General features: G+C 68.7%; 17 protein-coding genes (1 of these 17 running past the window's edge). 12 read left to right on the forward strand and 5 right to left on the reverse strand.

The features are described 5' to 3' along the window. Both HNV26_RS05000 and HNV26_RS05005 read left to right on the forward strand, forming a co-directional pair. Positions 1-2,246: DUF4082 domain-containing protein (locus tag HNV26_RS05000; protein WP_171452768.1), on the forward strand; the 2,246-nt coding region annotated here is incomplete at its 5' end. A gap of 378 nt (positions 2,247-2,624) precedes the next feature. Then, positions 2,625-5,828, forward strand: a complete 3,204-nt coding sequence (locus HNV26_RS05005) for an FAD-binding and (Fe-S)-binding domain-containing protein (protein WP_171439481.1) — start codon at positions 2,625-2,627, stop codon at positions 5,826-5,828. A 34-nt stretch (positions 5,829-5,862) separates the two neighbouring features. On the opposite strand, the gene HNV26_RS05010 is transcribed toward HNV26_RS05005, so the two are convergent. Further along, on the reverse strand, positions 5,863-6,981 hold the full coding sequence (locus HNV26_RS05010) for an enolase C-terminal domain-like protein (RefSeq protein ID WP_171439480.1): 1,119 nt from the start codon (positions 6,979-6,981) through the stop codon (positions 5,863-5,865). Positions 6,982-7,248: 267 nt separating this feature from the next. Between HNV26_RS05010 and HNV26_RS05015 the strand changes: the two genes are divergently transcribed. Continuing rightward, positions 7,249-9,729: an ABC transporter permease gene (locus HNV26_RS05015; protein WP_171439479.1), complete on the forward strand. Its 2,481-nt coding sequence runs from the start codon at positions 7,249-7,251 to the stop codon at positions 9,727-9,729. 44 nt (positions 9,730-9,773) lie between these two features. On the opposite strand, the gene HNV26_RS05020 is transcribed toward HNV26_RS05015, so the two are convergent. After that, complete coding sequence (locus tag HNV26_RS05020; protein WP_253816244.1) at positions 9,774-12,161, reverse strand: ABC transporter permease; 2,388 nt, start codon at positions 12,159-12,161, stop codon at positions 9,774-9,776. Positions 12,162-12,494: 333 nt separating this feature from the next. On the opposite strand from HNV26_RS05020, the gene HNV26_RS05025 reads away from it, so the two are divergent. The 8 genes from HNV26_RS05025 to mxcL all read left to right on the forward strand — a co-directional run bounded on the left by HNV26_RS05025 (position 12,495) and on the right by mxcL (position 25,485). Next, positions 12,495-13,268 (forward strand): 2,3-dihydro-2,3-dihydroxybenzoate dehydrogenase, encoded by a 774-nt coding sequence (locus HNV26_RS05025; RefSeq protein ID WP_171439477.1) that lies wholly within the window; start codon positions 12,495-12,497, stop codon positions 13,266-13,268. A 111-nt stretch (positions 13,269-13,379) separates the two neighbouring features. Continuing rightward, positions 13,380-14,624: an isochorismate synthase DhbC gene (gene dhbC, locus HNV26_RS05030; protein WP_171439476.1), complete on the forward strand. Its 1,245-nt coding sequence runs from the start codon at positions 13,380-13,382 to the stop codon at positions 14,622-14,624. Beyond that, positions 14,621-16,267, forward strand: coding sequence for a (2,3-dihydroxybenzoyl)adenylate synthase (locus HNV26_RS05035; RefSeq protein ID WP_171439475.1), 1,647 nt, complete (start codon positions 14,621-14,623; stop codon positions 16,265-16,267). The genes dhbC and HNV26_RS05035 overlap by 4 nt, the downstream gene beginning before the upstream one ends. A gap of 12 nt (positions 16,268-16,279) precedes the next feature. Beyond that, on the forward strand, positions 16,280-17,179 hold the full coding sequence (locus tag HNV26_RS05040; protein ID WP_171439474.1) for an isochorismatase family protein: 900 nt from the start codon (positions 16,280-16,282) through the stop codon (positions 17,177-17,179). A 60-nt stretch (positions 17,180-17,239) separates the two neighbouring features. Further along, positions 17,240-21,580 (forward strand): myxochelin non-ribosomal peptide synthetase MxcG, encoded by a 4,341-nt coding sequence (mxcG, locus tag HNV26_RS05045; RefSeq protein WP_171439485.1) that lies wholly within the window; start codon positions 17,240-17,242, stop codon positions 21,578-21,580. Beyond that, positions 21,577-22,929, forward strand: coding sequence for a class II 3-deoxy-7-phosphoheptulonate synthase (locus tag HNV26_RS05050; RefSeq protein ID WP_171439473.1), 1,353 nt, complete (start codon positions 21,577-21,579; stop codon positions 22,927-22,929). Before mxcG ends, HNV26_RS05050 begins: the two co-directional genes overlap by 4 nt. A gap of 16 nt (positions 22,930-22,945) precedes the next feature. Then, a complete protein-coding gene (gene mxcK, locus HNV26_RS05055; protein ID WP_171439472.1) occupies positions 22,946-24,172 on the forward strand; it encodes a myxochelin export MFS transporter MxcK in 1,227 nt (408 codons plus the stop codon). A 38-nt stretch (positions 24,173-24,210) separates the two neighbouring features. Next, positions 24,211-25,485: a myxochelin B biosynthesis transaminase MxcL gene (mxcL, locus tag HNV26_RS05060; protein WP_171439471.1), complete on the forward strand. Its 1,275-nt coding sequence runs from the start codon at positions 24,211-24,213 to the stop codon at positions 25,483-25,485. Here mxcL and HNV26_RS05065 read toward each other — a convergent pair. Next, on the reverse strand, positions 25,482-26,297 hold the full coding sequence (locus tag HNV26_RS05065) for a siderophore-interacting protein (protein WP_171439470.1): 816 nt from the start codon (positions 26,295-26,297) through the stop codon (positions 25,482-25,484). The two genes, mxcL and HNV26_RS05065, sit on opposite strands and share 4 nt — an antisense overlap. Before the next feature lie 165 nt (positions 26,298-26,462). After that, the gene (locus tag HNV26_RS05070; RefSeq protein WP_171439469.1) at positions 26,463-28,385 is read right to left on the reverse strand and encodes a membrane dipeptidase; all 1,923 of its coding nucleotides are present in this window, start codon (positions 28,383-28,385) and stop codon (positions 26,463-26,465) included. A 529-nt stretch (positions 28,386-28,914) separates the two neighbouring features. Here HNV26_RS05070 and HNV26_RS05075 point away from each other — a divergent pair. Next, entirely contained in the window at positions 28,915-30,252 is a 1,338-nt protein-coding gene (locus HNV26_RS05075; protein WP_366816758.1) for an ELWxxDGT repeat protein, read from the forward strand. A 54-nt stretch (positions 30,253-30,306) separates the two neighbouring features. Here HNV26_RS05075 and HNV26_RS05080 read toward each other — a convergent pair whose 3' ends face one another. After that, positions 30,307-57,671: the 3' portion of a non-ribosomal peptide synthetase gene (locus tag HNV26_RS05080; protein WP_171452769.1), read on the reverse strand. It continues 2,092 nt past the right edge of the window; only the last 27,365 of its 29,457 coding nucleotides appear in the window; its start codon lies off the right edge, out of view; it ends in the stop codon at positions 30,307-30,309.

Consider the following 57,671-nt stretch of genomic DNA (forward strand, 5'->3'; position numbering starts at 1 on the left):
CCACCGCCACGCCCGGCACCGCCACCACCCCTGACACCGCCGCCATCGAAGTGGGCGTGCAGTTCCGCTCGGACGTGGACGGACGGGTGACGGGCGTGCGCTTCTACAAAGGCAGCGGCAACAACGGCAGCCACGTGGGCAATCTGTGGAGCGCCACGGGCCAGCCGCTCGCCTCCGCTACCTTCACCAACGAGACGGCCGTCGGCTGGCAGGAGGTGACGTTCTCCTCGCCCGTCGCCATCACCGCCGGCACCACCTACGTGGCGTCGTACTTCGCGCCGCTCGGCGGCTACTCGTTCGACAGCAACGGCCTGGCCACCGGAGTGGATGCCCCTCCGCTGCACGCCCTGCCCGGCGCCACCACCTCGGGCGGCAACGGCGTCTTCGCCTACGCGTCCGCGTCCACGTTCCCCAACGGCAGCCACCAGAACTCCAACTACTGGGTGGACGTCGTCTTCGAGCCCTACGGACCGCCGCCCCGTCCGGGCGTCCACGGCGCGGGCCCCGTGCTGGTGGCCACCGCTCCCGGCAACCCCTTCACCGACTACCTGCGCGAAATCCTGGAGGCCGAGGGCATCGCCGCCTTCGCCACCACCGATGCCGGCAACCTGGGTGTCTCCGTCTCCCTCGATGACTACAAGGTGCTGGTGCTCGGCGAGCAGACGCTGAGCGCGGCCCAGGTGACGCTCATCACCGACTGGGTCACCGCCGGCGGCAGCCTCATCGCCCTGCGGCCCGCGGCGAACCTCCAGTCCCTGCTCGGGCTCAATGCCTCTCAGGGCACGCAGGCCAATGGCTACATCCTGGTCAACGACACCCAGGCCCCAGGCACGGGCATCACCGCGGAGACGATGCAGTACCACGGGCTCGCGGACAAGCGCACCGTCGCCACGGGCACACGCACCGTCGCCACGCTCTACTCGGACGCCACCACCGCGACGGCGTTCACCGCCGTCAGCCAGCGCACCGTGGGCAGCGGCACCGCCACCGCCTTCATGTATGACCTGGCGAAGTCCGTCATCTACACGCGGCAGGGCAACCCGGCCTGGCAGGGACAGAACCGGGACGGCTCCTCCATTGGCCCGGGCGCGCGCGCCAACGACATGTTCTACGGCAACGCGTCCTTCGACCCGCAGCCGGACTGGGTGAACCTGGCCAAGGTCCAGATTCCCCAGGCGGACGAGCAGCAGCGCCTGCTCGCCAACGTACTCCACCAGACGAGCACCACGCCGCTGCCGCGCCTCTGGTACTTCCCCAACGCCAGGAAGGCCGTCGTGGTGATGACGGGCGACGGACACCCGGGTGGCGCCACCCCCCAGCGCTGGAACCAGTACCTCGCGGACAGCCCCACCGGGTGCAGCGTGGACGACTGGGAGTGCATCCGAGGCACCGTCTACGACTACGTGGGCGGACTGAGCGCCACCCAGGCCAACACCTACGTGGCCCAGGGCTTCGAGTACGCCCTGCACATCAACACCGGCTGCGCGGACTACACGGCCAACACGCTGGGCCCGAACTTCTTCACCCCGCAGCTCGCCAGCTTCGCGTCCGCCTTCCCCGCCGTCCCCGCGCCCGTCACCAACCGCACGCACTGCATCGCGTTCAGTGACTGGTCCACCCAGCCCAAGGTGTCGCGCCAGCACGGCATCCGCCTGGACACCAACTACTACTACTGGCCTGACTACTGGGTGCAGGACCGCCCGGGCATGTTCACCGGCTCCGGCCTGGCCATGCGCTTCGCGGACCTGGACGGCACGCCGCTGGATGTCTATCAGCTCGCCACACAGATGACGGACGAGTCCGGCCAGTCCTACCCGCTGCACATCGACACGCTGCTGGGCAACGCGCTGGGCCCCAAGGGCTACTACGGCGCCTTCAACGCCAACATGCACGTCGACTCGCAGCCGTCGGCCGGATCCTCCGGCTCGGCCGCCATCATCGCGTCCGCCAGGCGTGACGGCGTGCCGGTCATCACCGCGAAGCAGCTGCTGGAGTGGCTCGATGCCCGTGAAGCCACCCAGGTGTCCACCGTGGCCTTCACCGGCACGGTGCTCACCTTCAACCTCACGAGCCCCGCGCGTAACCTGTCCCTCATGGTGCCCACACGCACCACGACGGGCCGCACGCTGCTGTCCGTCACCCGCGCGGGCTCCGCCGTGACCACGGTGACGCGCACCATCAAGGGCGTGGACTTCGCCTTCATCGACGGCGCGCTGGCCGGCACCTACACCGCCACCTACAACTGAGTCACTCGCGCCTCCCAAGGCGCGTCATCCTCCTGGGCCCGACGCGGTGCATTCGCGTCGGGCCGCGAAGCGCCGGACCTGCTCGAAGGTGATGAGCCGGCGGATGCCCCACTGGGTCAGGCGGTCATTCAGATAATCGGCGACGCTGCGCTCATGGAAACTCCTCGGGGCCGGGGGCCTCCCGAAGCTGGGCATCCCCGGGAGACGCGGGGAAGCAGCACCGGGCAGTCCCGCCCGGGGGCCCTCGTCCCAGCCGTACCAGACGAGGCGGGAAGGCGTGCGCCGCGCCGCCACGGCATGTCCGCGCCGCGCGCGCGGTGCGCAGGTTCTCTGCGTGCCCATGCCATGGGCACGCACCCGAACGGGAGAGGAACCCCCATGCGCTCTACGGACGCCATCCAACGCACCCTCTCGCGGCTCTCGCGCAAGCGACCTGCTGCCCAGCCGCTCCCAGGTCCACAGGGCGGTGACGTCGCAGTGGACGTCCAAGGGCTGGAGGCAGCGCTGCGCCGCTCCGTGGAGGGCGAGGTCCGCTTCGACAATGGGAGCCGTGCGCTCTACGCCACGGACGCCTCCAACTACCGGCAGGTCCCCATGGGCGTCGTCATCCCCCGCAGCCTCGACGACGTCCTCGCCACCGTGCGTGCCTGCCGCGAATACGACGCCCCCTTGCTGTCGCGCGGCGGAGGCACGAGCCTCGCCGGCCAGTGCTGCAACGTGGCCGTCGTCATCGACTGGACGAAGTACCTGGGCCGGGTGCTGGAGGTGGATCCAGGCACGAAGACGGCCCGTGTTCAGCCCGGCACCATCCTGGACCACCTGCGCGACACGGCCGAGCAGTACCACCTCACCTTTGGCCCGGACCCAGCCACGCACAACCACTGCACCCTCGGCGGCATGCTGGGCAACAACTCGTGCGGCGCTCATGCCCAGATGGCCGGCCCCGTCTCGCACAACGTGCGGGCGCTGGACGTGCTCACGCACGACGGCCTGCGCCTGAAGGTGGGTCCCACCAGCGACGCGGAGCTGGAAGCCCTCATCCGGGCCGGCGGCCGGCGCGGGGACATCTACCGCAAGCTGCGCGAGCTGAGAGACCGGTACGCGGAGGAGATTCGCCGCCGCTACCCGCCGATTCCGAGGCGCATCTCCGGCTACAACCTCGACGCGCTTCTTCCCGAGCACGGCTTCGACGTGGCGCGCGCCCTGGTGGGCACCGAGGGCACGTGCGTCACCATCCTGGAGGCGACGTTGAAGCTCGTGCCCAGCCCGCCGCACCGGGTGGTGGTGATGCTCGGCTATCCGGACATCTACATCGCCGGAGACCACGCCCATGAGCTCGCCGAGCGCTTCCACCCGCTCGCGCTGGAGGGACTGGATGACGAACTCATCCACAACGTCGTCCTGAAGGGCCGCACCAGCCAGATGGAGTCCCTCCATCCCATGAGCTCGCACGCCGAGTTCCTCGACATCCTCCCACAGGGCCAGGGCTACCTCATGCTCGAGCTCGGCGGCGACACGCGGGAGGAGGCACTCGAGCGGGCGCGCGCGATGATGGATTCGCTGCGCAAGGGCCGCGGCGCTCCCGTGGACATGCGGCTGTATTCGGACAGGGCACACATCGAGCACGCGTGGAAGGTTCGCGAGGCGGGCCTGGGCGCCACCGCGCGTGTGCCAGGCAAGCCAGACACCTGTCCCGGATGGGAGGACTCGGCGGTGCCTCCAGCGAAGCTGGGGGCCTACCTGCGCGCCCTGCGCAAGCTGTACGACAAGTACGGGTATGACGCTTCGCTCTATGGCCACTTCGGCCAGGCGTGCGTCCATACGCGCATCGACTTCGACCTCACCTCAGCCAGCGGCATCCAGCAGTACCGCGCCTTCATCGAGGAAGCGGTGGACCTCTGCGTGTCCCTGGGGGGCTCGATGTCCGGTGAGCACGGCGATGGCCAATCACGCGCCGAGTTCCTCCCGCGCATGTTTGGCCCGGAGCTGGTGCAGGCCTTCCGCGAGTTCAAGAGCATCTGGGATCCGCGGGGGAAGATGAACCCTGGCAAGGTGGTGGACCCGAACCCCATCGACCAGGAGTTGCGCCTGGGCCAGGACTTCCGGGCGCGCACCTGGAAGCCGCGGACGCACTTCAAGTACCCGGACGACGACGGCCTGCTGTACCGGGCCACCGAGCGCTGCGTGGGCGTGGGCGAGTGCCGACGGGACGACGGCGGCACCATGTGCCCCAGCTACATGGTGACGAAGGAGGAGAAGCACACCACGCGCGGCCGCGCGCACCTGCTCTTCGAGATGCTCCAGGGCGAGGTCATCAAGAATGGCTGGCGCGATGACAAGGTGAAGGAGTCACTGGAGCTGTGCCTGGCGTGCAAGGGCTGCAAGGGCGACTGCCCGGTGCAGGTGGACCTGGCCACGTACAAGGCGGAGTTCCTGTCGCACTACTACCAGGGGCACCTGCGCCCGCGGCCCGCCTACGCCATGGGCCTCATCATGCTCTGGGCCCGCGCAGCCATGCGGGCCCCTCGACTGGTGAATGTCCTCACCGGTTTCCCACCGACCCGCATGCTGCTCCAGAGGCTGGCCGGCATGTCGACGCAGCGGGAGATGCCGCGCTTCGCGCCCGAATCCTTCCAGCGATGGGTGGCGCGCCGGCCGGTGTCGAACCCGAAGGGCCACCAGCGGGTGATGCTGTGGCCGGACACCTTCAACAACCACTTCTTTCCGGAGACGGCGGCCGCTGCGCTGGACGTGCTGGAAGACGCGGGCTTCGAGGTGGTGGTTCCCCAGGGGTTCCTGTGCTGCGGCCGGCCGCTCTACGACTTCGGCATGCTGACGACGGCGAAGTGGATGCTGCGGCGCACGCTGGAGAGCCTCCGCCGGGAGATTGAAGCGGGCGTGCCGCTGGTGGGGCTGGAGCCGAGCTGCGTGTCCGTCTTTCGAGATGAGCTGCGAAACCTCTTCCCGGATTGGGAGCTCGCCGCACAGCTCCGCCGTCAGACGTTCCTGTTCAGCGAATTCCTCGCCCGGTACGCGAAGGACGTGCCCCTGCCCCACATGGCGAAGAAGGCGGTGGTGCACGGCCACTGCCATCACAAGTCTCTCTTCCAGATGACGGACGAAAAGGCCGTGCTCGACAAGCTGGGGCTGGATTACGAAATCCCGGAGACGGGCTGCTGCGGCATGGCGGGCTCGTTCGGCTTCGAGGCCGGAGAGAAGTACACGGTCTCCCAGCAGGTGGGCGAGCGCGTGCTGCTGCCCAAGGTGCGCGCCACGCCCCGGGACGCGCTCGTCATCGCCGACGGCTTCAGTTGCCGGGAGCAGATTGCGCAGAACACGAACCGCCGGGCGCTGCACATCGCTCAGGTGGTGCAGATGGCCAAGGCGTACGGGAGCACGGGCCCCTCGGGCGACTTCCCCGAGCGCGGCTGGGTGACGCAGGGGCTGGGGCGGCCACCACTTCGGCGCCCACGCACCGCGGCGGTGCTGGGGGGCCTGCTGCTCCTTGGGTTGCGGCGGCTGAGTACCGCCCGCGCCCGTCCGGCACCACGGCGCCGACTGAGCCGTGCCTACAGCGGATAGAGCGCGCCGAGCAGCACGCCCGGCATGACGTGCCTCAGGATGGGGCGCCCACCTCGTAGCGGGCCGCATCCGCCCGCTTCAACTCCAGCCCCAGGCCCGGACGCGACAGGTCCGGCGCGAGCGCCCCATGCCTGACCGAAGCCACGCCGTCGAAGAGCATCCGCTCCAAACGTACGTGGTCGTGAAAGTACTCGATGTGCACCAACCGCCGCGCCGCGCACGCCACGTGGGCATGGAGCGCGGGGGCGCAGTGGGCAGAGAGAGGCACATCGAACGCGTCGCACAGCGCGTCTGTCTGAAGAAACCCGCTGATGCCCAGGCAGCGCGTCGCGTCCGCCTGGAGAACATCCACCGCGCCCGCCTCCAGCATGCGCCGGAAGTAGAGGCCGCCGTCTCCATACTCGCCCGCCGCCACGGCCATGCCGGCGGGGACGCGAGCACGCAGGCGGTGGAGCCCCTCCAGGTCATCACTGGAGACGGGCTCCTCGAACCAGGAGACGCCGTGCGCCGCGAAGCGCTCCGCGAGCGAGAGGGCCTGCGGCACCGCGTATGCGCCGTTGCCATCCACGAAGAGCTCCGCGCGTGGCCCGATGGCGCGCCGCGCGGCCTCCACCCGGGTTGGGTCCTCCTCGGGGTGGCTGCCCACCTTCATCTTCACCCGTGGAATCCCCTGCTCCACCCAGCCGGCGAGCTGCGCCTGGAGCCGCTCGATGGAATACGAGGTAAAGCCTCCGCTGCCGTAGACAGGTGCCGCATCCCTCGCGGCGCCCAGCAACCGCACCAGCGGCACATCCAGCAAGCGCGCCTTCGTGTCCCACAACGCCACGTCCACCGCGGAGAGCGCCATGGCCACCAGCCCCGGTCTCCCCTTGTTGCGAACCTGCCTCAGGAATGAGCGCATCCGCGCCGGCACGTCCATCACGTCGTGTCCCTCAAGCGCTCGGGTGAGCGAGCGGCGGATGAGGCTCGCCGCCGACGCGTCCGCGTACGTGTAGCCGAGCCCGCGCGTGCCTCCCGCCGTCAGCTCCACCACCACGAGCGTCGTGCTGTCCCACTCGATGGTGCCGTCCGCCTCCTGCGCGTCCGTTGGGACCTCGTACGCAAGAACCTCGCAGCGCTCGATGGGCACCGCCTCGCTGAGCCTCTGGACCATGGCCTCTCCCCGTGCATCAGCCCCCCGCCCCCATCATCCTCGAGAGAGTCCTTGCCCGCTCCGGCGTCCCTGGGGATGTCTGGGTGAGAGCTCCCACGCCAACCGGAGGGGGCGCGCGTGGGCAGCTTTCCAAAATGAAGCCTATGGACGGGCATGGCCTCTGGGTGCCGGGCCTGCGTAAGTTGCTGGTCCGCCGCTTGGCCAGCAGCCAGTGCAATGGCCCTCATCGTGCACCGTAGGGCGAACACACGCCCCCGAGGTCCCCCCGTGTCCGCCCTTATCGAGGATGTCCGCTTCTCTCTCCGGCTCTTGCTGAAGAACCGTGGGTTCACGCTGGTCTGTCTCCTGACGCTGGCCCTGGCCATCGGGGCGAACACGGCCATCTTCAGCGTGGTGAACGGGGTGCTGCTGCGGCCTCTGCCGTACCCGGAGCCAGACCGGCTGATGCAGGTGGTTCGAGTCACCAAGGACCACGGGCGGTCGGCGTCGCAGTCCATCGCCGGGTACGTGTGGATGTCCGCGGAGGGGTCGCCCTTCTCGCGCGTCACGGCCTACGAGGTGCTGCCTTCGGGCTTCAGCGCCGTGGGCGACGGCATCCCGGAGCGATTGCCGGGCATGCGCGTGACGGAGGGCTTCTTCGAGACCTTCGGCGTGAGGCCGAGGCTGGGACGCGGCTTCCTGCCGGAGGAGGACGTGGTGGGCGGGCCTCGCGTGGTCGTCCTCAGCGAGAGCCTGTGGCGGCGGCGCTTCGGCGGCGCGCCGGACGTGGTGGGCCGCTCCATCGTGCTCAACGACGAGTCCTATACGGTGGTGGGCGTGGCGCCCGCGTCGTTCGCGTACCCCACGGGCGTGCACCTGTGGACGCCGCTCCAGCTCGACCTCACGGACCGGACCAACTCCCACTTCCTCTTCGTCACCGGCAGGCTGCGCCCGGGCGTCTCGACCGACGGCGCGGCGGCGGCGCTGGAGACATTGGGGGGACGCGTGCGCGCGGAGAACCCGGCCCTGCTTGATGAGGGCCAGGAGTTCGCCCCGGTGGACCTGCGTGCGTTCCTCGCGGGCGACACGCGGTTGGCGCTCTGGGTGCTGATGGGCGCGGTGAGCCTGGTGTTGCTCATCGCATGTGTCAACCTGGCGAACCTCCAGCTCGCGCGGGCGGCGGCGCGCAACCGCGAACTGGTAGTCCGCGCGGCGTTGGGCGCGGCGCCGGGGTGGCTCGCGCGGCAGATGCTCACGGAGAGCCTCTTGCTCTCCGTGGCCGGCGGAGGGCTCGGGGTGCTGTTGGCGGTGGCGGTGTTGCCCGGGTTGTTGTCGCTGGCGCCGGACACCTCGGCGCTGCTGCCCGGGGACGGAGGGCTCGCGGGCGCGCAGGTGGGCATCGATGGCACGGTGTTGGGCTTCACGCTGGCCGCGTCGCTCCTCACGGGCCTGTTGTTCGGGCTGTTGCCCGCGTGGCAAGCGTCGCGCACGGACCTCCAGATGGCGCTCCGAGAGGGCAGCCAGCGGGCGACCCTGGGCCCGGGGGGCGGGCGCACGCGCGCGTTCCTGGTGGTGGGTCAGGTGGCGTTGGCGGTGATGTTGTTGGTGGGCGCGGCGCTGCTCATCCGCGGGTTCTCCGCGCTCCAGCGCGTGCAGCCGGGCTTCGACCCGCACGGTGTCCACGTGCTGCGGCTGTCGCTCCCGGAGGGGCGTTACGGCACGTTGCAGGCATTGGAGCGCTTCGAGACGCAGGTGGTGGAGCGCGTGCGGGCGTTGCCTGGCGTGGAGGCGGTCGGGTTCGCGACGTCGCTCCCCATGGACAGGGGCCCCAGCATGTCGTTCTCCATCGAGGGCAAGTACACGGGGGATGACAACGGCCCCGGCGCGGGCTGGGGGCAGTACCGCCCGGTGACGCCGGACTACTTCGGTGTGATGCGCATCGGCCTCATCCGCGGGCGGCTGCTGGCGGAGAACGACGTGGCGGGCTCGGAGCCGGTGGTGGTCATCAACGAGACGGCGGCGCGCAGGTTCTGGCCGGGCGAGGACCCCCTCGGCCAGCGCATCCGGGTGGCGCATTCGGTGCCGTCCCTCCGGGACGTGGTGCCCCGCGTCGTGGTGGGCGTGGTGCGGGACGTGCGCGAGGACGGCCTGAATGACGATCCTCCCCCGCTGCTGTACCTCCCGCCGGGACAGATGTCGCAGGGCGTCGCGTCGATGGTCGTGCGGATGATTCCGCAGAACCTGCTGGTGCGCGCCAGGGGCGGCCACGCGGACGTCGTAACGGCCGTCCAGCGCGAGGTGTGGGCGGTGGACGCGCAGCAACCGGTGATGGAGACGCTGAAGCTGGAGGACCACGTCGCGCGCTCGATCGGCTCCGAGCGCTTCAACATGATGTTGCTGGGGATGATGGCGGCGCTGGCGCTCGCGCTGGCCGCGGTGGGCATCTACGGCGTGTTGTCCTATCTGGTGAGCCAGCGGACGCGGGAGTTGGGCGTGCGGCTGGCGCTCGGCGCAACACGAGGCGATGTGGTGAGGCTGGTGCTCCGACAGGGCCTGGGCTCGGTGGCGGGCGGGGTGGTGCTGGGGTGCGCGGGTGCGCTGGCGCTGACGCGGGTGGTGTCCGGCTTCGTCCACGGCGTCAGCGCCCTGGACCCGCTGTCCTTCGCCGCCGCGCCGCTGGTGCTGCTGGGCGTGGGACTGGTGGCCACCTGGGTGCCCGCGCTGCGCGCCTCGCGCGTGGACCCCATCATCGCGCTCAAGTACGACTGAGGCAGGCGCGCCCGTGCCGCACAGCGAACATCCCGGAGACTTCCTCAGTCGTCCGAGCGCAGCACCTCGTGCAGCGGCACGCGGGTGACGCGGCGCGCGGGCAGCCAGCTGGCCAGCAATGCCACTGCGGCCAGCAGCGCGGGCACGGCCGCGAAGGTGACGACGTCGAACGTGCTCACGCCATACAGCACACTGGACAGGCTGCGCGCGAACACGGCGGCGCCGACAAGCCCCAGGAGGACGCCAGCCACGGCCATCCGAAGCCCCTGCCCCACCACGCGCCACACCAGACATTGCCCGGTCGCGCCCAATGCCATGCGGATGCCCAGCTCGCGCATCCGCTGATTGACTGAATAGGACAACACGCCGTAGAGCCCCACGCCCGCGAGCACCAGCCCCAGCACCGCCAGGGCCACCAGCAGCGCCCCCAGCACCTTCGTGTGGCCCAGGCTGGCGTCCACGACCGATTCCAGGGAACGCACGGGGACTCTCGGGAACTCGGGGGCCACGGCGCGAAGCTGCTCGCGCAGCACCGGGGCCAGCGCGACAGCGTCCTGCGAGGCACGCACGGTGAGCAGCATGTGCAGTCCCCAGAGCTGTCCCATGGGGACGAAGGCCTCGCTGACCGGGGGCGCATCCAGGCTGTTGTGCTGGACATCCCCCACCACGCCCACGATCTCGCGGAAGGCCTCACCGTCGAGCACCAGTTGCACGCGCTGCCCCACCGCGCTCCGCCCGGGGAAGTAGCGCCGGGCGAACGTCTCGTTCACCACGACCACCGGCGCGGTGCCCGGCCCATCCCAGGCTTCGATGGCGCGCCCTTCCTTCAGCGGGATGCCCAGGGTGTTGAAGTAGCCGTCGCTGGTGGTGCGGAAGTGGACCAACTCCCGGGAGTCCGCCTGTGATGCCGCCTCACCCGGCAGCAGCACCGGCGCCAGGCCATTGCGTCCCCACAGGGGCACCGTGCTGGCCATGCCCGCGGACGTCACGCCTGGAAGCGCGCGTATCCGCTCCAACATGCTGGAGAAGAGGGCCCGTTGGACGGCCTCCTCCCGGTACTTCGCCGACGGAAGGGAGAGGTCCACCACTGTGACACCCTGGGGATTGAAGCCCAGCGGCACCACGCTCAAGGCATGGACAGTGCGAAGCATCAGGCCCGCTCCCACCAACGGAGTCAGTGCCAGGGCCACCTGCGCGACCACCAGCGCCATGCGCCCGCCTTCGCCCCGCGTGGCTCCTGCGCCGCCTCGCAGCCCGCCCAGCGCGCCCCGCGCATCCGCGCGCGACACCCGCAGCGCGGGGACCAGGCCAAAGAGGAGGCTGGTCACCACCGAGAGGACCAGCGCGATGCCCAGGACATGCGGCTGCAGGCGGAGCGCCTCGGCATCCACGAACTGAGGCGGCATGAGCGCGCGCAGCAGATCCATGCCCCACATCGCCAGGACCAGTCCGGCGGCGCCGCCCACGAGCGCCAACATCCCGCTCTCCACCAGGAACTGCCGCACCAGCCGCCCTCGGCCCGCGCCCAGGGCGGCGCGCACCGACACCTCGCGCTCCCGCGCGGAAGCCCGCGCCAGCAACAGGTTGGCCACGTTGGCGCAGGCCACCAGCAGCACCAACGCCACGACGCCGGCCAGGAGCCACAGCCGCTCCTGGGAGCCCTCCACCACCTGCGCGTGCAAGGGCACCAGCCGCACCCCAGCGGGCGCCTCCGTGAAGCCCGGCTCGCGCACCAGCGCGGCGCCCAGGGCCGTCATCTCCGTGCGAGCCTGCTCCGCGGACACGCCTTCGCGCAGGCGTCCCACCACGCGCAGCCACACCCCTCCAGCCGACTCATCCGCGGCCAGGACCAACGGCTTCCACGCCTCCACGTCCGGTGCGAAGCGGAAACCCGCGGGCAATACCCCCACTACCGTGTGGAGCTGGTCATCCACCATCAACGTCTGCCCCACCACGTCCAGGCGGCCACCGAAGCGCCGCTGCCACAGCGCATGCGAGAGGAGCAGGCCGTGGGCGTCGGTGTCCGCGCGGAAGTCCTGTCCGAGCAAGGGCCGCACGCCCAGGAGCGAGAACAAGCCCGCTGTCGCCCGCCCCGCGCGCACCCGCTCCAACTCGCCGTCACCCGCCAAGGTGATGTCGCGGATCGACAGCCCCTCCAGTCCCTGGAACGCAAACGCACGCTCGCGCCAGGCGTGGAGTGACTGCAACGACACGCCCAGCCGCTCGCGCTGGGGCGTCGACTGGTACAGCGACACCAACTGCTCCGGTGCCCGGTACGGCAACGGCCTGAGCAGCACCTGGTACACCGCGCTGAAGACGGCGGTGGTGGCGCCAATGGCCAGCGCAAGCGTGGTGATGATGACCACCGTGAATGTGGCCTCGCGCCGCATGCGACGCAGGGACAATCGAACGTCCTGAAGAAGCTGGGACATGAAGGCCAGACTCCACTGCAACTCCAACGCCATCAAACGTCGCGCCTGACAGGGCCTCTGCACACACGGCTGAGACGAGGTTCGCGTTCGCCTGTGGCACGCGAAATCCCATCATCGGACACGAGCCCGGTCCGCATCCAATGCAGCCCAAAGAGCCATCGCGCGCGGTGGCCCCCCTTGCAATATGCGTTAACCGCAATCCCTTACTTCCCTTCTTGACACCCCTGACGCTGCGTGGCACATATCTGCGCATATTCGATAATGAAAATCATTCTCATTATCTACTTACCAACCCCACAAGCGGCGCAGGCATCCAGAAGGAGGCGCAGGGCCATGGGAACACCCACCCGGGTGGCACTCGTCACAGGTGCCGCACAAGGTATTGGCGCGGCAGTGGCACGTGCGCTTGCGGGCGAAGCCCTCATCGCCGCGGTCGACACCAACGCGGACGGCCTGAGCGCTCTCGTGGCCGAGCTCCGGCAGAAACATCAACAGGCGGTGGCCTACCCGGCCAGCGTGAGTGATGTCCCCGCTGTCGACGCCGTGGTGGAGCGCATCGAGCGGGAGCTGGGCCCCATCGAAGTGCTGGCCAACGTGGCGGGCGTCCTGCGCACGGGCCCCATCCTGTCCTACAGCGACGAGGACTGGGCGTTCACCTTCTCCGTCAACACGCTGGGCGTGTTTCAGGTGTCCCGCGCCGTGGCCCGGCGCATGGTGCCCCGGCGAAGCGGCGCCATCGTCACCGTGGGCTCCAACGCCGCCGCCGTCCCCCGCACGCAGATGGCCGCGTACGCCGCCTCCAAGGCCGCCTCCAGCATGTTCACCAAGTGCCTGGGCCTGGAGCTGGCCCCACACGGCATCCGCTGCAACGTCGTGTCCCCCGGCTCCACGGACACCGCCATGCAGCGCGCGCTCTGGGCGGATGACTCCGGCGCGCAGGCGGTGATTGCCGGATCACCCGAGACCTATCGCCTGGGCATCCCCCTGCAACGCATCGCCGCGCCCGAGGACATCGCCAACGCGGTGCGGTTCCTCGTCTCGGACGCGGCACGCCACATCACCCTGCACGACCTCCGCGTCGACGGTGGCGCGACACTCGACGCCTGACCCCGCCCTCGCGCGGCCCGCTCAGGCCCACGCCTCTCCAGAAGTTGATAATGATTATTAGGATCCACTTCACAGCCTATCACCGAGGCGCCGCCATGTGGCGCCCTCTGCATGACGCCCGCTGAGCCGAAGGAACAGGAATACCCCATGGGACCGCAGACACTCGCCGCGCAGTTGCTCGAGAGCTACGAGGCTGGCTCTTCGTTCTTCTTCGCCACGCCGCGCCGCACGCTGCTGGCGCGCGGCACCTTCGCCACCGTGCCGCACCAGGGCGGCGCGGATACCCTGGCGCGGCTCCCCGAGCGCGTGACGGCGGTGCTGAATGACGCGCGCCAGGCAGACCACGACATCCCCGTGGCGGTGGGCGCGGCGCCCTTCGACGGCTCGGTGCCTGCACAGCTCGTGGTGCCGCTGACGCTCCAGCGCGCCGGGCCGCTGGTGTTCAACACAGACGTCCCGGTGCAGCGACCATTCAGCGCCAGCTACACCGTCCAACCGGTGCCGGAGCCCGCCGCGTACCTGAACGGCGTCGCGCAGGCGCTGAAGCTGATGCAGAGCGGGCCGCTCCAGAAGGTGGTGCTGTCGCGTTCGCTGCACCTCAACACCACCGCCCCCATCGACCTGCGGCAGCTGCTGCGCAACCTCGCGCAGCGCAACCCTTCGGGCTACACCTTCGCCGCCGATCTCCCCCAGAAGGATGGGACCCGCGGCGCGGGACTTCGCACGCTCATTGGCGCCAGCCCCGAGCTGCTCGTGTCCCGCTCCGGGTTCCAGGTGGTCGCCAATCCCCTGGCCGGCTCCGCGGCCCGCAGCGCGGATCCGCTGGAGGACCAGGAGCGAGCCGCCGCGCTGCTGAAGTCGCCCAAGGACCTGCACGAGCACGCGGTGGTCATCGACGCCGTCGCGGAGGCACTGCGGCCGTATTGCAAGACGCTGAACGTGCCCGCCGGTCCGTCGCTCGTGAACACCGCCACCATGTGGCACCTGTCCAGCCGCATCACGGGTGAGCTGGCCGACCCCTCCATCTCCTCGCTGACGCTGGCGGCGGCCATGCACCCGACGCCCGCGGTGTGCGGCTACCCCACGCGGCTGGCGCACGAGGCGATTGGCTCCATCGAGCCGTTCGAGCGCGGCTACTACACCGGCACGGTGGGCTGGTGCGACGCCACGGGGGATGGCCAGTGGGCGGTGACCATCCGCTGCGCGGAGGCCAGTGAGCGCACCCTGCGCATCTTCGCGGGCGCGGGCATCGTGGTGGGCTCCTCGCCCGAGTCCGAGCTGGCGGAGACCGAGGCCAAGTTCCGCACCATGCTCCACGCCATGGGCCTGGGCCACGGTGCCGGGGTGCAGTCATGACGCCCCCCGTCCTCCCTGGCTGCCCCACCTGGCCGGAGGCCTACGCCGCCCGCTACCGCGAGGCTGGCTACTGGCGCGGCGAGACGTTCGGCCAGCTCCTCCACGAGCGCGCCCAGCGTCACGGCGAGCGGACCGCGCTGGTGGCTGGAGATCGCCGCCTCACCTACGCGGACCTGGACGCCCGCGTCAGCCAGTTGGCCGCAGGCTTCCATGCGCTGGGCATCCAGGCTCGGGACCGGGTGGTGGTGCAGCTGCCTAACGTGGCCGAGTTCTTCGAGGTCATCTTCGCCCTCTTCCGCCTGGGCGCGCTGCCGGTGTTCGCGCTCCCCGCGCACCGCGCTTCGGAGATTGGCTACTTCTGCGCCTTCACGGAGGCGGTGGCCTACGTCATCGCGGACGAGCAGGCCGGCTTCGACTACCGCCCCCTGGCTGAGCAGGTGCGCGGCACCTGCCCGACGCTGAAGCACGTCATCGTCGCCGGTGACGCGGGCCCCTTCACGGCGCTGGGCAGCCTGTACGCCGCGCCCACGGCGCTGCCGCCGGGGCCCGCGCCCAGCGACGTGGCCTTCTTCCAGCTCTCCGGCGGAAGCACGGGCGTGCCCAAGCTCATCCCGCGCACGCATGACGACTACATCTACAGCCTGCGCGGCAGCGTGGACATCTGCCAGCTCGACGAGACGAGCGTGTACCTGTGCGCGCTGCCCGCGGCGCACAACTTTCCGCTCAGCTCGCCGGGCGTGCTGGGCACCTTCTACGCGGGCGGCACCGCGGTGTTGGCGCCCACCCCCAGCCCGGACACGGTGTTCCCGCTCATCGAGCGCGAGCGCGTCACCATCACCGCGGTGGTGCCGCCGCTGGCCATGGTCTGGATGGACGCGGCCAAGACGCGCCGGCACCAGCTCGCCAGTCTGCGGGTGCTCCAGGTCGGTGGCGCGCGCCTCAGCACCGAGGCGGCCATGCGGGTAAAGCCCACGTTGGGCTGCACGCTCCAGCAGGTGTTCGGCATGGCCGAGGGCCTGGTCAACTACACGCGCCTGGATGACCCCGAGGACGTCATCGTCAGCACCCAGGGCCGGCCCATCTCCCCGGACGACGAGATCCGGGTGGTGGACGAGGACGGCGAAGACGTGGCGCCGGGTGAGACGGGCCAGTTGCTGACGCGCGGGCCGTACACCATCCGCGGCTACTACAAGGCGGAGGCCCACAACGCGAAGGCCTTCACCGGCGACGGCTTCTACCACACCGGTGACGTGGTCCGCGTGACGCCCCAGGGCTACCTGGTGGTGGAGGGCCGCGCCAAGGACCAGATCAACCGGGGCGGCGACAAGATCGCGGCCGAGGAGGTGGAGAACCACCTGCTGGCCCACCCCGACGTGCACGACGCCGCGGTGGTCGCTGTTCCAGACGCGTTCCTCGGCGAGCGCACCTGCGCCTTCGTCATCGCGCGCGGCACGCCGCCGGCGCCCAAGGTCCTCACGGCCTTCCTACGCCAGCGTGGCCTGGCCGCCTTCAAGATTCCCGACCGGGTCGAGTTCGTCGAGGCGTTCCCCAAGACGGGCGTCGGCAAGGTCAGCAAGAAGGCGCTGCGCGACGTGCTCGCCGGCGCCCCCTCCTCCACTCCGGTTTCGCGCGCGACGCGCTGAAAGGAACTCCCAATGGCGCTCCCCGCCATCGCTCCCTATCCCATGCCCGGCGCCGCCGACCTGCCGAAGAACAAGGTCTCCTGGACGCCGGACCCGCGCCGCGCCGTGCTGCTCATCCACGACATGCAGCGCTACTTCGTGGAGGCCTTCACGCAGGGCCAGTCGCCCGTGACGGAGCTGGTCGCCAACATCCAGCGACTGCGGCAGCACTGCACGGCGCTGGGCATCCCCGTCGTGTACTCGGCCCAGCCGGGTGGCCAGACGCCCGAGCAGCGCGGCCTGCTGCTGGACTTCTGGGGCGGCGGCATCAACGGCGGACCGGACCAGAAGCGCATCATCGACGCGCTGACGCCGGCCGAAGGCGACATCCAGCTCACCAAGTGGCGCTACAGCGCGTTCCGCAAGACGGACCTGATGGACCAGATGAAGAAGCTGGGCCGCGATCAGCTCCTCATCTCCGGTATCTACGCGCACATCGGCTGCCTGCAGACGGCCAGCGACGCCTTCATGAGCGACGTGCGACCCTTCCTCATCGCCGACGCGCTGGGTGACTTCTCCCTGGCGCACCACCAGCTCGCGTTGAGCTACGCGGCCCAGCTGTGCGCCGTCACCACCACGACGCAGCAGGTGCTCGACGCGCTGGGCCCCGTCTCCACGTCCAGCACACTCACCCGCGAGCAGGTGCGCGCGGAAGTGGCGGAGCTGCTCCAGGAGTCGCCGGAGGCGCTGGGTGACGACGACAACCTGCTCGAGCGCGGAATGGACTCCATCCGGCTGATGACGCTGGTGGAGAAATGGCGGGCCGCTGGCGCGGAGACCACCTTCGTGGAGCTGGCCGAACGGCCGACGCTCGCCGACTGGTTCACGCTGCTCTCCCTGGGCAACACGCCCGCTTCCCGGAACGCCGCGTAGCTCCGCGGTGCGCGAGTCACCTCGCGCCCCTGACGCATGAACACACGGGAGTCCCTGGCGATGGGCGAAACACACGAAGCAGGTTGGCCGCTGTCCGCGGCCCAGCATGGAATCTGGGTCGGCCAGCAGATCGACCTCACGAGCGCCGTCTACAACGCGGGCGAGTGCATCGAGATCCGCGGGCCGCTCGTCGTGGAGCACTTCGAGTCCGCCTTGCGTCAGGCCATCGACGAGGCGGAGGCACTCCACGCGCGCTTCGTCTCCGGCGCCTCCGGCCCCGTGCAGTTCGTGCAGCCCCGCGCGTCCTGGCAACTGCACGTCGCCGACATCAGCCACGCGCCCGACCCCTGGGCCGTGGCCCAGGCCTGGATGCATGAGGACCTGACGCGCACGGTGGACCTGGGCCAGGGCCCGCTGTTCGCGGAGGCGTTGTTCAAGGCGGCGCCGGACCGTTACTTCTGGTTCCAGCGAGCCCACCACATCGCCCTGGACGGCTTCGGCTTCTCGTTGGTGGCTCGCCGCGTGGCGGACCTCTACACGGCCCGGGTGACGGGCAAGCCCGCCACGAACGGGTTCGGCTCGCTCCGCGCCGTCCTCGATGAGGACGCCGCCTACCAGGGGGGCGCGCAGCACGCCGCGGACCGCGCCTTCTGGGTGGAGCGCTTCACCCATGGCCCTACGCCCGTGACGCTCGCGGAGCCCGCGCCAATGACGCCGCGGTTCGTGCGCCAGACGTGGCACCTGTCGCCCTCGGGCCTGGATCGGATGCAGGCCGCCGCGAAGCAGGCCGGGCTCACGTGGCCGGACCTGGTGCTCGCGGCGACGGCGGCCTGGCTGCACCAGCACACCGGTGCGCCCGAAGTCGTGCTGGGTCTGCCGGTGATGAGCCGCCTGGGCTCGGCCGCCATCCGCGTGCCGTGCATGGCCATGAACATCGTGCCGCTGCGCGTCCCGGTGCGTCCGGACGCCGGCTTGTTCGCCATGGCCCGTGACGTGGCGGCGGAGCTCCGCGCCATGAGGCCGCACCTGCGCTACCGCTACGAGCAGCTTCGCCGCGACTTGAAGCGCGTGGGCGGCCAGCGGCGGCTGTTCGGCCCCGTGGTCAACATCATGCCGTTCGACTACGCCCTGCGCTTCGCGGGGATGCCGGCCTTCGCCCACAACCTCTCCGCGGGCCCCGTCGAAGACCTGTCCATCGGCATGTACGCCCGCTCCGATGGCAGCGGGCTGCGCGTGGACTTCGACGCGAACCCCGCCTGCTACAGCCCCGAGGTCCTGGACGCCCACCAGCGCGGCTTCCTCCAGTTGTTGGAGTCACTGGTGGCCTCGCCCGAGCAGCCCGTGCGCGCGGCGCCTGCCCCCGCGCGGCCCTCCGTCGTGGATGGCGGGCCCCTGCCGATTCCGCAACGGCCCGTGCTGGAACTCATCAAGGATCAGGCCCGTGCGCGGCCGGATGCCATCGCCGTGGAGCATGGCGAGCACCGCCTCACCTACGCGGCGCTGCTCCAGTCCGCCCAGGCGCTCGCGGAGCGGCTGCGGGCCGACGGCGCGCGGCCCGACACGTTGGTGGCCGTCTCACTGCCCCGGAGCATCGACGCCGTCGTGGCCACGCTGGGTGTCCTCTTCTCCGGCGCGGGATACCTCCCCGTGGACCCGTTCGGTCCCGAATCCCGGACGAAGGCCATCCTGGATGACGCCGCGCCGAGACTGACGGTGAGCAGCGCCGTGAAGGACCTCACGACCGGCATGCCTCCGCAGGCACCCGGGCAGCTCGCGGTGCACCGGCGCGCCGGCCCGGAGCTGCCGGCCACGGCGACCCAGTCGGGCGCGCCGCTGGCGTACGTCATCTACACCTCCGGCTCCACCGGCCAGCCCAACGGCGTGCAGATTGACCACGACGCCCTGGCCCACTTCGTGGCGGGCGCGACGTTCCGCTACGAGGTGACGCCCGAAGACCGGGTGCTGCAGTTCGCGCCGCTGCACTTCGATGCCAGCGTGGAGGAGATCTTCGTCTCCCTGTGCGCCGGCGCCACGCTGGTGCTGCGCACGGACGAGATGCTCCAGTCGGTGCCCCGGCTGCTCGAGGCCTGCGCCACCCATGGCATCACCCTGCTGGACCTGCCCACTGCCTTCTGGCACGAGCTGGCCTACAGCGTGTCCACGGGCGCGGCCCGGCTGCCGCCCTCGCTGCGCACCGTCATCATCGGCGGTGAGGCCGCCTTGCCCGAGCGCGTCGCCCGCTGGCGGGCCTCCGCCGGTCCCCAGGTCCGGCTGCTCAACACCTACGGCCCCACCGAGGCCACCGTGGTGGCCACCGTCGCCACGCTCAGCGGCGGGCCCGACGTGACGCCCGCCGGGGAAGCAGTGCCCATCGGACGCCCCCTGCCCGGCGTGCGCGCGGTGATTGCCGACGCACAGGGCCGCATCCTCCCCACGGGTGAGGAAGGCGAGCTCCACCTGCTGGGCGGCGCGCTCGCCCGGGGCTACCTGGGCCGCGAGGCGCTGACGGCTACGCGCTTCATCACGCTCGACGCCCTGCCGGGAAGCCCCCGCGCCTACCGCACGGGTGACAAGGCCCGGCTGCGCGAGGACGGCCAGATTGTCTTCGTGGGCCGCGTCGACGACGAGTTCAAGATCAGCGGCCACCGCATCGACCCATCCGAGGTCGAAACCGCGCTGCTCGGCCACCCGGGCGTGCGCGAGGCAGCCGTCGTCGGACAGGTGCTCTCCAGCGGCTCGCGCCGGCTGTGCGCGCACGTCGCCACCACGCAGCCCGCGCCCACCGTGGCGGAGCTGCGGCAGCACCTGCTGGGCGGCCTGCCTGCCCCCATGGTGCCCGGCACCTTCGTGTTCACGGAGCGGCTGCCACGCACCAGCACCGGCAAGCTGGACCGCGCCGAGCTGCGCCGCCTGCTGCCCACCGAAGAGGCCGCGACCACGACAGCGGAAACCACGGCCCTGGAGCGCGTGGTGCTGAAGGTCTGGGAAGAGGTGCTGGGCGTGGCGACGACGTCCGCGCAGGATGACTTCTTCGACCTGGGCGGCCAGTCGCTCCAGAGCATCCAGGTCGCCAACCGGCTCGGCATCGAGCTGGGCCGTGAGATTCCCGTCGCCACCGTCTTCCGCTACCCGACGGCGGCCGGACTGGCCCAGGCGCTGGAGCAAGGCACCAACGGCGCCTCCGACGCCGGGGGCCTCACCGAGAGCATGCTCGCTGACGCCGTGCTGTCCGAGGACGTCGTCCCCAAGCTCACGGTGGAGTCCGCCGAGCCCCCGCGGCTGCGTCAGGTCGTCCTCACCGGAGCCACCGGCTTCGTCGGGGCGCACCTGCTCCACCAGCTCCTGCGCCAGACGGACGCGCGCGTGGTGTGCCTGATCCGCGCTCGCGACGAGGCGCACGCCCTGGAGCGCATCCAGGCCGCGCTGGCGTCCCAACAGCTCTCCCCCAAACACCTGACGGAACGCGTAGTGGCGCTGCCCTCGGACCTCACCCAGCCCTGGCTGGGCCTGAGCCAGGCGCGCTTCCACGGGCTGGCCTCGGAGTGTGACACCGTCATCCACAACGCCGCCGTGGTCAGCGTGGTGCGCGAATACGGCAGCCTCCAGGCCGTGAACGTGCGCGGCACCCGCGAGCTGCTGCGCCTGGCCGCCGCGGTCCGCGCCAAGCCATTCCATTACGTCTCCACCCTCGCCGTGGCGCCGCAGACGGACCTCAGCCCCGACGTGCCGGAGGCCTTCGTGCCCGCGCACCCGGGCCTGCGCGACGGCTACCAGCAGAGCAAGTGGATCGCCGAGCGGCTCGTCGAACAAGCCGGAGCGCGCGGCCTCCCCGTGGCCGTGTACCGACTGGGCCGCGTGGTGGGGGCGCCCGACAGCGCCATCGTCAACCCACAGGACCTGGTGTGGCGCATCCTGCTGGCGGGAATCCCCGTGGGCGCGCTGCCCCAGCTCGACGTCGCCGAGGTGTGGACGCCCGTGGACTACGTGGCGGGAGCCATCGTCCGCATGGCGCGCGACGCCCGCCCGCCCACGGTGTTCAACCTGTGTCCCACGCCCGAGGTGAAGCTCCGTGAGCTGTTCGCGTGGGTCCGTGACTACGGCTACCCCGTGGAGTACTGCCCCGTGGGTGAGTGGCGCAACCGCGTGGCCGAGCGCGCCGGTACCGGGGAGAACCAATCCACGCTCGCCTTCTTCGACCTGCGCTCGGGAACGAACGTGCCCGCGTTTGGCCTGGGCCCCATCCGCTGTGAGCGGGTCCGTCAAGCGCTCGAGGGAACGGGCATCACCTGCCCGCCCGCGGACCGTGCGCTGCTGTACCGATACCTCGACTACTGCATTGCGCGGGGCCTGCTGCCGCCCGTGCCCGCAACCCGCCTTCCAACCGAAACGGCACTCCCGTGACGAACCCCACCTGGACGCCTGACTCCTGGCGGCACAAGCCCGTCAAGTACATGCCGGAGGACTATCCGGACGCGCGGGCCCTGGCCCAGACCGAGGCCGAGCTGTCCCGCCTGCCTCCGCTCGTCTTCGCGGACGAGACGCGCCGGCTCACCGCCAGGCTCGCCAAGGTCGCCGAAGGCAAGGCCATCCTGCTGCAAGGGGGCGACTGCGCGGAGAGCTTCAAGGAGTTCACCACCGACAACATCCGGGACACCTACCGGCTGCTGTTGCAGATGGCCATGGTGCTGACCTTCGCCGGCAACCGGCCGGTGGTGAAGGTGGGCCGCATCGCCGGGCAGTTCGCCAAGCCGCGCTCCAGCCCCATGGAGACGCTGGGCGGCGTCACCTTGCCCAGCTACCGCGGAGACATCATCAACGGCATGGAGTTCGACGCCCAGGCGCGAACGCCAGACCCGCGCCGGCTGCTCAAGGCCTATCACCAGTCCTCCGCCACGCTGAACCTGCTGCGAGCCTTCGCCCAGCGCGGCTACGAGGAGCTCGCCGACCCCCAGCGCTGGCCCCAGGGCGGCATCAACCGCTTGCTGGCGGACCGCATCCTCGAATCCCTGTCGTTCATGCGGGCGCTGGGGGTCAACCCGGAGCCTCGCAGCAGCTCCAATGCCATTGACTTCTTCACCAGCCACGAAGCGCTGCTCCTCAACATGGAGGAGGCCATGACACGCGCCGAGCCCGACGGCAGCGGCTGGTACGCCGCGTCCGCGCACATGCTGTGGGTTGGCGAGCGCACCCGCCAGCTCGACGGCGGCCACGTGGAGTTCATGCGCGGCATCCAGAACCCCATTGGCATCAAGTGTGGCCCCACCATGGAGCCCGACGAAGTGCTCCGGCTGATGGACCTCCTCAATCCCCAGGGCATCCCGGGCCGCATCACCCTCATCGGGCGGTTTGGCGCGGACCGGGTCGCGGAACGGCTGCCCCGGCTCATGGCCGCCACGCGCCGGGACGGGCGCCCCGTCATCTGGACCATCGACCCGATGCACGGCAACACCCACAGGGCCGGCAATGGCTACAAGACGCGCTCCTTCGACCGCATCCTCACGGAGGTGTGTGGATTCATGGACGCCGCCGCCGCGGAAGGCGTCCACCCGGGGGGCCTGCACCTGGAGATGACCGGGCAGAACGTCACCGAATGCCTGGGCGGCCCCCAGCCCGTGACGGAAGACGACCTCTCCAGCCGCTACCACACCCACTGCGATCCGCGCCTCAACGCGGACCAGGCCCTTCAGTTGGCCTTCCTCGTCGCCGAATCCATGCCGTCCCTTCGCACGCACGAAGCCCGTGCGGCCTGAATCGCTGGAGCCTTTCGTGACCGCCTCGTTCACACCGCGACAGGAGCGTCTGCTCATCCTGCTGCTGGCGGGCGTACAGTTCACCCACTTGCTGGACTTCATGATCGTCCTGCCGCTGGGTCCAGAGTTCATGCGGCTGTTCAGTCTGTCAGCCGCGCAGTTCGGAACGTTGGTGTCCTCCTACACGTTGGCCTCCGCCGCCATGGGCGTGCTGGGGCTCGCGTGGGTCGACAGGTTTGGCCGCAGAAGCACGTTGCTGGTCATCCTGGGAGGGTTCATCACAGCCACGCTGGCCTGCGGCGCGGCGCAGAGCCACGCGTGGCTGCTGGTGGCCCGGAGCATCGCTGGAGGATGCGCGGGCCTCATGGGCGCGGTCATCATGTCCATCATCGCGGACACCATCCCCGGTGAGCGCCGGGGCCAGGCCATCGGCACGGTGATGTCATCGCTCGGGTTGTCCGCGGTGGCGGGCGTTCCCCTGAGCCTGGGCATGGCCAACATGCTCGGCTGGCGCGCCCCCTTCTGGGCCATTGGCATCCTCGGGGCGCTCCTGTGGTTCGGGCTGCTCGCCGTGCTTCCGCGGCTGGATGCCCATGTCACCACGGATTCGGGGCGTCAGGCGCCCTCCGTCACGGCGCTCTTCACGCCGGGCTTCGCGCTGGGCTGGCTGCTGACGTTCAGCGTCGCCTTCTCCAGCTTCTTGCTGATTCCGTACCTGAGCGCGTTCATGGTCGGGAACCTCGGGCTGAAGCAGACCGACCTGACCTGGGTGTACCTGGCTGGCGGCGCCGCCACGCTGCTCGCGGCGCGTCAGGTGGGCCGCTGGGTGGACCGGTTTGGCCCCGCCCGGGTGCTCGGGCTGCTGCTGGTGGGCACCATGGTGCCGCACCTGGGCTTCACGCACCTTCCCGCCGCTCCGCTGCCGGTGGTGATGGTCGCCTTCGTCCTCTTCATGTCCCTGACGTCCACGCGGCCCATCCCCACCATCGCGTTGATCTCCTCGAAGGTACCGCCGCCGCTGCGCGGGCGGTACATGGCCATGAACATGGCCGCCAGTGACGGCGCCTCCGGGCTCGCGGCGTGGGCCAGCGGCTTGATGCTGGCCACCACGCCTGGCGGTGAGCTGGTGGGCTTCGGAGTGGCCGGATGGCTCGCCGTGGGCGTCACCACCGCCTCGCTCTTCATCCTCTGGACCTTTGGCCGTCGCGCCGTCCCGCTCAACGCGGCACCCACGCCTCGGTGAATCGCAGCCTCCGTCTCGACACACAGAAGGAAACGTCCATGGACACTCCCGTCAAGAAGCACCCTTCCCTGCCGCGTCCCATCCCGGGCGAGCTGAAGCTCGACCGCTCCAACCAGCTCCTCGCCGAGGCGCGGCGGCTGGTCCCCGGCGTCACGCAGTCCATGATGAAGCGCCCGGAGATGTTCGCGCTCGGCGCCTTCCCCGTGTTCCTGGCCAAGGGCAAGGGCGCGCTGGTGGAGGACGTGGACGGCCAGGAGTACATCGACTTCATCGGCGGCCTGGGCGCCAACATGCTGGGCCACAATGACCCGGCCGTGGTGAACGCCATCCGGGAGCACCTGGAGGAAGGTGTCCTCCACTCGCTGCCCACGCCGGTGGAGGTCTCCGCCGCCCAGACGCTGGTGGACCTCATCCCCGGCGCGGAGATGGCGCGCTTCTTCAAGACGGGCGCGGATGCCACGTCCACCGCCGTGCGCCTTGCGCGCCACATCACCGGCAAGCAGAAGATCATCACCGTCGGCTACAACGGCTGGCACGACCACTTCATGTTCGACACGCCGGGCGTCCCGCCCGCGCTGGCGGCGCTGACCCTCCGGATGCCGCTCTTCACGCCCCCGGACGAGCCGACCCTGCTGGCCACCATCGAGAAGAACGCCAGCGAGCTCGCCCTGGTGCTGCTGTCGGTGCCCTACAACCGGCCCCTCACCCCGGCCTTCCTCCAGCAGGTGCACGCCACATGCACCGCGAACAACGTCCTGTTCGCCCTGGACGAGGTCGTCACCGGCTTCCGGCTCGCCGTGGGCGGCGCCCAGGAGTTCTTCGACGTCCGCGCGGACTTCGTGACGCTCTCCAAGAGCATCGCTGGCGGCATGCCGCTGTCGGCCATCGCCGGTCCGGCAAAGCACCTGAGCCGCCTGAGCGAGCTCCAGGTGTCCACCACCTTCGGCGGTGAGCTGCTGTCGCTGTACGTGTGCGAGGCGGTGCTGAAGGGCTACCGGGATGGCGCCTACATCCAGCACCTGGCCCGTCTGGGCCGCAAGCTGCGCGAGGGCGTCAACGCCCAGGCGGAGGCCGCGGGCTCATCGTTGCGCGTGATTGGCTACGACGCGATTCCCTTCTTCCTGTTCGCCAAGGACCCGGCGGAGCACGCGAAGCAGATGCAGCCCTTCCAGGCGGGCATGGCCCGCCGGGGCATCCTGCTGCGCCGCGACGTCACCTTCCTCAGCACGGCGCACACGGAGGAGCAGATTGACTACGCCATCGAGATGACGGGCGAAGTCCTCCGCTCCCTCGCGCACCCGGCGGCGGCCTAGCCCTTCGAGTCGTGGTGGTCCGAGGTGCCGCGCTTCCAATAGCCCGTCACCCGGACCCAGCTCTTGTTGGCGCCACGCTCGTTGATGAGGTGGTCCTTGATGGGGCGCACGGTGTGCGCCTCACCCGCCACCCAGGCGAAATAGTCCCCTTCGGGGAACTCCAGCCCGCGGATGGCCTGCTGCAGCACGTCCGAGTGCCCCGCCTCCACGCCGTTGCGGTGCAGCCACGTCACCGTCGCGTTGGCGCGGGTGGTGAACTGCTGCTCCTCGGACGCGTCCGGGACTTCGCAGAACACGATGGCGCGCGTCCCCTCCGGCAGCTCCTCCAGGATGCGGCCAATGGCCGGCAGTGCGGATGGGTCGCCCGCGAGCAGGTACCAACTGAAGTCCTGCGCCACGAACGTGGAGCCGCGCGGCCCCCCCACGGCCAGCAGGTCACCCACCTGCGCCTTGCTCGCCCACGTCGTCGCGGGCCCCGTGCCGTGCACCACGAAGTCGATGTCCAGCTCACCCGCCGCGGCGTCATACCGGCGCGGCGTGTAGTCACGCGCGTCCGGCTTGCGCTCGCCTTCCTTCAGCACCAACCCCGTGGGCGTCACCGTGGGGATGACAGGCATGCGCTTGCCCTCCTCCGGGAACAGCAGCTTCACATGGTCGTCCGCGCCGGGGCTGTAGAAGCCCTCCAGGTCCTCGCCCGCCAGGGTGATGCGGACCATCTGCGGCGTCACCCGCTTCACCCGCTTCACCTCCAAGAGGCGGAACTTCACGGGGAACGGTCCCCGCCGATAGACACGCTCAGTCGTCGTCGTCACGAACGCTCCAGTTATCGATATTGACTATCATTTTCGATACCATGAAGCCCCCAGGCGGGCAACGAATGAAGGGGCCCCGCGGTGGCCGCCGCTCAATGAACGGCCAGCCGCGGGGACGTCTGGCATGTGGGTTGACACGGCTTGCTCACATGCCAGCAAGCGACCTCATCCGCAGGTCAGGGTCCACCGGCAGTTGTTGGACAGGCACTCCCGGGCGCTGCCGCAGATGGCGCCCTTGGCCTTCTTGTTCTGACACTTGCCGGCGTTGAGCCCCCAGCCGCAGTACTGGGTGCTGGCGCAGTCGCTGTCGGTGGAGCAGGTGGAGCTGGTTGGATACTGGGCCGCGCGGGTCTCCTTCGGCACGTAGGCCGCCACACCGCTGGTGTCGATGTCCCCTGCGCTGTCCGCCATGCCGGTGCGCGTGCCGGTGGCCCGCTCCCACATGCGGATGAACGTCTCGGACGAGCCCTCCAGGCCCGTGGTGTTGACGCCGAGCTGCTTCAGGTCACGCACCACGTCCGGCAGCAGGCCCACGTGGGCCAGGCCGTAGTTGTCGAAGTCCGTGCCCAGCGGCGGCGGGCCAGCGGAGAGCTGCTGCTGGGCCTGGAACGCCGCCTCCGCGGCGAAGCCGGCCGAGCAGGCGCCGTGGGGGCCGAACCGCGGGCGGGTCTGCTGGATGAAGCCGTTGAGGTCCGCGCCGAAGCCCATGTTCACCTTGAGGCCCAGGCGGCCGAATTCGTAGGCCTGCGCCAGCGAGCGCGTGGAGCCCTGGCAGTTGTTGGCGACCGGCGTGCGGGTGTAGTCGCGCGTCTCGTCGTGCGCGGTGCGCAGGCCGAACATGCCGCCCGTCTGGCGCAGGTAGCGGATGATGGACGCGGGCGTCGTCTTCTCGTTGGCGGCGAGCCCCGGGTGCATCACCTCACGGAAGTGACCGTGGGAGATGTACATGGGGTAGTAGTTGCGGCTCTGGGCGATGGCGAACGTGTCGTCCACGGAGCGCTCGGACATGTGCGCCACGTCGACGAGCATGCCCTTGTTCATCATCTCCGCGACCAGCGCCCGGCCCTCGGACGTGAGGCCCTTGGTGTTCTTGCAGTTGGCGTCCACGTCGAAGCCCAGCGTGAAGCCGTTGCCCGTGAGGCCACAGTCGGTGTCCACGTGGCAGTTCTCCAGGAACTGCGAGACCTGGAAGATCGCGTTATGGGGCGCCGCGCCGCCGAAGCGGTTGTCCAGTTGGTGCACCGGCTGGATGGAGCGCACGCCCAGCGAGTAGACGCGGTTGAGCTCGGACTGCCAGTTCTTGGTGCCGAACAGCTTGCTCGACTCGATGGAGAGCACCATGGCCAGCTTGCCGGAGGCGATGATCTGCCGCGCGTGCGCCGGCGACAGCGCGATCTCCGCCCACGGCGTGCGAGCGTCGAAGTCACGCGCCATCTGCAACTGCACGTCCACGTCCACCATCTCGTCACATGGGCGCTTGATGTTCTGGTACGGCAGCGCCTTACAGAGGAACTCGTTGCTCACCAGGGAGATGGTGACCAGGGACAGGCCTCCCTGATGCGCCTGCTGCAGCCAGCCCTCCCAGGCCTGCTGATGCGCGATGGTGTCCCAGCGTGGCCACTGCGTGGGCACGCTCATCCGGCCCAGATGGAGACCGGTGTCACCCTCCGTCCCTTCGATCTCGCCGATGATTTCCGACGCCACCGCGCCGCCCACCCCGAACATCTGCGACAGCACCGGCACGCCGCTCAGGTTGATTCCGCCCGCGTTGGGGCACACGTTGAGCATGGAGCCCAGGTCCATGCGAACGCGCGCGTGGTCGCTCTCCGGAAAGCCTCCGTCACAGCTCACCAGGGAGCCGTTGTGCTTGCCGTGGAACCAACCACCGCCAAACGCCTCCTCGGCGAACATGTGGTGGTGCATCTCCGCGAAGCCAGGAACCGAGACGGGCTGTGCGGCTTCGCCCGTCGCGGACTCCTCGACAGGCAGATCTTCATCCGTGGGTTGGCACCCCTGGCTCAGCGCCATGACGGACATGAGGGAGAGGGACAGGAAACGCCGTGGGGCTGCTCCGATACATCGCTGCATACAGTGCACCTTTCCGGTACCGCGGGGAGGTGCTCTCGAAGTACCAGGAGCGTGTCCTGTTTTTCAATGCTTCCAAGTTTTTCTCGGCAAGCAAAACAGACAGGCGTCACGCGGCGAGTCGGTGTGAAGCGTCACGTTACAACCGGCGTTCAGGCCCAATGAGTGGGTGGGGCAAGCTCCCACCATCCACCGAGGCACTGTGTCCGCGCGGAGATGGCGTTCGCCCCCGTCTGGCTTTGGTGAACAGGTGCCACGCGGAATCGAGGACGCCCCCTGGCAGTGGCGCTCCGCCACGCATACCGATGGCGAGGGGCCGGCGACCCGAGGGCGTGGGGGAACATTCATGCGTGCATGGCGTTTGTTGGTGGGAGTCTGGTTGTTGGCAATGGGATGCGGGGAATCCCTCCCGGAGGACTCACTCTCGGACACGGATGCCCCCGAGACGGTCTCGGCTCAACGGGCAAACAGGCATCCCGGGCTCGGCCCGGCTTCTCTCCTGAAGGATCTCTACCCGCCGCCCGAGGATCCGGTGCCTGGTCCATTCGGCGGCCCCGCGCCCACGGACCTGACGTCCTTCCGGGGTCGGCTCTTCTTCTCCGCTTTTGACTTCGAGGCAGGCAAGGGCGCCCTTTGGCGCAGCGAAGGAACGAGCGCGAGCACCGTGCCGGTGAAGCACCTGGTGGACCCGCCCGGACGGCTGACGGTGGTGGACCAGAAGCTCTTCTTCACGGGGGGCTTCAGCGAGGAGCACGGCGCCGAGCTGTGGGTGAGCGATGGCACGACCGCTGGCACGCGTCTGATCAAGAACCTCCGCCCGGATTCCGGTTACACGATCCTGGAGAACTTCATCGCGGTGGGCGACACCCTCTTCTTCTTCCGGGTGGTCCGCCCGGCCATCATTGCCGCCGGCAGCGTGGAGCTCTGGCGCAGCAACGGCACCTCCGCGGGCACGGTGCGCGTGAAGGACCTGGGTCCAGAGGACGCCGTAAACGGTCCCCTGGACGTGGCGAGCGTCGGCAACCGCCTCTTCATGAGCCTCGGCATGCCTGAGACGGGCACGGAGCTTTGGGTCAGCGACGGCACCTCTGCGGGAACCCGCCTGGTGAAGGACATCCTCCCAGGCACGGGCTCGTCGTTTCCGCGGCATCTGACTGCCGCGGCGGGCATCCTCTACTTCTCCGCCGACGACGGCGAGCACGGGCGCGAACTGTGGCGCAGTGACGGCACGGCCCGGGGCACGGAGCTCGTCGAGGACACCCGGCCTGGACCCGAGGGTTCGGAGGCGCAGCCCATCACCGTCTTCAAGAAACGTCTCTACTTCGCGACGTTCACCCCTGGCTATACCGCGACCGAGCTCCGCAAGCTGGATCCAGACCCGAGTTGCCACCCACGCTCGAACCGGGTCGCGGTCATCCCCAACCCGTACGCGAACTCACCGCGCGAGTTCTTCATCTTCGTGTCCTCGTTCACGGCGACCGATCGCAAGCTCTACTTCACGCTCTTCTACGATATCGGCAGTCCCGCCCCGTTCGATGTCCAGCTGTGGAGGACGGATGGCACCACGCAGGGCACGAAGCTGCTGTACCAACCGCTCATTGTCTCCCCGGACCTGCGAGTGCCCACGCCCGTTCCCACGGATGACGGCCGAGTCGTCCTCTACGCCTACGACACCGCCCACGGCCACGAGCTGTGGGTGAGCAACGGACAGCCAGGAGGCACCCGCCTGCTCCAGGACATCCGCCCCGGGCCCGCATCCTCCTATCCGCAAGACCTGATCCGCGCGGGCGAGTTCATCTACTTCACCGCGCAAGATGCGGTGCACGGACGGGAGATCTGGGTGCTGCCCGTTCCTCCGGACAGGAAGTGACCTCCAGCGCAGGCGATGAGCGTGTCTGCCTCATCACCTGCGACAGGTGGACCTCTATGGGGACGACTTGAGCGCCATCGTCTCCGCGATCTCGTCAACCGCTGGCGCCCTGAGGATGGAGTGGTGGTCACCGGAGAGTTCGTGCACCTCCACCCCTCCCTCCGCCAGCGCTCCCCAGCCGCCATCCGTGCCCGTGGGTACGTGCGTCTCGCTCGCGCGCAGCAGCGTGACGCGGCCACCGTAGCGTCCTGGTTGATAATCCCAGAGGGCGCGGAGGTTGCTCTCGTAGACACGGTACAGCGCGTGGAGTTGTTCGGCGCCAACGCCCTGAGCCAGAACGCCGGTGCGCCGCCCCAGCTCCAACAGGCGGCCCAGCAGCGAAGCCTCGTCCGCGGGATGTGTATCCGCCATCAACTCCGAGATGGGCAGGCCCAGGAGCTGGCCCGTGAACTCCACGAACCGGGCAGCAAGCCACTCCGCGCCCACGGGGTCCACTGGCCGCTGATCGAAGGCGTAGGCGTCGATGAGCGTCAGCTGCTCCACCTGCTCCCCCTGCTGCTCCAACTGCCGCGCCATTTCGAAGGCCACCACACCTCCCAAGGACCACCCCGCAAGCCGGTATGGCCCGCGGGTCTGGACGCCGCGCATGGCCTCCACATAGGTGGTGGCCATCGCCTCCACGGTCCCCAGCGGAGCCCGCTCGCCTTCGAGGCCCGGGGCCTGGAACGCGTAGAACGGTTGGTCCGGCCCCAGGCGCCGCGACAGTTCCAGGTACGGCAGGACGTTGCCGCTGACAGGGTGGACGCAGAAGACGGGCCGCTGCGAACCGCCATGCTGAATGGGCACCAGCGGGGACACGCGCCCGGGTGCCTGCTGGAGCCGAGAAGCCAGCTCCGCCAGCGTCCCCGCCTGGAACAGTGAAACCACGGGCAGGCTGCGTCCCAGGCGCTCGCGGATGAGCGACACCATCCGCATGGCCAGGAGCGAGTGCCCTCCCAGTTCGAAGAAGTCGGAGTGGATGCCAATGGGGCCGGTGCCCAGCAACTCCTCCCAGATGCGCGCGAGCAGGAGCTCCAGCGCATCCCGAGGCGCCACATAGGCCCGCGTCGACTCCGGACGGAGTGCGTCCGGCGCCGGGAGCGCCTTGCGGTCCACCTTGCCGTTGGGCGTCAGCGGCAGCGAGGCCAGCACCCTCACCGCCGAGGGCACCATGAAGTCCGGCAGCCCCTCCTTCACGAAGCGCCGGAGCGCGGTGGCGTCGGGCACTCTGTCCGGCTGCGGCACGATGTACGCCACCAGGCGCCGTCCTTCGCTCCCGTCGTCGCGCACGAGCACCACGGCCTCGCGCACGTCTGGATGCCTTCGCAACACCGCCTCGACTTCGCCCAGCTCGATTCGGAAGCCACGCACCTTCACCTGCTGGTCGATTCGGCCCAGGCACTGCAGCACGCCATCCGGCAGCCACCGGACGCGATCTCCCGTGCGGTACAGCCGCGCGCCGGGCCGCGGACCGAACGCGTCAGGAACGAAGCGCTCGGCGGTCAACTCGGGCCGGTCGACATACCCTCGGGCAAGCCCCGCCCCGCCCAGGTACAGCTCGCCCGCCACGCCCTGAGGCACTGGCTGACCGAGCGCATCCAACACGTACGCGCGAGTCCCCTCAATCGGCCGCCCCACGGTGGGCTCCCGCGCGGCGCCGTGAGGGGCCACAGTCCAGGTCGAGTACGTCGTGTCCTCGGTGGGGCCGTAGAGGTTGAGCACGCGCCTCACACCGGGTGCGGCCTGGTGGATGGCTTCCACCAGGGATTGGGCCAGCGGCTCTCCCGCCAGGTTCACCGTGCGCACCGAGTCCGGCACGGCAAGGGCACGCACCAACTCCGCCATCGCGGAGGGCACCGTGTTGACGAGCGTCACTCGCCGGGCCCCCGGGAGCGACGGCAACTCAAAGGCATTGCGAGCGATGACCACGGACCCGCCACGGATGAGCGGCGCGAACATCTCGAACACGGACAGGTCGAAGTTGAGCGACGTGGAGGCGAGGACCCCCATCAGCTCGTCCGACGAGAAGGCCTGCGTCGTCCAGCGCAGGAAGGCCACGGCGCTGCGATGCGCCAGGGCCACGCCCTTCGGCCGGCCCGTGCTACCCGACGTGAAGAGCACGTAGGCCAGATGGTCCGGTGCGGACCTGGGAACCGGCGCCGCATCTGCTTCCGCCACGAGCCCATTCGCATCGTCGAGCGCCAACCGGGGCACGTCTCCGTGAGGCAGCGCGTCGAGCAGCGAGCGCTGGCCCACCAGGACGCGAGGCTGGGAGTCCTCGATCATGAAGGCCAGCCGCTGGCTTGGATATGCCGGGTCCAACGGGACGTACGCGCCACCCGCCTTGAGAATGCCGAGCACCGCGATCAGCAGGTCCGCATTGCGCTCCGCACAGAGGCCCACGCGGACCTCAGGCCCGACGCCCAGAGTGCGGAGCTTCCCCGCCAGCCGGTCCGACCGCTGCATGAGCTCGCGGTACGTGAGCACTTCGTCACCAGCCACCACCGCCACGGCGTCGGGAGTGGCCGCCGCCTGCCGTTCGACCAGGGCGTGGATGCTCGTCTCCGCGACATCGTCGGAGCCGGTGTCATTCCACTCCACCAGCAACCGCCGCTGTTCATCCGCACCCAGCAAGGGAAGCGCGTACACGGACCGGTCCGGCTCCGTCACGGCACCTTCAAGCAGCGCCTTCAGGTGGCCCAGAAGTCGCGCCGCGGTCTCGGGCTCGAAGAGGGCGGTGCTGTATTCCAGCCCGCCGGAGAAGCCGTCCTTGCCTTCCACGAAGCCGAGCGAGAGGTCGAACCGCGACACCCGGTGCTCCACGGCGACGTGCTTCATCCCCATGCCGGCCTGCGCGTCTCCTCCAGCATCTGGTGTGCTGTCGAAGGTGAGCATGACCTGGAACAGCGGCGAATGACTGAGGCTGCGCTCCGGACGCAGCGCCTCGACGAGCTTCTCGAAAGGCACGTCCTGGTGCGCGTAGGCGCCAAGCGTGACCTCCCGGACCCGAGCCAGCAGCTCACGGAAGGACGGGCTCCCCTCCAGCCGGGTTCTGAGCACCAGCGTGTTCACGAAGAAGCCGATGAGCCCCTCCGTCTCCGCGCGAGTGCGTCCGGCGATGGGCGAACCGACGCTCACGTCGTCCTGCCCTGAGTAACGCGCCAGCACGGCCTGGAACGCCGCCAGCAGCACCATGAACGGCGTGGCGCCTTCACGGCGGGCGAGTGCGCGCACCGCCTCGGACAGCTCAAGGCCCAACGAGAAGGGCACGTACGCCCCTTCCAGGGATTGGACTGCCGGACGCGGCCTGTCCGTGGGCAGCTCCAGCAACCGGGGCGCGCCGTCCAGGCGTTGCTTCCAATAGCCGAGCTGCGCGTCCAGGACGTCTCCCTGAAGCCACTCGCGCTGCCAGACCGCGTAGTCCGCGTACTGAAGCGGCAGCTCCGGCAAGCGCGACGGCTGTCCCTGGGAGAAGGACGCGTAGAGCTCGGTCAGTTCGCGAACCAGGAGCCCCATGGACCAACCGTCCGAGACGATGTGGTGCATCACCAGCACCAACACATGATCCTGCTCCGACAGCGCGAGCAAGGCGATCCGCAGCAGTGGACCGCGTTCCAGGTCGAACGGGCGCTGTGACGCCTCTTGCGCGATCCGCTGCGCCTCCTCTTCCCTCCGTGCCACGGGCAGCGAGCGCAGGTCCACGATGTCGAGGCCCGCGCCGCCCCGTGGGTCGATGACCTGTACCGGCGAACCACCCTCGGTCCGGAACGTGGTGCGCAGCGCCTCGTGACGATGGATCAGCGCGTCGAAGCTCTGCTTCAGCGCGGGAACGTCCAAGGCGCCCGTCAACCGCACCGACGCCGGGACGTTGTAGACGGTGCTGTCAGGCTCCAACTGCGCGAGGAACCACAAGCGCTGCTGGGCGAATGACAGGGGAAGCGCCCTGTCGCGAGGAACCCGTACCAACGGTGGTGGCTGCACGCCGCCATCTGTTTTCGAAGTGTGGTCCAGCCGCTGGGCGAGCTTCTCCACCGTGGGACACTCGAAGATGTCTCGAAGGGGGAGCTCTACTTGGAGTTCCTCCCGCACGCGCGACACCAACTGCGTGGCTAGCAAAGAGTGTCCGCCCAGCTCGAAGAAGTCTCCGTCGAGCCCGACCCGCTCGATCTTCAGGACCTCGACGAAGATTGCGGCCAACGTCTTCTCGGTCGCTGTTCGAGGCGCAACATATTTCTCGCTCGCCGTGCCCTCTGTGTCCGGCGCGGGCAGCGCCTTGCGGTCCACCTTGCCGTTCGGCGTCAGCGGCAGCGTCTCCAGCACCACATACGCAGAAGGCACCATGTACTCCGGCAGCCGCTGCTTCACGTGACTTCTCAGCGCGCTGGACTCCAGTTCCGCACCCTCTTGCGCCGTCACGTAGGCCACCAACCGCTTGCCTTCGCTCCCGTCCTCCCGCGCCACCACCACGGCTTCGCTGACGCCACCGTGCTGGGCCAGCGCCGCTTCCACTTCCCCCAGCTCAATCCGGTAGCCACGCACCTTCACCTGCGTGTCTGCTCGGCCCAGGAACTCTAGCGTCCCGTTCCCCAGCCACCGCACCACGTCTCCCGTTCGGTACAGCCGCTCTCCTTCACCGAATGGGCTTGGGACGAAGCGCTCCGCCGTCAGCTCCGGGCGCCCCACGTACCCCACTGCCAACCCGTCTCCGCCCACGTACAGCTCACCCGGTACCCCCACCGGCACTGGACGCATTGCCCCGTCCAGCACGTAGGCCACCGTGTTCTTCACCGGCCGGCCAATGGACACCGAGGCACCTACCTCCTCCGGCCTCTCCATCCGGTACGTGCTGGAGAACGTCGTGTTCTCCGTCGGGCCGTACCCGTTGATGAGCACACCGCCCGCCGCCAGCCGCTCCTTCACGCGGGACACCGGCAAGGCGTCACCACCCGCCAGCAGTTGGCGGACACTGGCCAGCGCCTTCGGCTGCCGCGCCTGCATCTGCTCGAAGAGCGCCGCCGTCAGCCACAGCGACGTCACGCCCGACGACTCCAGCTTCCGGCCCAGCTCCTCCAACGTCGGCGTCCCCGCCGGGTACACCACCAGCTTCGCGCCGTGCAGCAGCGCGCCCCACACTTCCAACGTCGAGGCATCGAAAGAGATGGGCGCCAGTTGCAGCCACACCTCTTCCGGCCCGAAGTGCGCGAAGTCCGTCCCCAGCACCAGGCGTGACACCGCTCGGTGCGGCACGCCCACTCCCTTCGGCTTCCCCGTGCTTCCCGACGTGAACATCACGTACGCCAAGTTTCCACCGCCAACACGGGCGCTCGGCGTGCTCCCCGGCTGATGGGCAATCTGCGTCTCCCACTCCGTGTCCACGCACACCACCAGCTCGCCACCCGCGGCTACCTCGTCCGCCAGCTTCTCCTGCGCCACCAGCACCGCGACGCCAGCCTCCGCCTTCATCCACGCCAGTCGCTCCAGCGGGTAGCTGGCATCCAAAGGCACGTACACGCCCCCTGCCTTCAGGATGCCCAGCACGCTCACCACCAGTTCCAGCGAGCGCCCCACGCACAACCCCACCCTCACCTCGGGCCCCACACCCATGCTTCTCAGGTGGTGTGCCAGCTGGTTCGCACGGCGATTCAGCTCCGCGTACGTCAGTCGCCGGTCCTCGTACTCCAGCGCCACCGCGTCCGGCGTCCGCTGCACCTGCTGTTCGAAGAGGGCACTCAGGCTCGCTTCGCGCGGGTACGTTGAAGCCTTCCCGCTCCACTCCTTCAGCAACTGCCGCTCTTCACGCCCCATCAACGGCAGCTCGGCCAGCCGCATCTCTGGCTCAGCGACGGCGGCCTCCAACAGCACCCTCAGGTGTCCGAGCATCCGGTCCATCGTCTCGGATTCAAACAGGTCGCTGTTGAACTCCAACGCGCCCGTCAGTCCGCCCGCGCTCGACGTTCCGAAGCCGAGCGTCAAGTCGAACTTCGACGTCTTCCCAATCGATTCCGCTGCCTCCAACTTCAATCCAGGCAGGCTTACCGCGCCGCCCGGCGTGTTCTGCAGCACCAACATCACCTGGAACAGGGGACTGCGGCTCTGGTCCCGCTCGGGCTGCAGTTCCTCCACCAGTCGTTCGAAGGGCACGTCCTGGTGCGCGTACGCACCCAGCGTCACATCGCGCACCTGCGCCAGCAACTCACGGAAGCTGGGATTGCCACCCAGCCGTGTCCGCAGCACGAGCGTGTTCACGAAGAAGCCAATCAACTCCTCCGTCTCAGCCCGCGTCCGGTTCGCTATCGCCGTCCCGACGCATACGTCTTCCTGCCTCGCGTACCTCGACAGCACCACCTGGAAGGCCGCCAGCAGCACCATGAACGGCGTCGCGTTCTCCCGCTGTGCCAGCCCCTTCACGCCCTCCCACAGCTCCTTCGGCCACTCCAGTCCTCTCGTGTCCCCTCGGTACGTCTGGACCGCCGGCCTCGCCTTGTCCGTCGGCAACTCCAGCGCAGCTGGCGCACCCGCTAGCTGCTTCCTCCAGTACCCAAGCTGCTCCTCCAGCACCTCTCCCTTCAGCCACTCCCGCTGCCACACCGCGTAGTCCGCGTACTGCACCTCCAGCTCCGTCAGCGGTGACTCGCGCCCCTGCGCGTACGCCTCGTACAGCGCCACCAACTCCCTCACCAACACCCCCATCGACCAGCCGTCCGACACGATGTGGTGCATCACCAGCACCAACACGTGCGCTTCTTCCCCCTCCTTCAGCAGCGTCGCCCTCAGCAGCGGCCCTGTCTCCAGGTTGAACGGATGGAGTGTTTGAAGTTCCGTTCGACGCTGGATCTCCAGCGTCTTCTCCGTGCCCAGGAGTGCACTCAGGTCCACGAACTCCAACGCGCCCCTTCCTGCGGGAGAGATGACCTGGGTGGGAACGCCTGCCTCGGAACGGAAGGTCGTGCGCAGCGCCTCATGACGGAGAACCAGTGAATGGAAGCTCCGTTCCAGCGCCGCAACATCAAGGGCCCCCGAGAGCTTCACTGCCACGGGCACGTTGTAGAAGGCGCTGTCGGGGTCAAGCTGGTGGAGGAACCACAGACGTTGCTGCGCGAACGACAGAGGAAGCGCGCCGTCACGTGAAGCGCGAACCAGCGGAGGGCCTCTCAATCCAGCAGTGACTCCCGAGGCACTGTCCAGCCACCTCGCCAGTGTCTCAACAGACCGGGACTCGAAAACTGTCCGAAGTGGAAGTTCAACGGGGAGTGCTTCGCGGATGCGCGAGACCAGCTGCGTCGCCAGCAGCGAGTGGCCACCCAGCTCGAAGAAGTCCTCGTCGATGCTGACGCGCTTGACGCTCAGCACCTCGGCGAAGATGGACGCCACCTTCTCCTCAGTCACCGTTCGAGGCGCCTCGAAGTGCGCCGTCTTCGGCCCCTGGGTGTCCGGGGCGGGCAGCGCCTTGCGGTCCACCTTGCCGTTCGACGTCAGCGGCAGCGACTCCAGCACCACGTACGCAGAAGGCACCATGTACTCCGGCAACCGCTGCTTCACGTGGCTTCTCAGCGCGCTGGACTCCAGGCTCATGCCCGTACGCGCTGTCACATACGCCACCAATCGCTTGCCTTCGCTCCCGTCGTCCCGTGCCACCACGACTGCTTCGTTGACGCCACCGTACTGGGCCAACGCCGCTTCCACTTCGCCCAGCTCAATCCGGTAGCCGCGCACCTTCACCTGCGTGTCCGCTCGGCCCAGGAACTCTAGCGTCCCGTTCCCCAGCCACCGCACCACGTCTCCCGTGCGATACAGCCGCTCTCCTTCACCGAATGGGCTTGGGACGAAGCGCTCCGCCGTCAACTCCGGGCGTCCCACGTACCCCACTGCCAACCCGTCTCCGCCCACGTACAGCTCGCCCGGTACCCCCACCGGCACTGGACGCATTGTCCCGTCCAGCACGTAGGCCACCGTGTTCTTCACCGGCCGGCCAATGGACACCGAGGCACCTACCTCCTCCGGCCTCTCCATTCGGTACGTGCTGGAGAACGTCGTGTTCTCCGTCGGGCCATACCCGTTGATGAGCACACCGCCCGCTGCCAGCCGCTCCTTCACACGGGACACCGGCAAGGCGTCACCACCCGCCAACAACTGGCGGACACTGGCCAACGCCTTCGGCTGCCGCGCTTGCATCTGCTCGAAGAGCGCTGCTGTCAGCCACAGCGACGTCACGCCCGACGACTCCAGCTTCCGGCCCAACTCCTCCAGCGTCGGCGTCCCTGCTGGGTACACCACCAGCTTCGCGCCGTGCAGCAGCGCGCCCCATACCTCCAGCGTCGATGCATCGAAAGAGATGGGCGCCAGTTGCAGCCACACCTCATCCGGCCCGAAGTGCGCGAAGTCTGTCCCCAGTACCAGGCGTGACACCGCTCGGTGCGGCACGCCTACTCCCTTCGGCTTCCCCGTGCTCCCCGACGTGAACATCACGTACGCAAGGTTTCCACCGCCCACGTTGGCACTCGGCGTGCTCTCCGGCTGATGGGCAATCTCCGTGTCCCACTCCGTGTCTACGAACACCCTGGAGTTGGTGTCATCGAGACCCATGGACTCGAGAAGATTCTCCTGCGCCACCAGCACCGCGACGCCAGCCTCCGCCTTCATCCACGCCAGACGCTCCAGCGGGTAGCTGGCATCCAGCGGCACGTACACGCCACCTGCCTTCAGAATGCCCAGCACGCTCACCACCAGCTCCAGCGAGCGATCCATGCACAACCCCACCCGCACCTCGGGCCCCACACCCATGCTTCTCAGGTGGTGTGCCAGCTGGTTCGCACGTCGGTTCAGCTCCGCGTACGTCAGTCGCCGGTCCTCGTACTCCACCGCCACCGCGTCCGGCGTCCGCTGAACCTGCGCCTCGAAGAGGGCACTCAGGCTCGCATCCCGTGGGTACTCCGATACCGTCCCACTCCACTCCTTCACCAACAGCTGCTGTTCTTCTCGGGCCATCAGCGGCAGCTCGGCCAGCCGCGTCTCAGGCCGAGCGACGGCTGCATCCAACAGCACCCGCAGATGTTCCAGCAGCCGCTCCATCGTCTCGGATTCAAACAGGTCGCTGTTGAACTCGAGGCCTCCAGAAAGGCCCTCATCTGTCTCACTCAACCCGAGCGTCAAATCGAACTTCGACGTCTTCGCAGACGACTCGGCTGCCTCCAGCGTCAGCCCCGGCAGGCTCACTGCTCCTCCCGGCGTGTTCTGCAGCACCAACATCACCTGGAACAGCGGACTGCGGCTCAAGTCCCGCTCCGGCTGCAGCTCCTCCACCAGCCTCTCGAATGGCACTTCCTGGTGCGCGTACGCACCCAACGTCACTTCACGCACCTGCGCCAGCAACTCACGGAAGCTTGTCGCCGCAGACACCTTCGTCCGCAGCACCAGCGTGTTCACGAAGAAGCCAATCAGCCCCTCCGTCTCAGCCCGCGTCCGGTTCGCTATCGCCGTCCCGACGCATACGTCTTCCTGCCTCGCGTACCTCGACAGCACCACCTGGAAGGCCGCCAGCAGCACCATGAACGGCGTCGCGTTCTCCCGCTGTGCCAGCCCCTTCACGCCCTCCCACAGCTCCTTCGACCACTCCAGTCCTCTCGTGTCCCCTCGGTACGTCTGGACCGCCGGCCTCGCCTTGTCCGTCGGCAACTCCAGCGCAGCTGGCGCACCCTCTAGCTGTTTCCTCCAGTACTCAAGCTGCTCCTCCAGCACCTCTCCCTTCAACCACTCCCGCTGCCACACCGCGTAGTCCGCGTACTGCACCTCCAGCTCCGTCAGCGGTGACTCGCGCCCCTGCGCGTACGCCTCGTACAGCGCCACCAACTCCCTCACCAGCACCCCCATCGACCAGCCGTCCGACACGATGTGGTGCATCACCAACACCAACACGTGCGCTTCTTCCCCCTCCTTCAGCAGCGTCGCCCTCAGCAGCGGCCCTGTCTCCAGGTCGAACGGGCGCTGAATTTCCTCTTCGATCCAGCGCCGCACCCAGGATTCGCGCTCCGACTCCAATTCGCTGAAGTCGAGCTGCTGGAATGGCTGGAGCGGATCCGTTGCGATGACCTGCACGGGTTCACCACCACTGACACGGAACGTCGTGCGCAATGACTCGTGCCGCCGCACGAGTTCACTGAAGCTGGCCTCCAACGCGGTCGTTTGCAGACGCCCAGTCAACTTCACCACGGAGGGGACGTTGTAGAACGGACTGCCTGGCTCCAACTGGTCGAGGAACCACAGCCGCTGCTGCGCGAATGACAGCGGTAGCGCATCGCTCCGAGAGACGCGCGTCAGGGGTGGTGCTCGAACCGCAGCCGCTACCGTCCCGCGGGATGCGTCAATCCGTTCGGCCAACTTCCCCACTGTGGAGGATTCGAAGATGTCTCGCAGCGGGAGCTCTACCTGCAGTTCGTCCCTCACGCGTGACACCAACTGCGTGGCCAGCAGCGAATGGCCACCCAGCTCGAAGAAGTCTTCGTCGATGCTGACGCGCTCGACGTTGAGTACCTCGGCGAAGATGGACGCCAGCTTCTCCTCAGTCACCGTGCGAGGCGCCTCGAAGTGAGCCGTCTTCGGCCCCTGGGCATCCGGGGCGGGCAGCGCCTTGCGGTCCACCTTGCCGTTCGGCGTCAGCGGCAGCGACTCCAGCACCACATACGCCGACGGCACCATGTACTCCGGCAGCCGCTGCTTCACGTGACTTCTCAGCGCGCTGGACTCCAGTTCCGCGCCCTCTTGCGCCGTCACGTAGGCCACCAACCGCTTGCCTTCGCTCCCGTCCTCCCGCGCCACCACCACGGCTTCGCTGACGCCACCGTGCTGGGCCAGCGCCGCTTCCACTTCCCCCAGCTCAATCCGGTAGCCACGCACCTTCACCTGCGTGTCCGCTCGGCCCAGAAACTCCAGCGTCCCGTTCCCCTGCCACCGCACCACGTCTCCCGTGCGGTACAGCCTCTCTCCCTCACCGAATGGGCTTGGGACGAAGCGCTCCGCCGTCAACTCCGGGCGCCCCACGTACCCCACTGCCAACCCGTCTCCGCCCACATACAGCTCACCCGGAACGCCCACTGGCACCGGGCGCATCCCCACGTCCAGCACGTAAGCCACCGTGTTCTTCACCGGCCGGCCAATGGACACCGAGGCACCTACCTCCTCCGGCCGCTCCATCCGGTACGTACTGGAGAACGTCGTGTTCTCCGTCGGGCCATACCCGTTGATGAGCAGGCCACCTGCTGCCAGCCGCTCCTTCACGCGGGACACCGGCAAGGCGTCACCACCTGCCAGCAACTGGCGGACACTGGCCAGCGCCTTCGGCTGCCGCGCCTGCATCTGCTCGAAGAGCGCCGCCGTCAGCCACAGCGACGTCACGCCCGACGACTCCAGCTTCCGGCCCAACTCCTCCAACGTCGGCGTCCCTGCTGGGTACACCACCAACCGCGAGCCGTGCAGCAGCGCGCCCCACACTTCCAACGTCGAGGCATCGAAGGAGATGGGCGCCAGTTGCAGCCACACCTCCTCGGGCCCGAAGTGCGCGAAGTCTGTCCCCAGTACCAGGCGCGCCACCGCTCGGTGCGGCACGCCTACGCCCTTTGGCTTCCCCGTGCTTCCCGACGTGAACATCACGTACGCCAGGTTTCCACCGCCCACATGGGCGCTCGGCGTGCTCTCCGGCTGATGGGCAATCTGCGTCTCCCACTCCGTGTCCACGCACACCACCAACTCGCCACCCGCGGCTACCTCGTCCGCCAGCTTCTCCTGCGCCACCAGCACCGCGACGCCAGCCTCCGCCTTCATCCACGCCAGACGCTCTAGCGGGTAGCTGGCATCCAGCGGCACGTACACACCACCTGCCTTCAGGATGCCCAGCACGCTCACCACCAGCTCCAGCGAGCGCTCCACGCACAACCCCACCCGCACCTCGGGCCCCACACCCATGCTTCTCAGGTGGTGTGCCAGCTGGTTCGCACGGCGATTCAGCTCCGCGTACGTCAGCCGCCGGTCCTCGTACTCCACTGCTACCGCGTCCGGCGTCCGCTGCACCTGCGCCTCGAAGAGGGCACTCAGGCTGACATCGCGCGGATACGTTGAAGCCTTCCCGCTCCACTCCTTCAGCAACTGCTGCTCTTCACTCCCCATCAACGGCAGCTCGGCCAACCGCTGCTCCGGTCCTGCGATGGCCGCCTCCAGCAGGGTCCGCAGATGGTGAAGCAGCCGGCGCACCGTCTCTGTTTCGAACAGATCGGTGTTGTAGTTCGCCGCCACCACCACGCCGCCCTTCACTTCCTCCACCACCAGGGAGAGGTCGAACTTCGACGTCCGTCCCTCCGAGTCCATGCCAGACAGCGTGAGGCCGTCCCCGAGCTTCACCTCCGTCACGGGCGTGTTCTGCAGCGTCAGCGTCACCTGGAACAGCGGACTCCGGCTCAGGTCACGCTCGGGCTGAAGCTCCTCGACCAACTTCTCGAACGGCACGTCCTGGTGCGCATACGCACCCAATGTCACCTCCCGCACCTGAGCCAGCAGCTCACGGAAGGTGGATGCCGGGGACACCTTCGTCCGCAGCACCAGCATGTTCGCGAAGAAGCCGATCAGCCCCTCCGTCTCGCCTTGCGCGCGCCCCGCGATGGGAGCCCCCACGCACACGTCTTCCTGGCCCGCGTACCTGGACAGCACAGCCTGGTACGCAGCCAGCAACACCATGAACGGCGTCACACCTTCGCGACGGCCGAGCGCCTCCATGTCGCGCCAGAGCGCCTTCGGCCACACCTCGTGCCGCAATGCTCCGCCATACGTCTGAACGGCGGGCCTCGCCTTGTCGGTCGGCAGCTCCAGTGCCGCGGGCGCCCCGTCCAGACGTTGCTTCCAGTACCCAAGCTGCGCCTCCAGCACCTCGCCCTTCAGCCACTCCCGCTGCCACACCGCGTAGTCCGGGTACTGCACGGGCAGTTCCGGCAAGGGTGATGGACGGCCCTGGGAGAACGCCGCGTACAGCGCCGCGACCTCTCGCACGAGGACACCCATGGACCAGCCATCGGACACGATGTGGTGCATCATCAGCACCAACACGTGCTCCCGCGCTCCGAGCCGAAGCAGCAGGGTCCGCAGCAAGGGTCCCTTGGCCAGATCGAACGGCCGAAGCGCCTCCACGTCCGCTCGGCGCTGTACCTCCTGCTCCGCGTCAGGGAGCCCGCTCAAGTCCTCGACCGTGAACACCACCTGTCCCACAGGCGCAATGACCTGCACGGGCGTCCCACCGTCGGCGCGGAAGGTCGTCCGCAGGGACTCATGACGACGAACCAGCACGTCGAAGCTGCGTTCCAGTGCGGCCACGTCGAGCGGCCCCGACACCTTCACCACTGCCGGCACATTGTAGAAGACACTCCCCGGCGCGAGCTGCTCCAGGAACCACAAGCGCTGCTGCGCGAACGACAGTGGCAGGACGCTCTTCAGTCCCGCCCGAGGCTTCAACGGAGGCGCAGCGAAGCCCGCTCCCGCGCGCACCCAACGGTCCACGCGCTCGGCGAGCGCGGCCACCGTGGGTGCCTCGAAGAGGTCTCTCAGGGGCAGCTCGACACCGAAGGCGCCACGGATGCGGGAGATGGCCTGCGTCGCCAGCAACGAGTGCCCTCCCAGCTCGAAGAAGCCACTGTGGATCCCCACACGGTCGAGCCCCAGCACCTCGGAGAACAGCCCCGCCACCAGTTCTTCCGTGGCCGTGCGCGGCGCGACGAAAGCCTCGGCATCCACGGGCTGGAAGTCAGGCGCCGGCAGCGCCTTGCGGTCCACCTTGCCGTTGGGCGTCAGCGGCAGCGCCTCCAGCACCACCAGGGCCTGCGGAACCATGTAGTCGGGCAGCGTCTGGCCCACGAAGTCACGAAGTGCGTCGCCCCCCAGTGCGTGGCCCGGCTTCGGCACGGCGTAGCCCACCAGGCGCTTGCCATCCGCCCCGCTCTCGTGCGCGACCACGACCGACTCCCGCACCGAGGGGTGCCGCTCCAGCGCCGCTTCCACCTCGCCCAACTCCACGCGGTAGCCGCGGACCTTGAGCTGGTCATCCATGCGGCCCAGGAACTCCACCCGGCCATCCGCGAGCAGCCGTGCCCGGTCTCCCGTCCGGTACATCCGCGCACCCGGCTCGTCCGAGTACGCGTCCGGCGCGAAGCGCTCGGCCGTCAGGTCCGCCCGGCCCAGGTAGCCGCGGCCCACGGTCCTTCCACCAATGCACAGCTCTCCCGGAATGCCCACGGGCACCGGGCGCAGGTACGCATCCAGCACGTAGACGCGCGCATTCGGAATGGGCCGCCCCAGCGGCACCGACGCCGACACACGCCCCTGAGGCCCACGCTCCACCTGCAGCGTAAGCACACCCACGGTCGTCTCGGAGGGTCCGTAGTGGTTGAACACCACCAGGTCCGGCGACAGTTCGTGCACCCGGTCCATCAGCGCCCAATCCGAGACATCACCGCCCAGCACCAGGCGCTGACGCGGCAACACCCGCTCGGGCTTCCCGGAGGCCAGGAGCGCCTGCAAGTGAGCGGGGACGATCTTCAGGCAGTCCACGGCCTCGCGCTCGAAGAGCACGGCCAGGGCGGACGGGTCCGACGCGCATTCACGCGACACGAGATGCAGCGCGCCACCATGGCAGAGCGTGGGGAAGACAGCGGTGTGGCCCAAGTCCGCCGCCAGCGTGGACACGGAGGCAAACGAAGCGCCTTCCGGCAGGTCCAGCCGGCGCGAGACGCCTTCTACGTAATGAACCAGCTGCCGGTGCTCGATGGCCACGCCCTTCGGCCGCCCCGTGGAGCCAGAGGTGAAGATGACATAGGCAAGGTTCTCCGGCGCCGCCGAGGGCTCCGGGTTGCGCTCGCTCCGTTCCAATAGAGAAGACGCGTCCGCATCCAGGCGGACCACTCCGCCCGCGTCCCAGCGCAGGACCTCCGCCAGGGACGCCTGCGTGACCAGCACCTGGACACCCGCGTCCGCGAGCACACTTCGGATTCGCTCGACCGGGAACGTGACGTCCAGCGGCACATAGGCACCACCTGACTTGAGAATGCCCCACAGGCCCACCACCGCACTGGCGGAGCGGTCCAGGAACAAGCCCACCGGAACGTCCGGACCGACGCCCAGCGACCGCAGGTGGTGCGCCAGTTGATTGGCTCGCCGGTTCAGCGCCTCGTAGGTCAGCCGCGAGTCTTCGGCGACGACCGCGAGCGCGTCAGACGTCTTCGCGGCCTGAGCCTCGAAGAGGGCCTGGATGGTGTGGGGAACGAAGTCGCTGCGGGTGTCGTTCCACTCCACGAGCAACCGGCGCTGCTCCTCTGCGCCCAGCAACGGCAGCTCGCCCAACCGAGCCTCCGGCGCCTGGAGCGCGGCCTCCAGCAACACGCGCAGATGGCCCGTCAGCCGGTCCATCGTCACGGGCTCGAAGAGGTCGCTGTTGTAGATGGCGCTGACCGACACCCCCTGCGGCGTCTCGGTCAGCTCCAGGGTGAGGTCGAACTTCGACGTGCGCGAGTCACCATCCATGCCCGCCAGCGTCAGGCCCGGCAGGTGCAGCTCCACGGAGGGTGTGTTCTGCAGGATGAACATCACCTGGAAGAGCGGGCTGCGGCTCAAGTCGCGGTCCGGCTTGAGTTCCTCCACCAGTCGCTCGAAGGGGATGTCCTGATGCGCATACGCGCCGAGCGTCCGTTCGCGAACCTGAGCCAACAGCTCCCGGAACGTGGGGTTTCCAGCGAGTCGAGCACGAAGGACGAGCGTGTTGACGAAGAAGCCAATCAGCCCCTCCGTCTCGGCCCGGGTGCGGTTGGCGATGGGCGATCCGACGCAGAGGTCATCCTGCCCTGAGTAGCGCGACAGCACCGCCTGGAACGCCGCGAGCAGCACCATGAACGGCGTGGCGCCTTCACGATGCGCGAGCACCTTGACCGCCTCCCACAGGTCACGCGGCCACTGCACATCCCGGCTGGCGCCACGGAAGGTCTGCACCGCGGGACGCGGCTTGTCCGTGGGCAGTTCCAGTGCCTGCGAGGCCCCCTGGAGCTGCGCCTTCCACCAGGCGAGCTGTGACTCCAGGACGTCTCCCTGGAGCCACTCGCGCTGCCATACCGCGTAGTCCGCGTACTGGATCGGAAGCTCCGGCAGCGCTGACGACAGGCCCTGCGAGCACGCCTCATACAACGCGGCGACCTCGCGGACGAGTACGCCCATGGACCATCCGTCTGACACGATGTGGTGCATCACCAGCACCAGCACGTGCTCCTGCTTGGACAGCTTCAGCAATACCGTGCGCAACAACGGGCCGCGCGTCAGGTTGAACGGAAGCGCTGCCTCTTGGGCGATCAGGCGTTGGACTTCCGAGGCCCGTTCAGCCTCGGACAGGTCGCTCAGGTCCACCACTCGTAGCTGGACCTCTGACTCCTCTGCGATGACCTGAGCCGGTTCACCACCGCTGCTCTGGAAGGTCGTGCGCAGCGACTCATGCCGAAGCACCAGCGCCTTGAAGGCCTGCTCCAGCGCATCCACCTGCACCGTCCCCGTCAGCTTCACTGCAATAGGGATGTTGTAGGACGAGCTGCCCGGCTCCAACTGGTCGAGGAACCACAGTCGCTGCTGCGCGAACGACAGGGGCAGCGGCCCGGTTCGTTCAATTCGCGTCGGCGGCGGCACATGAAGCACCTGCGTGCCGTTCGGTTCCGTCCCGATCCGCTGGGCGAGCTTCTCTATCGTGGGCGCCTCAAAGACATCCCGGAGAGGCAACTCAACATGGAAGGCTTCGCGGACGCGCGAGACCAGCTGCGTAGCCAGCAGCGAATGGCCACCCAGCTCGAAGAAGTCCCCCTCCAGTCCGACGCGCTCGACGTTCAGCACCTCGGCGAAGATGGACGCCAGCTTTTGCTCAGTCGCCGTTCGAGGCGCCGCGAAGTGCGCCGTCTTCGGCCCCTGGGCATCCGGGGCGGGCAGCGCCTTGCGGTCCACCTTGCCGTTCGGCGTCAGCGGCAGCGCCTCCAGCACTACATACGCCGACGGCACCATGTACTCCGGCAACCGCTGCTTCACGTGGCTTCGCAGTGCATCCGTGTCCAGCGAGGCACCTTCCTCTGCCGTCACGTAGGCCACCAACCGCTTGCCTTCGCCTCCATCCTCCCGCGCCACCACCACGGCTTCGCTGACACCACCGTGCTGGGCCAGCGCCGCTTCCACTTCCCCCAGCTCAATCCGGTAGCCACGCACCTTCACCTGCGTGTCTGCTCGGCCCAGGAACTCCAACGTCCCGTTCCCCAGCCACCGCACCACGTCTCCCGTGCGGTACAGCCGCTCTCCCTCACCGAATGGGCTTGGGACGAAGCGCTCCGCCGTCAACTCCGGGCGCCCCACGTACCCCACTGCCAAGCCGTCTCCGCCCACGTACAGCTCGCCCGGTACCCCCACCGGCACTGGACGCATTGCCCCGTCCAGCACGTAGGCCACCGTGTTCTTCACCGGCCGGCCGATGGACACCGAGGCACCTACTTCCTCGGGCCTCTCCATTCGGTACGTACTGGAGAACGTCGTGTTCTCCGTCGGGCCATACCCGTTGATGAGCACGCCGCCTGCTGCCAGTCGTTCCTTCACTCGCAACACAGGCAGCGCGTCACCACCTGCCAGCAGTTGGCGGACACTCGCCAGCGCCTTCGGCTGCCGCGCCTGCATCTGCTCGAAGAGCGCTGCTGTCAGCCACAGCGACGTCACGCCCGACGACTCCAGCTTCCGGCCCAACTCCTCCAGCGTCGGCGTCCCCGCCGGGTACACCACCAGCTCCGCGCCGTGCAGCAGCGCGCCCCACACTTCCAGCGTCGATGCGTCAAAGGAGATGGGCGCCAGTTGCAGCCACACCTCTTCCGGCCCGAAGTGCGCGAAGTCCGTCCCCAGCACCAGACGTGCCACCGCTCGGTGCGGCACGCCCACGCCCTTTGGCTTTCCCGTGCTTCCCGACGTGAACATCACGTACGCCAGGTTTCCACCGCTCACATGAGTGCTCGGCGTGCTCTCCGGCTGATGGGCAATCTGCGTCTCCCACTCCGTGTCCACGCACACCACCAACTCGCCACTCGCGGCTACCTCGTCCGCCAGCTTCTCCTGCGCCACCAGCACCGCGACGCCAGCCTCCGCCTTCATCCACGCCAGACGCTCTAGCGGGTAGCTGGCATCCAGCGGCACGTACACGCCCCCTGCCTTCAGGATGCCCAGCACGCTCACCACCAGATCCAGCGAGCGCTCCATGCACAACCCCACCCTCACCTCGGGCCCCACACCCATGCTTCTCAGGTGGTGTGCCAGCTGGTTCGCACGGCGATTCAGCTCCGCGTACGTCAGCCGCCGGTCCTCGTACTCCACTGCTACCGCATCCGGCGTCCGCTCAACCTGCGCCTCGAAGAGAGCACTCAGGCTCGCATCGCGTGGGTACGCTGAAGCTGTCCCGCTCCACTCCTTCACCAACTGCTGCTCTTCACGGCCCATCAGCGGCAGTTCGGCCAGCCGCAGCTCTGGAGCGCTCACTGCGGCTTCCAGGACTCCCCGCAGGTGCCCCAGCAACCGTTCCATCGTCGCGGCTTCGAACAGGTCGCTGTTGTAGTTCACCGCCACGGAGAACCCGTGCGGCACCTCTTCCGCGAGCAGCGACAAATCGAACTTCGAGGTCTTCTCCTCTGCGTCGACGCCCGTCAGCGTCAGTTCGCGCAGTTGGACCTCGGAGAATGGCGTGTTCTGCAGCGTCAGCGTCACCTGGAACAACGGGCTGCGGCTCAGGTCACGCTCGGGCTGGAGTTCCTCCACCAGCTTTTCGAATGGCACGTCCTGGTGCGCATACGCACCCAGCGTCACCTCCCGTACCTGAGCGAGCAGATCGCGGAAGCTCGACACAGGGGAGACCTTCGTCCGCAGCACCAACGTGTTGACGAAGAAGCCAATCAACCCCTCCGTCTCTTCACGCGTACGGCCCGCGATGGGCGAGCCCACGCTCACGTCATCCTGGCCCGAGTAGCGCGACAGCAGCGACTGGAAGGCCGCGAGCAGCACCATGAACGGTGTCGCGCCCTCTCTCTGCCCGAGCGCCTTCACCGCGCCCCATAGCTCGGAGGGCCAGAGCGCCTCCTGCATGCCCCCGCGGAACGTCTGCATCACCGGGCGGGGCTTGTCCGTGGGCAACGCCAACGCACTCGGCGCCCCAGCGAGCTGCTGTCGCCAGTATCCGAGCTGCGCCTCCAACACATCGTCTGCCAGCCACTGGTGCTGCCAGACAGCGTAATCGCCGTACTGGATCGGAAGGTCCGGCAACGAGGAGCGCTGTCCCTGGGACAACGACTCGTAGAGCGCGGCCACCTCGCGCACGAGGATGCCCATGGACCATTCGTCCGACACGATGTGGTGCATCACCAGCACCAGCACATGCTCCCGCTCCCGCAGCTGTAGCAACGTGGCTCGCAACAACGGCCCCTTCTTCAGGTCGAAGGGTCGCTGGGCCTCCTCTTCAGCCCAGCGCTTCGCAGCGGCATCGCGCTCGGTGTCATCCAGCGCTTCCAGGGACACCACAGCAAAGGCGAGCGCCGGCTCGGCCGAGATGACCTGCACCGGGGCCCCCCCCTTGTCCCGGAAGGTCGTCCGCAGGGCCTCGTGGCGGCGCACCAGCTCCTCGAAACTCCACTCCAGCGCGCGCGGGTCCAGCGCGCCGGTCAACTTCACCACCGCGGACACGTTGTAGAACGCACTTCCAGGCTGGAGTTGATCCAGGAACCAAAGCCGCTGCTGCGCGAACGACAAGGGCAGCTCACGTGCGCGAGGCACCGCCGGGCTCCGAAGCATCGGCATCTCGGCCCCAGACCGCTTCGCCTGCTCGATGCGACGCGCCAACTCCGCTACCGTGGGCGCCTCGAACAACTCCCGCAGCGCGAGGTCCACCCGGAAGGCCGAACGCACCCGCGAGACGAGCTGTGTCGCGAGGAGCGAGTGGCCCCCCAGCTCGAAGAAGCCGTCGTGAATGCCCACGCGCTCCACGCCCAGCACCCTGCTGAAGAAGCCGCACAGCAGCTCTTCCGTCGGGGTGCGGGGTGCGACGTACTGTCGCTCGCTGACGTCCACCTCGGGTGCGGGCAGCGCCTTGCGGTCCACCTTCCCGCTGGGGAGCAGCGGCAGCGACTCCAGGAGCACGAACCACGAGGGCACCATGGCCAGAGGCAGACGCTCCGCCAGGAAGGCCCGCAGCGCCGTGGCATCCACCGCGCCTGACGCATCGCCTGGCACCACGTAGGCCACGAGCCGCGTCTCATTCGAATCGTCCTTCCGCGACACCACCACGGCGACGTGGACGGCCGGGTGCTCCGCAAGCACCGCCTCCACCTCGCCGGGTTCGACGCGGTGCCCCCGCACCTTCACCTGCGTGTCCACGCGGCCCAGGAACTCCAGCGAGCCCCCCGAGCGCCACCGAACCTGATCACCCGTGCGGTAGAGCCGGGCACCCGGCGTACCTCCCAAGGCGTCCGGCACGAAACGCTCCGCCGTCAGGTCTGGCCGGCCCACGTACCCGCGAGCCAGGCCATCTCCACCGACGAAGAGTTCACCCGGGACGCCCACTGGGACAGGCTGGCCCTGAGCATCCAGGACGAAGGCCTGGGTGTTCGCGATGGGTCGGCCAATGGGCGCGAAGGAGCCTTCGCCCAGGTCGCCTCCCAGCCAGGCCGTGGCATCAACCGTGGTCTCGGTCGGTCCGTACGCATTGATGATGCTCGTGGACGGCAACCGCTCCCGAGCCTGATGAACGAGCTCCACCGGCAGCGCCTCGCCCCCGGATACCAGAACCCTCAGGCCCGCGGCTCGCGCCACACCTTCGTGCGCCAACAGGACGCGAAGCTGCGACGGCACCAACTGGAGCACCGTGACCTGCATGCGTTCCAGTGCGGTCAGCAGCACCTCGGTGTCCCTCTCGGCAGCAGGCGGTGCGATGACCAGCCGAGCACCAGAGACCAGCGTGGCCAGCAGCTCGGGCACCGAGGCGTCAAAGCCAACAGAGGCCTTCTGCAGCACCCGGTCTCCCGTGCCCAGCTTCAGCGCGGCGGTGAACCACGCCGTGTGTCGCGCCAATGCGCGGTGGGAGACGAGCACGCCCTTCGGACGTCCCGTGGACCCCGAGGTGAAGAGGACGTAGGCGGCGTTGTCCGCCACCGCGCTCGCATCCCAAGTTCCAGCGGCGACTGACCCAAGGTCATCCTCGAGCAACACCACGGGCATCGACGTCGCGGGCGCCAGGTCTCGCAACGCCCGCTGGGTGAGGAGTATCGCGGGCGCCGCGTCCTCCAGGATGCGCGCCAGCCGCTCACGGGGAGCGTCCGGCTCCAGCGGCACCCAGGCACCACCGGCCTCCAGGATGGCGAGCAGTCCCACCACCAACTCCGGCGACCGGCGCGCGAAGAGGCCCACCCGGACCTCGGGGCCCACCCCCAAGCGCCGCAAATGCGCCGCCAACAAGCGGCTCCGCGCCAGCAGCTCCGCGAACGTGAGCTGCCCACCCTCCCAAGCGAGCGCCACCGTTTCCGGAATGCGCGTCGCCAGGTCCGCCAACTGCACGTGCACGGGCGTATCGCGTGGATACGCCGTTGTGGTGTCGTTCCACTCCACCAGGAGCTGGTGCCGCTCTTGAGGAGAGAGCAGCGGCAGCTCGGACAAACGGCGGTCCGGGGAGGCCACGGCAGCCTCCAACAGCGTAAGCCAGTGCGCGGCCATGCGCTGGACGGTGGCCGGCTCGAAGAGGTCCGCGTTGTACTCGAAGACGCCGGAGAAGCCGTCCGGCAGGTCCTCCAACGCCAGCGTCAGGAAGAACTTCGCGGCGCCGATCTCCGTGTCCATCGCGCTCATCGAGAGCCCGGGCACGAGCGCCTCCGGTACTGGCGTGTTCTGCAAGGAGAACATCACCTGGAACAGCGGCGAGTGGCTGAGCGTGCGTTCCGGCTGGAGCTCTTCCACGAGTTGCTCGAATGGAACGTCCTGATGCACATAGGCACCCAGTGCCGCGTCCTTCACCTCGCGAAGCAACGCGAGGAACGGCTTCTCAGCGGACGCGCGTGCTCGCAACACCACGGTGTTGACGAAAAAGCCGATGAGCCCTTCCGTCTCCGCGCGGTTACGTCCGGCGACGGGGGTTCCCACCACCACGTCGTCCTGCCCCGAGTACCGGGCCAGCAACACCTGGAAGCCCGCCAGCAGCACCATGAACGGCGTTGCACCATGCCGCTGCGCCAGTGTCTTCACGCCGGATGACAACGCCGGTGGAATGCGCACCGGGAGATTCGCGCCTCGGAAGGTCTGAACCGCGGGCAACGGCCTGTCCGTGGGAATCGAGAGGACGTGAGGGGCTCCTTCGAGTTGCTGACGCCACCAGTCCAGTTGCCGCTGAAGCGCTCCACTCTCCAGCCAGGCACGCTGCCACGCGGAGAAGTCACCGTACTGCACGTCCAGTTCAGGCAGGGGCGACGGCTGTCCTTCGCGGAAGGCCCCGTAGAGTGCCGCGAGCTCTCGGACGATGACGCCCATGGACCACCCGTCCGAGACGATGTGATGCATGTTCGCCAGGAGCACATGCTCCGCCTCGGAGTGCTTCAGCAATCGTGTGCGCAGCAGCGGCCCACTGGCGAGGTCGAATCCGCGGAGAGACTCCTCACGCAGCAGATGCTGGACCTCCGTCTCGGCCGCCTCGGACGAGAGCGACGACAGGTCCACCACCGGCAGTGTATTCACCGTCTGGTGGGAGACGATCTGTACGGGCGTCCCGCCCTCGGAGCGGAACGTCGTTCGCAGGACTTCGTGGCGCCGCACCAGCTCACGAAGGGCGCGCTCCAGTGCATCGACTCGCAGGGCGCCCGAAAGCCGGATGGCCAAGGGAATGTTGTAGACGGGGCTCCCCGGCTCCAGCTGTTCGAGGAACCACAGTCGCTGCTGAGCGAATGACAGCGGCAGTGCCCCCAACCGAGGGACTCGCGTCAGGGGCGGTGCGTGTAGGGCTGAAGCCCCCGCCTGCATTTCCTCCAGCCGGAGAGCGAGCTTCTCCACCGTCGGCGATTCGAAGACGTCCCTCAGGGGGAGTTCCACCTGGAAGGACTCGCGGACGCGTGACACCAACTGCGTGGCCAGCAGCGAGTGGCCACCTAGCTCGAAGAAGTCCCCCTCCAGTCCGACGCGCTCGACGTTCAGCACCTCGGTGAAGATGGACGCCAGCTTTTGCTCAGTCGCCGTTCGAGGCGCCGCGAAGTGCGCCGTCTTCGGCCCCTGGGCATCCGGGGCGGGCAGCGCCTTGCGGTCCACCTTGCCGTTCGGCGTCAGCGGCAGCGTCTCCAGCACCACGTACGCAGAAGGCACCATGTACTCCGGCAACCGCTGCTTCACGTGGCTTCTCAGCGCGCTGGACTCCAGTTCCGCGCCCTCTTGCGCCGTCACGTAGGCCACCAGCCGCTTGCCTTCGCTCCCGTCCTCCCGCGCCACCACCACGGCTTCGCTGACGCCACTGTGCTGGGCCAGCGCCGCTTCCACTTCGCCCAACTCAATCCGGTAGCCACGCACCTTCACCTGCGTGTCCGCTCGGCCCAGAAACTCCAGCGTCCCGTTCCCCTGCCACCGCACCACGTCTCCCGTGCGGTACAGCCGCTCTCCCTCACCGAATGGGCTTGGGACGAAGCGCTCCGCCGTCAACTCCGGGCGTCCCACATACCCGACGGCCAACCCGTCTCCACCCACGTACAGCTCACCCGGTACGCCCACCGGCACCGGGCGCATCCCCACGTCCAGCACGTAAGCCACCGTGTTCTTCACAGGCCGGCCGATGGACACCGAGGCACCTACCTCCTCCAGCCTCTCCATCCGGTACGTGCTGGAGAACGTCGTGTTCTCCGTCGGGCCGTACCCGTTGATGAGCACACCGCCCGCCGCCAGCCGCTCCTTCACGCGGGACACCGGCAAGGCGTCACCACCCGCCAGCAACTGGCGGACACTGGCCAACGCCTTCGGCTGCCGCGCCTGCATCTGCTCGAAGAGCGCCGCCGTCAGCCACAGCGACGTCACGCCCGACGACTCCAGCTTCCGGCCCAGCTCCTCCAACGTCGGCGTCCCTGCTGGGTACACCACCAACCGCGAGCCGTGCAGCAGCGCGCCCCATACTTCCAACGTCGAGGCGTCAAAGGAGATGGGCGCCAGTTGCAGCCACACCTCTTCGGGCCCGAAGTGCGCGAAGTCCGTCCCCAGCACCAGGCGTGACACCGCTCGGTGCGGCACGCCCACTCCCTTCGGCTTCCCCGTGCTTCCCGACGTGAACATCACGTACGCCAGGTTTCCACCGCCCACATGAGTGCTCGGTGCGACCTCCGGTTGCAGGGCAATCTGCGTGTCCCACTCCGTGTCTACGCACACCACCAACTCGCCACCCGCGGCTACCTCGTCCGCCAGCTTCTCCTGCGCCACCAGCACCGCGACGCCGGCCTCCGCCTTCATCCACGCCAGTCGCTCCAGCGGGTAGCTGGCATCCAAAGGCACGTACACGCCCCCTGCCTTCAGGATGCCCAGCACGCTCACCACCAGCTCCAGCGAGCGCTCCACGCACAACCCCACCCTCACCTCGGGCCCCACACCCATGCTTCTCAGGTGGTGTGCCAACTGGTTCGCACGGCGATTCAGCTCCGCGTACGTCAGCCGCCGGTCCTCGTACTCCACTGCTACCGCATCCGGCGTCCGCTGCACCTGCTGCTCGAAGAGGGCACTCAGGCTCGCTTCACGCGGGTACTCCGATGCCGTCCCGCTCCACTCCTTCACCAGCCGCTTCCGCTCTTCACGGCCCATCAGCGGCAGCTCGGCCAGCCGCGTCTCCGGCTCAGCAACGGCTGCCTCCAACAGCACCCTCATGTGTCCGAGCATCCGGTCCATCGTCCCGGCCTCGAAAAGGTCGCTGTTGTAGTTGACCATCGCCACGACGCCGTCCGGAACCTCCTCCACCACCAGTGACAGATCGAACTTCGAGGTCTTCTCCTCCGTCGCCAGTCCCTTGAGGGTGATGCCCCTTAACTGAACTTCGGCGGCAGGAGTGTTCTGAAGGGTCAGCGTCACCTGGAAGAACGGGCTGCGGCTCAGGTCGCGCTCGGGCTGGAGTTCCTCCACCAGCTTCTCGAATGACACGTCCTGGTGCGCATAGGCGCCCAAGGTCACCTCACGGACATGCCTCAGCAGCGCGCGGAAGCTCAGCGCGGGCGACAGCTTCGACCGCAGGACCAGCGTGTTGACGAAGAACCCAATCAGCCCCTCCGTCTCCGAGTGCGAACGCCCTGCGATGGGCGCCCCCACGCTCACGTCGTCCTGGCCCGAGTAGCGCGACAGCACCGTCTGGAACGCGGCCAGCAACACCATGAAGGGCGTCGCGCCTTCGCGTCGGCCAAGCGACTCCACCTCACGCCACAGCGCCTTCGGCCACAGGATCTGAAGGTTCGCGCCCCTGAACGTCTGCGTCACAGGTCGCGGCTTGTCCGTAGGGAGTTCCAACGCTCGCGGCGTCCCAGCGAGCTGCGTCCGCCAGTACGCGAGCTGCGACTCCAACACCTGCCCCTTGAACCAATCGCGCTGCCACATCGCGAAGTCCGCGTACTGCACGGGCAGCTCGGGCAGCTGTGCCGGCCGCCCCTGAGACAATGCCTCGTAGAGCGCGGCCACCTCCCGCACGAGGATGCCCATGGACCAGTAGTCCGACACGATGTGGTGCATCACCAGCACCAGCACGTGCTCTTGTTCGGACACCTTGAGCAGCACCGTACGCAGCAAGGGCCCCTGCTCCAGGTGGAATGGCCGGCCCACTTCCGCCTCGGTCCGTGCCTTCGCCGAGGCCTCGCGTTCGCCTTCTGGCAACACGGACAGGTCCACCACCTCCAGCGGCACCTGCGTCTCCGCGGAGATGACCTGCACCGGCAAGCCATCTTCGGCGCGGAACGTGGTGCGCAGCGCCTCATGTCGGCGGAGCAACGCATCGAAGCTCCGTGCCAGCGCACCGATGTCCAGCTCCCCTGTCACGCGCACAGGCGCCCAGAGGTTGTAGGACGTATTCGCCGGATCGAGCTGCGCCAGGAACCACAGTCGTTGTTGTGCGAACGACAACGGAGCCGTGCCGCCGCGCTCCATCCGCTTCAGTGGAGGCGGAGGACTGCCCGCGGTCGCCACCGCTCTGGAAATCCGTTCCGCGAGCGCCGCCACCGTGGCCGACTCGAAGACGTCGCGCAGCGGCAGGTCCACTCGGAAGGCTTCACGGACCCGAGCGACCAGTTGCATTGCCAACAGCGAGTGTCCGCCCACCTCGAAGAAGTTGTCGTGCAGCCCCACCGTCTCCAGGCGCAGCACCTCCGCCCAGAAGCCCGCGAGCATCTGCTCCACGGGCGTGCGAGGCGCGACGTGCGCCGCTTTTCGAGACTCCCGTACCGCCTCCGGCGCGGGCAGCGCCTTGCGGTCCACCTTCCCGTTCGGAAGCAGCGGAAGCCGATCCAGCACCACCACCGCCTGCGGCACCATGAACCGCGGCAGGCGCGACTCCAGGCCCGCACGCACCTCACCGCCCTCCAGCACACGCCCATCGCGGGGCACCACGTAGGCCACCAGTCGCTTGTCGCCCGGTGCGTCCTCGCGCACCACGACCAGCGCCTCGCGCACGTCCGGTTGCCCGAGCAGCGCCGACTCCACCTCACCGGGCTCGATGCGATGACCGCGCACCTTCACCTGCGAGTCACCCCGGCCCAGGTACTCCAGTACGCCATCCCGCCGCCATCGCGCCTTGTCGCCGGTGCGGTACAGCCGCGTCCCGTCCCCCAGGGGCGCGGGGACGAACCGCTCCGCGGTCAGCTCCGGCCGGCCGAGATACCCGCGCGCCACACCTTCACCACCGACGTACAGCTCGCCCACCACGCCCGCGGGCACTGGCTCCAGCTCCCCGTCGAGGACGTAGATGCGGACATTCGACAGCGGCCGGCCAATGGCCACCTCGCGCCCGGAGTCCTCGGTGTCGGTGGTCAGGTCCACGGCCGTGGCCACCGCTGTCACTTCGGTGAGGCCGTACGTGTTCAGCAGAGGCACCGCGCGGCCCACGCGTTGCCGCCACTGCGACACCCGCGCGGGGACGGCGCGCTCGCCACCGATAACCACCCACTTCAGCCCCGAGGGCAGGCGCGCCTTGCCTTCATCCAGGCTCGCCGTCACTTCATGCCAGAAGGCCGTGGGCAGGTTGAGCTGGGTGATGCCGGCCGCTTCACACCGGGCCAGGAAGACCTCCGGGACGTCCAGCATCTCCGGCGTGCGCAGCACCAGCGTGCCGC

Origin of the sequence: Myxococcus xanthus, assembly GCF_013116825.1 — a bacterium.
GTDB lineage: Bacteria > Myxococcota > Myxococcia > Myxococcales > Myxococcaceae > Myxococcus > Myxococcus xanthus_B.

What these genes read in the sequence shown, in the direction of transcription:
- HNV26_RS05005 (WP_171439481.1), top strand. Translation starts at nt 2,625, where the DNA reads ATGCGCTCTACGGACGCCATCCAACGCACCCTCTCGCGGCTCTCGCGC.
- HNV26_RS05010 (WP_171439480.1), bottom strand. Translation starts at nt 6,981, where the DNA reads ATGGTCCAGAGGCTCAGCGAGGCGGTGCCCATCGAGCGCTGCGAGGTT.
- HNV26_RS05020 (WP_253816244.1), bottom strand. Translation starts at nt 12,161, where the DNA reads ATGTCCCAGCTTCTTCAGGACGTTCGATTGTCCCTGCGTCGCATGCGG.
- HNV26_RS05025 (WP_171439477.1), top strand. Translation starts at nt 12,495, where the DNA reads ATGGGAACACCCACCCGGGTGGCACTCGTCACAGGTGCCGCACAAGGT.
- dhbC (WP_171439476.1), top strand. Translation starts at nt 13,380, where the DNA reads ATGACGCCCGCTGAGCCGAAGGAACAGGAATACCCCATGGGACCGCAG.
- HNV26_RS05035 (WP_171439475.1), top strand. Translation starts at nt 14,621, where the DNA reads ATGACGCCCCCCGTCCTCCCTGGCTGCCCCACCTGGCCGGAGGCCTAC.
- HNV26_RS05040 (WP_171439474.1), top strand. Translation starts at nt 16,280, where the DNA reads ATGGCGCTCCCCGCCATCGCTCCCTATCCCATGCCCGGCGCCGCCGAC.
- mxcG (WP_171439485.1), top strand. Translation starts at nt 17,240, where the DNA reads ATGGGCGAAACACACGAAGCAGGTTGGCCGCTGTCCGCGGCCCAGCAT.
- mxcL (WP_171439471.1), top strand. Translation starts at nt 24,211, where the DNA reads ATGGACACTCCCGTCAAGAAGCACCCTTCCCTGCCGCGTCCCATCCCG.
- HNV26_RS05070 (WP_171439469.1), bottom strand. Translation starts at nt 28,385, where the DNA reads ATGCAGCGATGTATCGGAGCAGCCCCACGGCGTTTCCTGTCCCTCTCC.